The sequence below is a fragment of the Metabacillus sp. SLBN-84 genome (assembly GCF_053629595.1).
Map to the genome: position 1 here is coordinate 1 of NZ_JBRJIP010000003.1, position 57003 is coordinate 57003.

Below are 57003 nucleotides of genomic sequence, written 5' to 3' on the forward strand. Positions count from 1 at the left end.
ACTTTACAGTCTAAACAAACGATTGACCAATTTTGGTTAAGTTATGAAGGGCGCACGGTGGATGCCTTGGCACTAGGAGCCGATGAAGGACGGGACTAACACCGATATGCTTTGGGGAGCTGTAAGTAAGCTTTGATCCAGAGATTTCCGAATGGGGAAACCCACTGTTCGTAATGGAACAGTATCTTTACCTGAATACATAGGGTACTGAAGGCAGACCCGGGGAACTGAAACATCTAAGTACCCGGAGGAAGAGAAAGCAAATGCGATTTCCCAAGTAGCGGCGAGCGAAACGGAATCAGCCCAAACCAAGAGGCTTGCCTCTTGGGGTTGTAGGACACTCTATACGGAGTTACAAAGGAACGGGGTAGATGAAGCGGCCTGGAAAGGCCTGTCATAGAAGGTAAAAACCCTGTAGTCGAAACTTCGTTCCCTCCAGAGTGGATCCTGAGTACGGCGGGACACGTGAAATCCCGTCGGAATCCGGGAGGACCATCTCCCAAGGCTAAATACTACCTAGTGACCGATAGTGAACCAGTACCGTGAGGGAAAGGTGAAAAGCACCCCGGAAGGGGAGTGAAAAGATCCTGAAACCGTGTGCTTACAAGTAGTCAGAGCCCGTTAACGGGTGATGGCGTGCCTTTTGTAGAATGAACCGGCGAGTTACGATCCCGTGCAAGGTTAAGTTGATGAGACGGAGCCGCAGCGAAAGCGAGTCTGAATAGGGCGAATTAGTACGTGGTCGTAGACCCGAAACCAGGTGATCTACCCATGTCCAGGGTGAAGTTCAGGTAACACTGAATGGAGGCCCGAACCCACGCACGTTGAAAAGTGCGGGGATGAGGTGTGGGTAGCGGAGAAATTCCAATCGAACTTGGAGATAGCTGGTTCTCTCCGAAATAGCTTTAGGGCTAGCCTCGAGTATGAGAGTCTTGGAGGTAGAGCACTGATTGGACTAGGGGCCCTCATCGGGTTACCGAATTCAGTCAAACTCCGAATGCCAAAGACTTGCTCCTCGGGAGTCAGACTGCGAGTGATAAGATCCGTAGTCAAGAGGGAAACAGCCCAGACCGCCAGCTAAGGTCCCAAAGTATACGTTAAGTGGAAAAGGATGTGGAGTTGCTTAGACAACCAGGATGTTGGCTTAGAAGCAGCCACCATTTAAAGAGTGCGTAATAGCTCACTGGTCGAGTGACTCTGCGCCGAAAATGTACCGGGGCTAAACGTATCACCGAAGCTGCGGACTGTTCTTACGAACAGTGGTAGGAGAGCGTTCTAAGGGCGTCGAAGCCAGACCGGAAGGACTGGTGGAGCGCTTAGAAGTGAGAATGCCGGTATGAGTAGCGAAAGAGGGGTGAGAATCCCCTCCACCGAATGCCTAAGGTTTCCTGAGGAAGGCTCGTCCGCTCAGGGTTAGTCGGGACCTAAGCCGAGGCCGAAAGGCGTAGGCGATGGACAACAGGTTGATATTCCTGTACCACCTCCTCACCATTTGAGCAATGGGGGGACGCAGGAGGATAGGGCAAGCGCGCTGTTGGATATGCGCGTCCAAGCAGTTAGGCTGGGAAGTAGGCAAATCCGCTTCCCATATAAGGCTGAGCTGTGATGGCGAGGGAAATTTAGTACCGAAGTTCCTGATTCCACACTGCCAAGAAAAGCCTCTAGCGAGGTGAGAGGTGCCCGTACCGCAAACCGACACAGGTAGGCGAGGAGAGAATCCTAAGGTGAGCGAGAGAACTCTCGTTAAGGAACTCGGCAAAATGACCCCGTAACTTCGGGAGAAGGGGTGCTTTTTAGGGTGAATAGCCCTGAAAAGCCGCAGTGAATAGGCCCAGGCGACTGTTTAGCAAAAACACAGGTCTCTGCGAAGCCGCAAGGCGAAGTATAGGGGCTGACGCCTGCCCGGTGCTGGAAGGTTAAGGGGAGAGGTTAGCGCAAGCGAAGCTTTGAACCGAAGCCCCAGTAAACGGCGGCCGTAACTATAACGGTCCTAAGGTAGCGAAATTCCTTGTCGGGTAAGTTCCGACCCGCACGAAAGGCGTAACGATCTGGGCACTGTCTCAACGAGAGACTCGGTGAAATTATAGTACCTGTGAAGATGCAGGTTACCCGCGACAGGACGGAAAGACCCCGTGGAGCTTTACTGCAGCCTGATATTGAATTTTGGTACAGCTTGTACAGGATAGGTAGGAGCCTCGGAAACCGGAGCGCCAGCTTCGGTGGAGGCATTGGTGGGATACTACCCTTGCTGTATTGAAATTCTAACCCGCAGCCCTTACCGGGCTGGGAGACAGTGTCAGGCGGGCAGTTTGACTGGGGCGGTCGCCTCCTAAAATGTAACGGAGGCGCCCAAAGGTTCCCTCAGAATGGTTGGAAATCATTCGCAGAGTGTAAAGGCACAAGGGAGCTTGACTGCGAGACCTACAAGTCGAGCAGGGACGAAAGTCGGGCTTAGTGATCCGGTGGTTCCGCATGGAAGGGCCATCGCTCAACGGATAAAAGCTACCCCGGGGATAACAGGCTTATCTCCCCCAAGAGTCCACATCGACGGGGAGGTTTGGCACCTCGATGTCGGCTCATCGCATCCTGGGGCTGTAGTCGGTCCCAAGGGTTGGGCTGTTCGCCCATTAAAGCGGTACGCGAGCTGGGTTCAGAACGTCGTGAGACAGTTCGGTCCCTATCCGTCGTGGGCGCAGGAAATTTGAGAGGAGCTGTCCTTAGTACGAGAGGACCGGGATGGACGCACCGCTGGTGTACCAGTTGTCTTGCCAAAGGCATGGCTGGGTAGCTATGTGCGGAAGGGATAAGTGCTGAAAGCATCTAAGCATGAAGCCCCCCTCAAGATGAGATTTCCCATCACATTTGTGAGTAAGAACCCTGAAAGATGATCAGGTTGATAGGTCTGAGGTGGAAGCGCGGTGACGTGTGGAGCTGACAGATACTAATCGTTCGAGGACTTAACCACAGTCTAATCAAGCGTAAATTGCACGTGAATCTTGTTATCAAACGTTACTCAGTTTTGAAAGAATAACTCTTTCAACAAAAATGCATATTGTCTGGTGATGATGGCAAAGAGGTCACACCCGTTCCCATGCCGAACACGGAAGTTAAGCTCTTTAGCGCCGATGGTAGTTGGGGGTTTCCCCCTGTGAGAGTAGGACGTTGCCAGGCTGTATGTTTATAAGAGCACGCAAGTGCTGTATGGAGGATTAGCTCAGCTGGGAGAGCATCTGCCTTACAAGCAGAGGGTCGGCGGTTCGAGCCCGTCATCCTCCACCATATGATTTTTGGACATACTTTTTATAAATGCCGGTGTAGCTCAATTGGTAGAGCAACTGACTTGTAATCAGTAGGTTGGGGGTTCAAGTCCTCTCGCCGGCACCACTAGGTTTCTTATATATGTGCCATTAGCTCAGTCGGTAGAGCACGACCGAGTTAACTTCGAAGCTTTTGCTTCAGCACATAAATCGAGCTGCTGCTTGACTAAGCTTCCTGAGATTTATGTGTCTGCGCAGGATCAAAAGAGTGTTTTCATATTGTGCCATTAGCTCAGTCGGTAGAGCATCTGACTTTTAATCAGAGGGTCGAAGGTTCGAGTCCTTCATGGCACACCATTTTCCTTAATATGCGGGTGTGGCGGAATTGGCAGACGCGCTAGACTTAGGATCTAGTGTCTTTGACGTGGGGGTTCGAGTCCCTTCACCCGCATGATATTGCGGAAGTAGTTCAGTGGTAGAACACCACCTTGCCAAGGTGGGGGTCGCGGGTTCGAATCCCGTCTTCCGCTCTTTGAATAAGCCGGGGTGGCGGAACTGGCAGACGCACAGGACTTAAAATCCTGCGGTAGGTGACTACCGTACCGGTTCGATTCCGGTCCTCGGCACCACACACATTTTTATATGCGCCCGTAGCTCAATTGGATAGAGCGTTTGACTACGGATCAAAAGGTTATGGGTTCGACTCCTATCGGGCGCGCCATATTACGGGAAGTAGCTCAGCTTGGTAGAGCACTTGGTTTGGGACCAAGGGGTCGCAGGTTCGAATCCTGTCTTCCCGACCATTTCCATTTTTTTCGGGGCCTTAGCTCAGCTGGGAGAGCGCCTGCCTTGCACGCAGGAGGTCAGCGGTTCGATCCCGCTAGGCTCCACCAATTAATTTTAAAAAAGTTGTTGACTTAACCAGTCGGCAATGGTATGATTTAAAAGTTGCTCAACTGGGCAGCAAATGATCTTTGAAAACTAAACAAAACCAAAAGCGTACCAAACGTTTTAAATTTTTTAAGTCAGCAACATTTATGAGTCACAAATTTTCTTCGGAGAGTTTGATCCTGGCTCAGGACGAACGCTGGCGGCGTGCCTAATACATGCAAGTCGAGCGGACCTCTTCGGAGGTCAGCGGCGGACGGGTGAGTAACACGTGGGCAACCTGCCTGTAAGACTGGGATAACTCCGGGAAACCGGAGCTAATACCGGATACTATGTCAAACCGCATGGTTTGACATTCAAAGACGGTTTCGGCTGTCACTTACAGATGGGCCCGCGGCGCATTAGCTAGTTGGTGAGGTAATGGCTCACCAAGGCAACGATGCGTAGCCGACCTGAGAGGGTGATCGGCCACACTGGGACTGAGACACGGCCCAGACTCCTACGGGAGGCAGCAGTAGGGAATCTTCCGCAATGGACGAAAGTCTGACGGAGCAACGCCGCGTGAGTGATGAAGGTTTTCGGATCGTAAAACTCTGTTGTCAGGGAAGAACAAGTGCCGGAGTAACTGCCGGCGCCTTGACGGTACCTGACCAGAAAGCCACGGCTAACTACGTGCCAGCAGCCGCGGTAATACGTAGGTGGCAAGCGTTGTCCGGAATTATTGGGCGTAAAGCGCGCGCAGGCGGTTTCTTAAGTCTGATGTGAAAGCCCCCGGCTCAACCGGGGAGGGTCATTGGAAACTGGGAAACTTGAGTGCAGAAGAGGAGAGTGGAATTCCACGTGTAGCGGTGAAATGCGTAGAGATGTGGAGGAACACCAGTGGCGAAGGCGACTCTCTGGTCTGTAACTGACGCTGAGGCGCGAAAGCGTGGGGAGCGAACAGGATTAGATACCCTGGTAGTCCACGCCGTAAACGATGAGTGCTAAGTGTTAGAGGGTTTCCGCCCTTTAGTGCTGCAGCTAACGCATTAAGCACTCCGCCTGGGGAGTACGGTCGCAAGACTGAAACTCAAAGGAATTGACGGGGGCCCGCACAAGCGGTGGAGCATGTGGTTTAATTCGAAGCAACGCGAAGAACCTTACCAGGTCTTGACATCCTTTGCCACTTCTAGAGATAGAAGGTTCCCCTTCGGGGGACAAAGTGACAGGTGGTGCATGGTTGTCGTCAGCTCGTGTCGTGAGATGTTGGGTTAAGTCCCGCAACGAGCGCAACCCTTGATCTTAGTTGCCAGCATTCAGTTGGGCACTCTAAGGTGACTGCCGGTGACAAACCGGAGGAAGGTGGGGATGACGTCAAATCATCATGCCCCTTATGACCTGGGCTACACACGTGCTACAATGGATGGTACAAAGGGCTGCGAGACCGCGAGGTTTAGCCAATCCCATAAAACCATTCTCAGTTCGGATTGCAGGCTGCAACTCGCCTGCATGAAGCTGGAATCGCTAGTAATCGCGGATCAGCATGCCGCGGTGAATACGTTCCCGGGCCTTGTACACACCGCCCGTCACACCACGAGAGTTTGCAACACCCGAAGTCGGTGGGGTAACCGCAAGGAGCCAGCCGCCTAAGGTGGGGTAGATGATTGGGGTGAAGTCGTAACAAGGTAGCCGTATCGGAAGGTGCGGCTGGATCACCTCCTTTCTAAGGATATGAGGTCGCTTTTGGTTTTTGTTTAGTTTTGAGAGATCATTCTCTCTATATGAAAGAAGGCAATCATTCTTGATCTGCCGGTTGTTCTTTGAAAACTGGATAACGTAATTGATAACAAGTAATTCACTGAGATTTACGCTTACCATAGTGATTTTCTTAGACTTTACAGTCTAAACAAACGATTGACCAATTTTGGTTAAGTTATGAAGGGCGCACGGTGGATGCCTTGGCACTAGGAGCCGATGAAGGACGGGACTAACACCGATATGCTTTGGGGAGCTGTAAGTAAGCTTTGATCCAGAGATTTCCGAATGGGGAAACCCACTGTTCGTAATGGAACAGTATCTTTACCTGAATACATAGGGTACTGAAGGCAGACCCGGGGAACTGAAACATCTAAGTACCCGGAGGAAGAGAAAGCAAATGCGATTTCCCAAGTAGCGGCGAGCGAAACGGAATCAGCCCAAACCAAGAGGCTTGCCTCTTGGGGTTGTAGGACACTCTATACGGAGTTACAAAGGAACGGGGTAGATGAAGCGGCCTGGAAAGGCCTGTCATAGAAGGTAAAAACCCTGTAGTCGAAACTTCGTTCCCTCCAGAGTGGATCCTGAGTACGGCGGGACACGTGAAATCCCGTCGGAATCCGGGAGGACCATCTCCCAAGGCTAAATACTACCTAGTGACCGATAGTGAACCAGTACCGTGAGGGAAAGGTGAAAAGCACCCCGGAAGGGGAGTGAAAAGATCCTGAAACCGTGTGCTTACAAGTAGTCAGAGCCCGTTAACGGGTGATGGCGTGCCTTTTGTAGAATGAACCGGCGAGTTACGATCCCGTGCAAGGTTAAGTTGATGAGACGGAGCCGCAGCGAAAGCGAGTCTGAATAGGGCGAATTAGTACGTGGTCGTAGACCCGAAACCAGGTGATCTACCCATGTCCAGGGTGAAGTTCAGGTAACACTGAATGGAGGCCCGAACCCACGCACGTTGAAAAGTGCGGGGATGAGGTGTGGGTAGCGGAGAAATTCCAATCGAACTTGGAGATAGCTGGTTCTCTCCGAAATAGCTTTAGGGCTAGCCTCGAGTATGAGAGTCTTGGAGGTAGAGCACTGATTGGACTAGGGGCCCTCATCGGGTTACCGAATTCAGTCAAACTCCGAATGCCAAAGACTTGCTCCTCGGGAGTCAGACTGCGAGTGATAAGATCCGTAGTCAAGAGGGAAACAGCCCAGACCGCCAGCTAAGGTCCCAAAGTATACGTTAAGTGGAAAAGGATGTGGAGTTGCTTAGACAACCAGGATGTTGGCTTAGAAGCAGCCACCATTTAAAGAGTGCGTAATAGCTCACTGGTCGAGTGACTCTGCGCCGAAAATGTACCGGGGCTAAACGTATCACCGAAGCTGCGGACTGTTCTTACGAACAGTGGTAGGAGAGCGTTCTAAGGGCGTCGAAGCCAGACCGGAAGGACTGGTGGAGCGCTTAGAAGTGAGAATGCCGGTATGAGTAGCGAAAGAGGGGTGAGAATCCCCTCCACCGAATGCCTAAGGTTTCCTGAGGAAGGCTCGTCCGCTCAGGGTTAGTCGGGACCTAAGCCGAGGCCGAAAGGCGTAGGCGATGGACAACAGGTTGATATTCCTGTACCACCTCCTCACCATTTGAGCAATGGGGGGACGCAGGAGGATAGGGCAAGCGCGCTGTTGGATATGCGCGTCCAAGCAGTTAGGCTGGGAAGTAGGCAAATCCGCTTCCCATATAAGGCTGAGCTGTGATGGCGAGGGAAATTTAGTACCGAAGTTCCTGATTCCACACTGCCAAGAAAAGCCTCTAGCGAGGTGAGAGGTGCCCGTACCGCAAACCGACACAGGTAGGCGAGGAGAGAATCCTAAGGTGAGCGAGAGAACTCTCGTTAAGGAACTCGGCAAAATGACCCCGTAACTTCGGGAGAAGGGGTGCTTTTTAGGGTGAATAGCCCTGAAAAGCCGCAGTGAATAGGCCCAGGCGACTGTTTAGCAAAAACACAGGTCTCTGCGAAGCCGCAAGGCGAAGTATAGGGGCTGACGCCTGCCCGGTGCTGGAAGGTTAAGGGGAGAGGTTAGCGCAAGCGAAGCTTTGAACCGAAGCCCCAGTAAACGGCGGCCGTAACTATAACGGTCCTAAGGTAGCGAAATTCCTTGTCGGGTAAGTTCCGACCCGCACGAAAGGCGTAACGATCTGGGCACTGTCTCAACGAGAGACTCGGTGAAATTATAGTACCTGTGAAGATGCAGGTTACCCGCGACAGGACGGAAAGACCCCGTGGAGCTTTACTGCAGCCTGATATTGAATTTTGGTACAGCTTGTACAGGATAGGTAGGAGCCTTGGAAACCGGAGCGCCAGCTTCGGTGGAGGCATTGGTGGGATACTACCCTTGCTGTATTGAAATTCTAACCCGCAGCCCTTACCGGGCTGGGAGACAGTGTCAGGCGGGCAGTTTGACTGGGGCGGTCGCCTCCTAAAATGTAACGGAGGCGCCCAAAGGTTCCCTCAGAATGGTTGGAAATCATTCGCAGAGTGTAAAGGCACAAGGGAGCTTGACTGCGAGACCTACAAGTCGAGCAGGGACGAAAGTCGGGCTTAGTGATCCGGTGGTTCCGCATGGAAGGGCCATCGCTCAACGGATAAAAGCTACCCCGGGGATAACAGGCTTATCTCCCCCAAGAGTCCACATCGACGGGGAGGTTTGGCACCTCGATGTCGGCTCATCGCATCCTGGGGCTGTAGTCGGTCCCAAGGGTTGGGCTGTTCGCCCATTAAAGCGGTACGCGAGCTGGGTTCAGAACGTCGTGAGACAGTTCGGTCCCTATCCGTCGTGGGCGCAGGAAATTTGAGAGGAGCTGTCCTTAGTACGAGAGGACCGGGATGGACGCACCGCTGGTGTACCAGTTGTCTTGCCAAAGGCATCGCTGGGTAGCTATGTGCGGAAGGGATAAGTGCTGAAAGCATCTAAGCATGAAGCCCCCCTCAAGATGAGATTTCCCATCACATTTGTGAGTAAGAACCCTGAAAGATGATCAGGTTGATAGGTCTGAGGTGGAAGCGCGGTGACGTGTGGAGCTGACAGATACTAATCGTTCGAGGACTTAACCACAGTCTAACTAAGCGTAAATTGCACGTGAATCTTGTTATCAAACGTTACTCAGTTTTGAAAGAATAACTCTTTCAACCAATTGCATATTGTCTGGTGATGATGGCAAAGAGGTCACACCCGTTCCCATGCCGAACACGGAAGTTAAGCTCTTTAGCGCCGATGGTAGTTGGGGGTTTCCCCCTGTGAGAGTAGGACGTTGCCAGGCACGCAGAAAAGAGGACAGCAGAGATGCTGTTCTTTTTTGTTGTTCGGAAAAGAATAGGATGTAAGTAAATTTAACCTGGGCAAGGGTATTTGCGCCAGAAATAATGAGTGATGGTAATCAATCACCTGAATCGTACCCTGCTAAACCGTAAAACGATATCAAAGGGTAAGCAAACATCCGAATCGTACCCTCTAAAACTGTAAAACGATATCAGAGGGTAAGCAAAGTCTCGAATCGTACCCTGCTAAACCGTAAAACGATATCAAAGGGTAAGCAAACATCCGAATCGTACCCTGTAAAACTGTAAAACGATATTAGAGGGTAAGCAAACACTCGAATCGTACCCTGTAAAACCGTAAAACGATATCAGAGGGTAAGCAAACACTCGAATCGTATCCTGTAAAACCGTAAAACGATATCAGAGGGTAAGCAAACACCCAAATCATACCCAATAAAACAAAATGATTTCGGAGGGTAAGCAAAAGCCCCGATCACATACCCTCCAAAACCGAAAAACAATCTCACAGGGCAAGCATGCACCTGGATACCATAGCAATTCCCGCCGAACTCTTATCCACCCAATCCAAGCATGCCTTGCCGCATGAACTTTTATTCTTATGCAGAAAAGCTGCGTTTAATGGATCCCGGTCAGAAAAACAGCTCATTATTACCGATTGTTGACGTATACATAAAGTATTATCCTTCCTCCACCTTCCTTTCATTACTCTTCCCATTTAAAATAATACGGCAAATTCTGTTTAAAAACGTTTCACTGCCGTTAATAATGGAAATAGATAGATGAGCAGTTATGAGTTGAAAAAAAGGTTCGTTCGTTTTATATTAGTGTTAAAGTCAAATATAGTCAAAGTCAAGTTAGGGGGAGGCGGAGTGCGGAACATCTCGGATGTCATTGAACAGTATTTGAAGCAGGTGCTTACGACAAGCGGCAAGGAGATCGTCGAAATCAAAAGAAGCGAAATTGCGGATAAGTTTCAGTGTGTGCCCTCACAAATCAATTATGTCATCAATACCCGTTTTACGATTGAAAGAGGATATATCGTAGAGAGCAAAAGGGGAGGCGGCGGCTACATTCGGATTATAAAGGTAAAGTCGAATGATGCTGCGCATTTAATTGATCAGATCATGGGCATTATTGACAGGCGGATCTCGCAGTCATCTGCTGAAGATCTCATATTAAGGCTTGTAAGTGAAGATGTCATTTCAGAACGGGAAGCAAAAATCATGCTGAGTGTGATTGACAGGTCCGTTTTATATATTGAACTGCCGCACAGGGATGAATTGCGGGCAAGAATGATAAAGGCCATGCTGACTTCCTTGAAATACCGATGAGAGCAGGTGACAGACTTGATATGCCAGGAATGCAATGAGAGACCGGCAACATTTCATTTTACGAAGGTTGTGAACGGCGAAAAAACTGAGGTTCATATTTGTGATAAATGTGCTCAGAACAACAGTTCCATATTCATTGACAGCAGCAAAGGATTTTCTATTAATAACCTGCTGGCAGGCCTTTTGAACATGGATTCATCCGTTTCCGCGTCAAAGCAGGATGTTTTTAAAAAAAATGAAGTTCTGCAGTGTCCCGGCTGCGAGATGACGTTTCAGCAGTTTACAAAAGTGGGACGGTTCGGATGTTCCGAGTGCTACCGGACGTTTAAAGATCAAATTAACCCGATTCTGAGAAGAGTCCACAGCGGCAATACGGTGCATGCTGGAAAGATTCCAGAGCGAATTGGCGGTAGCATTCACATCCGCAAACGAATAGAGTTATTAAAACAGAATCTAAAAGAGCAAATTCAGCAGGAAGAGTTTGAAAAGGCTGCTGAAATCCGGGATGAGATCCGTTCGCTTGAACTTTCGTTAAAAAGTTCCAGAGGAGGTGAATCCTGATATGTCGCTTCAGCAGTTTATTAACCAGGCGATGAGTGCCTGGATGAGCAAGGATGGGCCTGATTCAGACATTGTTCTCAGCAGCCGTGTCAGACTGGCAAGAAACATTGAGAAGTACAGGTTTCCGACTTTTGCTTCGAATGAAGAGCTGCAGGATATTCTCTCTCTTTTTGAAGAGACGTTTGCGGATAAGAGCGTAGATGAGATCGGCAAGCTTGAAATGCTCCGCATGGATGATTTGCAGCCTATTCAGAAAAGGGTGCTCGTTGAGAAGCATTTAATCAGTCCGAATTTAGCAGAGGATTCTTCGTTCGGCGCATGTTTGCTGTCTGAGAATGAAGAGGTCAGCATCATGCTGAATGAAGAGGATCATATTCGCATTCAGTGTCTGTATCCCGGTCTGCAGCTGAAAGAAGCTTTAAAAGCAGCGAGCAGGCTTGATGACTGGATGGAAGGTTCGGTTGATTATGCGTTTGATGAACAAAGAGGATACTTAACCAGCTGCCCGACAAATGTGGGAACAGGGCTGAGGGCATCGGTGATGATGCACTTGCCGGCTCTTGTGCTCACACAGCAGATGAACAGAATTATTCCGGCTATTAATCAATTAGGTCTGGTTGTTAGAGGAATTTATGGGGAAGGCAGCGAAGCATTAGGTAACATCTTTCAGATTTCCAATCAGATTACTCTCGGCAAGTCTGAGGATGATATTGCAGAAGATCTGCTGAGTGTGGTGCACCAGCTGATTGAAAAAGAGCGCTCTGCACGGGAAGCTTTATATAAAACGTCGCAGGTGCCGCTTGAGGACCGTGTGTTCAGATCTCTGGGCACGCTGACATACAGCAGGATCATTGAATCCAAAGAAGCAGCAAAATGTTTATCAGATGTGAGACTGGGAATTGATTTAAATATCATCAAAGATATTTCCAGAAATATTTTAAATGAGCTGATGATCCTGACTCAGCCGGGATTTCTCCAGCAGTATTCCGGAGGAGCATTGCGCCCGGATGAACGGGACATAAGAAGAGCTTCATTAATCAGAGAAAGACTAAACCTTGAAATGGTCAGAAGGATGGAGGATGATGAAGGATGATGTTTGGAAGATTTACTGAACGCGCTCAGAAGGTTCTTGCATTAGCACAAGAGGAAGCTGTCCGTCTTGGACATAACAATATCGGCACAGAGCATATTCTTCTCGGTCTTGTAAGAGAAGGTGAGGGCATCGCTGCAAAAGCGCTGACAGCTCTTGGCCTTGGATCAGATAAAATTCAAAAAGAAGTGGAGAGCCTCATCGGCAGAGGACAGGAAATTTCACAGACGATACACTACACTCCCCGAGCTAAAAAGGTGATTGAGCTTTCCATGGATGAAGCTAGAAAGCTAGGCCATTCATACGTGGGCACAGAGCATATTCTTTTAGGTCTTATCCGCGAAGGAGAAGGTGTGGCTGCACGGGTGCTTAATAACCTCGGTGTAAGCTTAAATAAAGCACGCCAGCAAGTCCTCCAGCTGCTTGGCAGCAATGAGTCCGGCTCTGGCCACCAGAGCGGTTCGATGAACAATGCCAATACGCCGACCCTGGACAGTCTGGCACGCGATTTGACGGCCATTGCACGCGAAGGCAGTCTTGACCCTGTCATTGGGCGAAGCAAAGAAATCCAAAGGGTCATTGAAGTCCTAAGTCGCAGAACGAAAAACAATCCTGTTTTAATCGGGGAGCCTGGTGTCGGTAAAACGGCAATCGCAGAAGGCCTTGCCCAGCAGATTGTGAACAACGAAGTACCTGAGATCCTCCGTGACAAGCGTGTTATGACACTTGATATGGGAACTGTTGTAGCCGGCACGAAATACCGCGGTGAATTTGAAGACCGTCTGAAAAAGGTGATGGATGAAATTCGCCAGGCAGGAAACATTATCCTGTTTATCGACGAACTTCATACACTGATCGGTGCAGGAGGCGCTGAGGGGGCAATTGATGCTTCCAATATTCTTAAGCCGTCGCTTGCACGTGGAGAACTTCAGTGCATCGGGGCCACTACGCTTGATGAGTACCGCAAATATATTGAAAAGGATGCAGCGCTCGAACGCCGTTTTCAGCCGATTCAGGTTGATGAGCCGACAGCTGATGAAAGCATCCAGATTTTAAAAGGGCTTCGCGACCGTTATGAAGCTCATCACAGAGTATCCATCACGGATGAGGCAATTGATGCAGCGGTTAAGCTTTCAGACCGCTATATCTCAGACCGTTTCCTTCCGGATAAAGCAATCGATTTAATTGATGAAGCCGGTTCGAAGGTTCGCCTCCGTTCGTTTACAACTCCTCCGAACTTAAAAGAGCTTGAAATGAAGCTTGAGGAAGTGCGCAAGGAAAAAGATGCATCTGTTCAAAGCCAGGAATTTGAAAAAGCGGCTTCTCTCCGTGATACAGAGCAGCGTCTGCGCGAGCAGCTCGAGGAAACGAAGAAAACATGGAAAGAAAAACAGGGTCAGGAAAATTCTGAAGTGACAGTGGATGATATCGCAATGGTTGTTGCGAGCTGGACTGGAATTCCTGTCTCACGCCTTGCCCAGACAGAAACAGATAAGCTGCTGAACATGGAGCAGATTCTTCATAACCGCGTGATTGGCCAGGATGAAGCCGTTGTAGCTGTTGCAAAGGCTGTGCGCCGCGCAAGAGCAGGGCTTAAAGATCCGAAGCGCCCGATTGGGTCATTTGTTTTCCTCGGCCCTACAGGCGTAGGTAAAACAGAGCTTGCAAGAGCACTTGCAGAATCCATCTTCGGCGATGAGGATGCCATGATCCGGATTGATATGTCCGAGTATATGGAGAAGCACTCAACATCAAGACTTGTTGGTTCCCCTCCGGGATATGTCGGGTATGAAGAAGGCGGACAGCTGACTGAAAAAGTACGCAGAAAGCCGTATTCTGTTGTTCTTCTCGATGAAATTGAAAAAGCTCACCCTGATGTTTTCAACATTCTTCTTCAGGTGCTTGAAGACGGACGATTAACAGATTCTAAAGGAAGAACGGTCGATTTCAGAAATACCATTTTAATCATGACGTCGAATGTCGGCGCAAGCGAACTGAAGCGCAACAAGTACGTTGGCTTCAACGTTCAGGATGAGGCGCAGGATTACAAGGATATGAAGGGCAAGGTTATGAATGAGCTGAAAAAAGCATTCAGACCTGAGTTCCTTAACCGTATAGATGAAATTATCGTGTTCCACTCTCTTGAGAAGAAACACATTAAAGAGATTGTTACCCTTATGGCTGATCAGCTGATGAAGCGTCTTGCCGAACAGGACCTTGTGCTTGAACTGACAGATGCTGCCCAGGAGAAAATAGCCGACGAAGGATTTGATCCTGAGTATGGTGCCCGTCCGCTGAGAAGGGCGATCCAGAAGCATGTTGAAGACCGCCTGTCTGAAGAGCTGCTTAAAGGCACAATCGAAAAAGGCCAGAAAGTTGTTCTCGATGTGACAGAGGGAGAATTTACTGTAAAAAGTTCTTCAGAAGCTGAAACGGAGAAAATCAAATAATCATCAGAAGCGAAACAAACATGAGGCATACATTTTTCACGTATGCCTCGATTTCGTTTCTCAGAGCAAACACACTGATTCTACCGATTCTCTTTTTAAAAAGGTAATCTAGTAAGGAAGGACAGAATGTATGGCTAAAACTAAATCGAAATTCATGTGCCTTGAGTGCGGATATGAGTCCCCAAAATGGATGGGGAAATGCCCGGGCTGCGGAGCATGGAATACGATGACAGAAGAAGTTGTAAAAACAGGAACGGCAAACAGGAGAGTGGCCTTTGCACACTCTTCGCCGGGTCAGACCGCAAACAAACCTTCACCTATCACAAACATTGAAACGTCTCAGGAACCGCGCATTAAAACCAACCTCAAAGAATTTAACCGTGTTCTCGGCAGCGGGATCGTAAAAGGTTCCCTTGTCCTGATAGGAGGAGACCCCGGAATCGGAAAATCAACGCTTTTACTTCAGGTTTCCTCGCAGCTTGCCGATAATGGAAACGATGTTCTTTACATATCGGGAGAAGAGTCGGTCAAGCAGACGAAAATGAGGGCTGACCGCCTCGGTGTTACATCCGAGAAACTGCTTGTACTTGCTGAAACCGATATGGAATATATCGCTAAGGCAATTGATGATACAAATCCGGCTTTTGTGATTGTCGATTCCATTCAGACGGTGTTTCAGAGTGACATTACCTCAGCACCTGGAAGTGTCTCGCAGGTCCGGGAATGTACGGCAGAACTTATGAGACTTGCAAAAACGAAAGGCATCGCCATCTTCATTGTCGGACATGTAACAAAGGAAGGGTCAATTGCCGGTCCGAGAATTCTTGAGCACATGGTTGACACTGTCCTGTATTTTGAAGGAGAGCGCCATCATACGTACCGGATACTAAGAGCAGTGAAAAACCGTTTTGGGTCCACAAATGAGATGGGTATTTTTGAAATGAAGGAAAGCGGGCTTGAAGAGGTGCTGAATCCGTCTGAGATCTTCCTTGAGGAACGTTCCAAAGGGGCAGCAGGCTCTACCGTTGTAGCTTCCATGGAAGGGACAAGACCGGTGCTTGTTGAGATTCAGGCGCTGATTTCACCGACAAGCTTCGGCAACCCGAGAAGAATGGCAACAGGAATCGACCATAACCGGGTGCCGCTTCTGATGGCTGTGCTTGAAAAGAGAGTCGGACTGCTGCTGCAGAATCAGGATGCCTATTTAAAAGTGGCCGGCGGAGTAAAGCTTGATGAGCCTGCGATTGATCTTGCAGTTGCCGTAAGCATCGCTTCAAGCTTTAAGGATGCACCTTCAAAAGCAACAGATATTATTATTGGAGAAGTAGGGCTTACAGGCGAAGTAAGGCGCGTTTCGAGAATTGAGCAGCGCGTCATGGAAGCAGCCAAGCTCGGGTTCAGGCGTGCGATCATTCCAGAGGCAAATATAGGCGGTTGGACAGTTCCGAATGGCATAGAGGCAGTGGGTGTCAAAAACGTCGCAGAAGCCCTGCAAATCACACTGGGAGGGTAGCAATATGAGTGAGAAAGAGAAAAAAACAAACGAAAAGAGCATGAAGGAAATTCTGCAGTTTATTGCGCCCGGAACTCCCTTAAGAGCAGGCATTGAAAATGTTTTGCGCGCAAAAACAGGGGGGCTGATTGTCGTTGGCTTCAGCGACAAAGTAAAAGAACTCGTGGATGGCGGATTCTATATAAACTCCGCTTTTTCTCCCGCTCATTTATATGAACTGGCTAAAATGGACGGAGCCATTATCTTAAGTGATTCGGGAAATAAAATTCTTTATGCAAATGCCCAGCTCGTTCCGAATGCTTTTATCAGTTCAATTGAAACGGGCATGCGCCACCGTACGGCGGAGAGGGTGGCAAAACAGACAGGTAACCTGGTTGTGGCCATTTCCCAGAGAAGGAACGTCATCACCCTCTACTACGGGGAACTCCGTTACGCACTGAGAGATATCGGTGTCATTTTAACAAAAGCGAATCAGGCGATTCAGACTCTTGAAAAGTACAGAACGGTGCTTGATCAGTCCATCATCAACCTTGGGGCGCTAGAATTTGAAGAGCTTGTCACATTTGATGAGCTTCTGCAGGTGATTCACAGGATTGAGATGGTTCTGCGGATTAAAAACGAAATCCTGAATTATATTAATGAGCTTGGCACAGAAGGGCATCTTATCAGGCTGCAGCTGAATGAACTGCTTTCAGATATCGAGGAAGAGGCAGCTCTTGTCATTAAAGACTACTGCTTCGATAAAACACTGGATCCTAAATACGTGCTCGAGCAATTTCAGGTGCTGACGAATACAGAACTGATGGATGACATGGTCCTTCTGCGCCTGCTCGGCTATTCGGCCCATTTCACAAATCCTGATGATCTCGTCATGCCGAGAGGGTACAGGGTGCTTAAGAAGATCCCGAGGCTCCCGCCTGTCATTATTGAAAATTTGGTGAACAAATTCTCAAACCTGAAACTTATTACGCGCGCAACCGTAGAACAGCTTGATGAGGTGGATGGAATTGGCGAGGTAAGGGCGAAAAAGATAAAAGAAGGTCTCCGCAGACTTCAGGAGCAGCTGCTGATAGACCGTCAGATATAACGAACTTTTTATGAATCTTTCGCCTCAAACGTTTTAATCATCATGATTTAGGTTATATTATTCTTGTTTTTCATTTTTCGGAAATGATATGATTCTCATTACATTTCAATCTGTTTACAGGTTCCGGAAATTCGCGTTTTCACCGTTTTAAACGGGAGAAAGTGATTATAATAGATAAGAGAAGGAGGTGGGGGTATGTTAAAACGAATTGTGCAGATCTTTTTCCTTTTCCTTGGAGGAACGCTGGGTATTTTCTTTATGCCGCAGCTGATGAAATTGTTAAGCCTGCAGGACATACCTTTTATTAATTCACCATATGCTCTGGCCATTTTAGGAGCAATATTATTTTATATAGCCACATTCTGGCTTGTTGATTATGTAATTAACTGGGTTAAGCTTCTGGAAGAATCATTGGTAAAGGCACCTGTGACGGATGTTCTTTTCGGTAGTTTGGGATTGATTGTCGGACTTATAATTGCCTTTCTTATTGTTAATGTTATTCCGTTTAAAGACATTCAGTATCAGGTGTTCAGCACAATCATACCGATTTTTCTGACCCTTTTGCTTGGCTACCTTGGTTTTCAGGTTGGATTTAAGCGCAAGGACGAACTGATCAGTCTGTTTTCGATTTCCGGGAAAATCGGAAAGAAAAAAGGAGCGGGTGAAGAAGAAGCGGAAGTTGAGAGCACGAAGCTCAAAATTCTTGATACAAGCGTCATTATTGATGGGAGAATTGCGGACATCTGCCAGACCGGATTTTTGGAGGGCACGATTGTCATTCCTCATTTTGTGCTGGAAGAGCTTCAGCATATCGCTGATTCTTCAGATGCCCTGAAACGGAACCGCGGCCGGAGAGGCCTTGATATTCTGAACCGCATTCAAAAAGAGCTCTCCATTAAAGTTGAGATTTATGAGGGCGATTTTGAGGAAATTCAGGAAGTGGACAGCAAACTTGTGAAGCTTGCCAAGCTGACATCAGGTGTAGTGGTCACAAATGACTTTAATTTAAACAAAGTGTGCGAACTTCAGGGAGTCGGAGTTCTGAACATCAACGACCTGGCAAATGCCGTCAAGCCGGTTGTCCTGCCTGGGGAAGAGATGAAAGTTCTTGTCATCAAGGATGGAAAAGAGCACAATCAGGGCGTAGCCTACCTGGATGACGGCACGATGATTGTAGTGGAAGAGGGCCGTAACTATATCGGCAAAAACATCGACGTCATCGTGACGAGCGTTCTTCAGACTTCTGCCGGACGAATGATTTTCGCGAAGCCCAAGCTGCTTGAAAAAGCGTTGTAGGGGAGCAGGCAAATGAACTATGAAGTGATTATTCCTGCCGCCGGACAAGGAAAACGGATGAAAGCGGGCAAAAACAAACAGTTTATTGAACTTGAAGGAAAACCGGTCATTGTGCACACCTTGACGGTTTTTGAGAAAGATCCTGCATGCACAGGCATCCTTCTTGTCATCAATCCGGATGAACGGGCTCTTTTTGAAGAAATGGCCGCAGGCCTGACAAAAATCAAAAAGATGGTCAGCGGAGGCAATGAGAGGCAGCACAGCGTCTATAACGGACTGAAAGCGGCGACCTCAGATATTGTCCTCGTGCATGACGGTGCAAGGCCGTTTATAAAAAAACACGTCATTTCAAAGCTCGTAAAAGCAGCATATGAAAATGGAGCTGCAACCGTTGCAGTCCCTGTGAAGGATACGATTAAACGTGTCTTGAACAGTGAAGTGATTGAAACCGTTGAACGTTCTAGCTTGTGGGCCGTACAGACCCCACAGGCTTTTCGTCTTTCTGACATTCTTGCGGCTCATAAAGAAGCGTCGGCTGCAGCATTTCTTGGAACAGATGATGCAAGCCTGATGGAGAGAAGCGGCCACAAGGTTCTTGTCATTGAAGGTGACTATACAAATATTAAACTGACTACGCCGGATGATCTGCTGATGGCAAAAGCGATACTTGAGAGTGAGAGAGGGGAATAAGGAATGTTTAGAATCGGACAGGGTTTTGATGTGCACCAGCTGACAGAGGGACGCCCCCTTATCATTGGAGGCATTGAAATTCCATATGAAAAAGGCCTTCTCGGCCATTCTGATGCAGATGTGCTGCTTCACACAGTGGCAGACGCCTGCCTTGGAGCAATAGCAGCAGGGGATATCGGAAAGCATTTTCCGGACACCGACCCTGAGTTTAAGGATGCTGATTCTGCCAAGCTGCTACAGCATGTCTGGCAGCTTGTAAAAGAAAAGGGCTATGTACTCGGCAACATTGATTGTACGATTATTGCCCAAAAACCGAAGATGGCTCCCTATATTGATCAAATGAGAGAACGGATTGCAGAACTTCTGGAAGGTGATGCAGACCAGGTGAATGTGAAGGCGACAACGACCGAACAGCTTGGATTCACCGGACGCGGAGAAGGAATTGCGTCACAGGCTTCTGTTCTGATTGTGAAAAAATAAAATCCCGGACAAGCTTTTGGACACCCTGTTTTTAATGATAAAATGGAACAGATGTTAGAGATTAACGGAGGTACAGATATGACAAACGAAGTAAGAGTGCGATACGCTCCAAGTCCGACTGGACATTTACATATCGGCAATGCCCGGACAGCGCTGTTTAACTACCTTTATGCGCGCAATACCGGCGGAAAGTTTATTATCCGTATTGAAGATACTGATAAAAAGCGAAACATTGCAGGCGGCGAAGAAAGTCAGCTGAGATACTTGAAATGGCTTGGCATTGACTGGGACGAAAGCGTTGATACCGGCGGAGAATACGGCCCGTACAGACAATCAGAGCGAAACGATCTTTATAAAAAATATTACAATCAGCTGCTTGCAGAAGGAAAAGCGTACAAATGCTACTGCACAGAAGAAGAGCTTGAGCAGGAGCGGGAAGAACAGACTGAGCGCGGTGAGACCCCGCAATACTCAGGAAAATGTGCAAACCTGACACCTGAGGAGCAGCAGAAGCTTGAAGCTGAAGGAAGAATGCCGAGCATCCGCTTCCGCGTGCCAAAGGGAGAAGTCATCACGTTCAATGACATCGTGAAAGAAGAGATTTCATTTGAAACAGACGGCATCGGCGATTTCGTCATTGTTAAAAAAGACGGTACGCCGACTTACAACTTTGCTGTAGCAGTTGATGACCACCTTATGAAGATGACGCATATCCTTCGCGGAGAAGACCACATCTCCAATACACCGAAACAGATCATGATCTTCAATGCGTTCGGATGGGACATTCCTGTTTTCGGCCATATGACGCTGATTGTTAACGAGAACCGTAAAAAACTCAGCAAGCGTGATGAATCAATCATCCAGTTTATTGAACAGTATAAAGAACTCGGCTATCTGCCGCAGGCCCTTTTCAACTTTATCGGGCTGCTTGGCTGGTCTCCGGGCGGAGAAGAAGAAATGTTCACGAAAGATCAGTTTGCAGAGATCTTTGATCCTGCAAGGCTGTCTAAATCGCCGGCTGTTTTTGATACACAGAAATTGCTGTGGATGAACAATCAGTATGTCAAACAGCTTGATGCGGATCAGCTTGTTGAATTGACTCTTCCGCACCTTGTAAAAGCAGGAAAAGTATCTGATTCGGCATCTGCAGAAGAGCTTGACTGGGCCCGCAAACTGATTGTCCTTCATCAGGATAAAATCAGCTATGGCGCAGAAATCACAGAATTGACCGAGCTTTTCTTTAAAGAGGAAATTACCTATAACCGCGAAGCGCGCAATGTGCTGGACGAAGAGCAGGTGCCTGAAGTGCTGACAGCATTCGCAGAAGAGCTTGATAAGCTTGAAGCGTTCACGGCTGAAGGCATTAAAGCTGCAACGAAGGCGGTGCAGAAATCAACAGGCCATAAAGGCAAAAATCTGTTTATGCCGATCCGCGTGGCAACAACTGGCCAGACTCATGGACCGGACCTGCCGCAGGCAATCGAACTTCTTGGTAAAGAAACGATTTTAGCAAGATTAAAAAGTGCGAACAGTTAACTTTTTGCCTGAAATGTAATATAGTATGTGTAATACATTGAAACACGTTGAGAAGGAGAAGTAGAGACGCCGTTTCCATTCCAGAGAGAACCTCGCCGGTGAAAGAGGTTTATGCGACAACCGTCTTGAAATGCACCTTTGAGTCTTTTATTGAACCTTCGTTTTGAAGCAGTAAATAAAAGCGTATGCTCCCCGTTAAAGGAGCCAAAGTTGAAACAGGCTTTTTATCGCCTGTTTAAACAGAGTGGAACCGCGCATCAAAGCGTCTCTGTCTATTAGGACAGAGGCGCTTTTTTTATAGGCTGTTTCACAATTGGATTAAAGGACAAAATAAGGGGAAGGTTTGGGGGGAATACAATGTTTAAAATGCTGAAAGAAGACATAGAGGTCGTTTTTGAACAGGATCCGGCTGCAAGATCGTATCTGGAAGTGATACTTACTTATTCAGGACTGCATGCAATATGGGCTCACCGGCTCGCACATGCGTTTTTCAAACGGAACATGTTTTTTATCGCAAGAGTCATTTCACAAGTAAGCAGATTTTTCACGGGCATTGAAATTCACCCGGGTGCAAAGATCGGAAGGCGGTTTTTCATCGATCACGGCATGGGAGTTGTCATTGGCGAGACGTGCGAAATCGGCGATAACGTAACGGTTTTCCAGGGGGTGACTCTTGGCGGAACCGGAAAAGAGAAGGGTAAAAGGCATCCGACCATACTGGACAATGCTTTGATTGCGACAGGTGCTAAAGTGCTTGGTTCCATCACGGTCGGTGCTTATTCCAAAATCGGGGCGGGGTCTGTCGTGCTTCGTGATGTGCCGGATCATTCAACAGTTGTCGGCATTCCGGGCAAGGTCGTGATCCGAAACGGCAAGCGGATTAATCAGGATATGGACCACTGTAATCTGCCGGATCCCGTGGCAGACAGGTTCAAGGAACTTGAGGCAGAGCTCATAAGCCTGAAAGAAGAAATCGCACAATTGAAAGAAGGGAAGAGTCAAGATGACCATCAAGTTATACAATACGCTAACCAGACAAAAAGAAACCTTTAAGCCCCTTGAAGAAGGAAAAGTAAAAATGTATGTGTGCGGACCAACGGTTTATAACTATATCCATATAGGAAATGCCCGTCCTGCGATTGTCTATGACACAGTCCGCAAATACCTTGAATACAGCGGGTATGACGTTAATTATGTGTCCAATTTTACAGATGTGGACGATAAGCTGATTAAAGCAGCAAATGAGCTTGGAGAAGAAGTTCCTGCGATTGCTGAACGGTTCATCGAGGCGTATTTCGAAGATGTCACGGCGCTTGGATGTGACCGTGCAGATGCTCACCCCCGCGTAACAGAAAGCATGGATATTATTATTGATTTTATTGAAGCGCTCGTTGAAAAAGGATTCGCCTATGAAGCCGAGGGTGATGTTTATTACCGCACGAGAGCTTTTAAAGATTACGGAAAACTCTCCCATCAGTCTGTAGATGAGCTTCGTGTAGGGGCAAGAATTGAAGCAGGAGACAAGAAACAGGATGCCCTGGATTTTGCTCTTTGGAAAGCTGCAAAACCGGGAGAAATTTCGTGGGATAGCCCTTGGGGAAAAGGACGTCCGGGCTGGCATATTGAATGCTCTGCGATGGTCCACAACCATTTCGGGGATACAATTGATATTCATGCAGGCGGACAGGACCTTACATTCCCTCACCATGAGAATGAAATCGCCCAATCGGAAGCATTGACAGAGAAGCCGTTTGCTAACTACTGGCTTCATAATGGGTATATTAATATTAACAACGAAAAAATGTCCAAGTCACTTGGCAACTTTGTCCTGGTGCACGACATTATTAAAGAGCATGATCCCCAGGTTTTGCGGATGTTTATGCTGTCTGTTCACTACCGCCACCCAATCAATTATTCGGTCGATCTGCTTGAAAGCACGAAGAATGCGTTTGACCGTCTGCAGACGTCTTATACAAATCTGCAGCACAGATCAAAAAGCAGTTCTGAGCTGACTGATGATAATGAAAAATGGCTTGGCATCATTTCTGAACAGCGCAATTTATTCACAGAAGCGATGGATGATGACTTTAATACGGCAAATGCCATCTCGGTACTGTTTGAGCTCTCCAGACAGGCGAACTACTACCTGCAGGAGAAGAATACGTCACAGGAAGTCATTTTGGCCTTTACTTCAGCATTTGACGAGCTTGGAGCCATACTTGGCCTCAAATTTGGCAGCGCGGAACTACTGGACGCCGAAATTGAAGAATTGATTGAGCAGCGGATACAGGCCAGAAAAGACAGAAACTTCAAGCTGTCTGATGAAATCCGCGATAAATTGAAAGAGATGAATATCATTCTTGAAGATACGCCTCAAGGAACGAGATGGAAAAGAGGGTAAACATGCTTCGCTTAGAGGAAGTACCAAATTCAAAACAAATGAACAGTCTGGCGCTTGCGTATATCGGTGATGCCATTTATGAGGTTTTTGTAAGGCATCACCTCCTTGCTAAAGGACAGGTGCGCCCAAACCAGCTGCATAAGCTTTCAACGACCTATGTTTCTGCAAAAGCCCAGGCAGCCGTTCTGCACGAGCTTTCAAAAAGGGAAGCGTTCAGTGAAGAAGAAATGGCGATTATCCGCCGGGGAAGAAACGCAAAATCAGGCACAGTGCCAAAAAATACAGACGTTCAAACGTACAGATACAGCACAGCATTTGAAGCTCTGATCGGCTATCTTCACCTTGAGAAGAGGGAAGAGCGCCTCTCGGAAATTATTGAAGCTTCTTTTGAACTGATAGAAAACGAAGGGAGGAAGTAAGGATGGCAGAAGAATACATTATTGGCCGCAATACGGTCATTGAAGCATTAAAATCAACGCGCAATGTATACAAGATCTGGATGGCCGAGAACTCAGTAAAGGGACAGGCCCAGCAGATTGCACAGCTTGCAAAAGAAAAAGGCATCACCATCCAAACTGTTCCGAAGAAAAAAATTGATCAGATGGCAGAAGGGAACCATCAGGGAGTTGTCGCACAGGTGGCTGCCTATGAATATGCCGAAGTCGACGATATCCTGAAGGCTGCTGCTGATAAAGGCGAAGCGCCGTTTATCTTGATTCTTGATGAAATCGAGGATCCTCATAATCTCGGCTCTATCATGAGAACAGCTGATGCAACAGGTGCTCACGGCATAATCATTCCGAAGCGGAGAGCGGTAGGCCTGACAACTACAGTAGCAAAATTATCAACAGGTGCAATTGAGTATATCCCGGTTGCAAGAGTGACAAACCTTTCGAGAACAATCGAGGAACTTAAGGAGCGGGGCGTGTGGATTGTGGGAACAGACGCGAAAGGCTCGGATGATTACCGTTCCATGGACGGTAAAATGCCGCTTGGACTCGTGATAGGCAGTGAAGGAAAAGGTATGGGAAGACTCATCAAAGAAAAATGTGATTTTCTGGTCAACTTGCCGATGGCTGGCCGGGTCACATCTCTTAATGCTTCAGTAGCAGCAGGCCTCCTGATGTATGAGGTCTACAGAAAGCGTCAGCCTTTAGGAGAATAGACAATGGATATCCTCCTTGTTGACGGATATAACATCATCGGTGCATGGGCGAATCTTCAATCATTGAAAAAAGAGAATCTCGCAGAGGCTAGAGAGGTTCTTATTCAAAAAATGGCAGAATATCAAGCGTACACCGGATACAGAGTTATTGTTGTTTTCGATGCCCATCAAGTGAAGGGCATTGAGAAAAAACAAAAAAACCACAGAGTGGAAGTTATCTATACAAGAGAAAATGAAACAGCGGATGAGAGGATCGAAAAATTAGCCATCTCTCTGAGCAACATTAAAACACAGATTCATGTGGCAACATCAGATTTCACTGAACAATGGGCCATTTTTGGCCAGGGAGCCCTCCGCAAATCAGCAAGAGAGCTTCTGAATGAAGTGGAAGCCATTGAAAAGAGAATACAAAAGCGGGTTGAAAAAATTAAAGTAAACAGTCCCCAGTCAAAAATTCCGATAACAGATGATATGTTGAAATTGTTTGAAAAATGGCGCAGAGGCGGCTTCTAGGCTGTTGACGCTTTCAAAATGCATACTGTATAATATTTCTATCTATTGTGCGGTCGGGGGGATCGGCATGAACACACATTTCAGCATGGGCAAACTCAGCAAAGAAGATTTTCATGCTCTACTGGATGAACAGGTTGTTGAGCTTGTTCATAACGGGAACAGCGATGCTCTGGATTTTTTAATCACCAAGTACCGCAATTTTGTCAGAGCTAAAGCAAGATCCTATTTTTTAATAGGGGCTGACAGAGAAGATATTATCCAGGAAGGGATGATCGGATTATATAAAGCAATCCGTGATTTCAGAGAGGACAAGCTTACATCGTTCAAAGCTTTTGCAGAGCTGTGCATCACTCGCCAGATTATTACCGCTATTAAGACCGCTACCCGTCAAAAACATATTCCTCTTAACTCATACGTTTCTCTGGACAAGCCTATTTATGACGAAGAATCTGACCGGACGCTTATGGATGTCATATCCGGGGCTAAAGTCATGGATCCGGAAGAACTGATTATTAATCAGGAAGAATTTGATGATATAGAAACGAAAATGGGAGAGCTATTAAGCGATCTCGAACGGAAAGTACTCGTGCTTTACCTGGACGGCAAAAGCTATCAGGAGATTTCAGAGGAGCTTAACCGCCATGTGAAATCAATCGATAACGCCCTTCAGCGTGTAAAACGCAAGCTTGAGAGGTATCTGGAACTGCGCGAGATCAATTTGTAAAACCTGTCAGGCGAGATTGACGAAGGTTCCCTGCGTGTGGTACATTTTTATAGAAAAAGCAGGACTAGCGGAAGGTGTCGAAATGCGTAAGAAAGTATCTATGGCTTGCACAGACTGTGGAAGCAGAAACTACACAACGATGAAAAACACGTCAAGCACAGAAGAGCGTTTAGAATTCAAGAAATTTTGTAAAGCTTGCAGCGCACATACGGACCACCGTGAAACAAAGTAGCACTCATCACATGATTCTATATTTCTATGACAGGCTTTCTGAATTCTCTTGGAGGTAATGTACATGCAGCGTATTGTTAATTTTTTCAAAGATGTATCCCGTGAAATGAAAAAGGTAAGCTGGCCAAAAAGCAAAGAACTGACGCGCTATACAATTACAGTTATTGCGACAGTAGCTTTTGCAGTTGTCTTTTTTGCCATCATCGACTACGGAATTTCATCGCTGATCCGCCTTGTATCTTAAAAATAAAGCGTCTGTTTTTGATTTCGTTTTATTTTATTGAATAATAGATAGAAAATCGTGCTATAATAGAGAATATTATTTTTCCGCAAAAACCCGTTCGACGGGTTTTTTCATTGTTTAAAAATAACAGTCAGCAGAAGAAACTAACCGCAGAGTGCAATATAAGAGTCAAAATGCAGGGAGGGAATGGACAAGTCGTCCTATAGAAGATGGAGAAAAACTGGTATGTAGTCCACACTTATTCCGGTTACGAGAATAAGGTTAAGGCCAATCTTGAAAAGCGTGTAGAATCAATGGGCATGCAGGATAAAATCTTCCGCGTCATCGTTCCGGAAGAAGAAGAAACAGATTTCAAAAACGGCAAAAAGAAAGTAACAAAGAAAAAAGTATTCCCTGGATATGTGCTTGTTGAGATCGTCATGACGGACGATTCATGGTACGTTGTCCGCAATACGCCGGGTGTTACAGGTTTCGTAGGATCAGCAGGATCAGGCTCTAAGCCGACGCCGCTTCTTCCTGAAGAGGTTGTAACGATTCTTAAGCATATGGGCATGGAAGAAAAACGCATTGAAGTGGACTTTGAACTGAAAGAGTCTGTCAAAGTAATAGATGGACCTTTTGCCAACTTTACCGGATCAATTGAAGAGATTGACAAGGATAAAGGCAAAGTGAAAGTGCTTGTTAACATGTTCGGCCGCGAAACGCCGGTTGAGCTGGAATTTTCTCAAGTTGATAAATTATAAGAAAAAAACTTGAATTCGAAAACGAAAAGTGATAATATTTCATAAGTCAGTATGTCTCGCTCTGCGGGGCATAAAACTTGATTATTTTCTATCATTCATATAAAGAATGACGACATGAGTGGGAGGGTACAAACCCTATTACCACATCACGGACTTAAGGAGGTGTGTCTCGTGGCTAAAAAAGTAATTAAAATGGTTAAGTTGCAAATTCCTGCTGGTAAAGCTAATCCAGCGCCGCCGGTTGGTCCTGCATTGGGTCAAGCTGGTGTTAACATCATGGGATTCTGTAAGGAGTTTAACGCTCGTACAGCTGATCAGGCTGGACTTATCATTCCTGTTGAAATTACGGTATTTGAAGACCGTTCATTTACATTTATTACAAAAACTCCGCCTGCTGCAGTATTGCTTAAGAAAGCAGCCGGTATTGAGTCTGGTTCTGGTGAACCAAACCGTAATAAAGTAGCAACAGTTAAGCGTGATAAAGTACGTGAAATTGCTGAAACAAAAATGCCTGACTTAAATGCGGCTAATGTTGAATCAGCTATGCGTATGGTTGAAGGTACTGCACGCAGCATGGGTATCGTCATCGAAGACTAATTGTTGTTTTTGTTTTAGGGGGGTTGCGAGTTGCTTTTCGCAACCTTTATTCGTGGGAGGTTATTCCGCTAAAACCACTAAGGAGGAAATCTATAATGGCTAAAAGAGGTAAAAAGTACGTTGAAGCTGCTAAATTAGTAGACCGTGCTCAAGCTTACGGAGTTCAAGATGCAATTGAACTTGTAAAGAAAACAAACACAGCTAAATTTGATGCAACAGTTGAAGTTGCATTCCGTTTAGGCGTTGATCCACGTAAAAACGATCAGCAAATCCGCGGTGCAGTTGTTCTTCCAAACGGAACGGGCAAAACTCAGCGCGTACTTGTATTCGCTAAAGGCGAAAAAGCGAAGGAAGCAGAAGCTGCCGGAGCTGACTATGTTGGCGATGCTGACTACATCAACAAAATCCAGCAAGGCTGGTTCGAATTTGATGTAATCGTAGCTACTCCTGACATGATGGGTGAAGTTGGTAAACTTGGACGCGTCCTTGGACCAAAAGGCTTAATGCCAAACCCTAAAACTGGAACAGTTTCTTTTGACGTTGACAAAGCGGTAAAAGAAATCAAAGCCGGTAAAGTTGAATACCGTGTTGACAAAGCTGGAAACATCCACGTGCCAATCGGTAAAGTTTCTTTCGAAGACAGCAAGCTTGTTGAGAACTTCACAACAATCTTCGAAACACTTCTAAAAGCTAAGCCAGCTGCTGCAAAAGGTACTTACATGAAGAACGTTGCTGTTGCTTCTACTATGGGACCTGGCGTTAAAGTTGATGCTTCAAGCTTCGGCGTTAAATAATAGTTGACATCTTAGTCACCTTTATATATAATCAAAAATGTTGTTTAACTAAATAACTTCATTTATACCGTAGACAGCAGGTGCTACCCATGCTTAATTTCCTGCCGAGGTGTATATATGTGAACTAGTAATTAGATCGCTTGTATATATACTGCCTCCATGTCTGACGTGGAGGCATTTCTTTTGATAAGAAAGAAACCGAACGGTATAAGTGCGGAATCTTAATTCTTACAGGAGGTGTACCAATGAGCAGCGCTATCGATACAAAAAAATCCATCGTAGAAGACATTACGGCTAAGTTTCGCGAAAGCAAAACGACAATCGTTGTTGACTACCGCGGTTTAACAGTTGCAGAAGTAACAGAACTTCGTAAAACTCTTCGTGATGCTGGCATCGAGTTCAAAGTTTACAAAAACACAATGACTCGCCGCGCAGTTGAAAATGTTGAACTTACTGGTCTTAATGACGCCCTTACAGGCCCAAATGCAATTGCATTCAGTAACGACGACGTAGTTGCTCCGGCTAAGATTCTTAACGACTTTGCTAAAAAGCATGAAGCGTTAGAAATCAAAGCAGGTGTAATCGAAGGAAACATTGCGACAGTAGAGCAAATTAAAGCTCTTGCAGATCTTCCATCACGCGAAGGCTTGCTTTCTATGTTGCTTAGCGTACTTCAAGCTCCAATGCGCAATCTTGCACTTGCTGCTAAAGCAGTTGCAGATCAAAAGGAAGAGCAGGGAGCTTAATCTGATCCACCCGTACCAAAACAAAAAACTAATAGGTTTATAAGGAGGAAATATACAATGACTAAAGAACAAATCATTGAAGCAGTTAAAGAAATGACTGTTTTAGAACTTAACGACTTAGTTAAAGCAATCGAAGAAGAATTTGGCGTAACTGCAGCTGCTCCTGTAGCAATGGCTGGTGGCGCTGCTGGCGGCGAAGCTGCTGCTGAGCAAACAGAATTTGACGTGGTACTTGCTAGCGCTGGTGCACAAAAAATCAAAGTTATCAAAGTTGTACGTGAAATCACTGGCCTTGGCTTGAAAGAAGCTAAAGAACTAGTTGACAACACTCCAAAAGCTATCAAAGAAGGAATCGCTAAAGAAGAAGCTGAAGAAATCAAAGGCAAACTTGAAGAAGTTGGCGCTTCTGTAGAAGTTAAGTAATTCCTGAAAAGACAAAGCTCGCTTGAAATAACAGCGGGCTTTTTTTTCACGTTTGACATCAAGTCCGAACGTGCAGGTATGAATGATTGCCTGTTTAGGTATACTCCTTTAACATGGAGGGGAAAAGATGACAAATCACTACTATTCACAGCAGCCGGAAGCTCTGAGTGACCGTAAGTCATGGACATATACGTTAAGAGGGAATTCCTTTCATTTTCAAAGCGATCGCGGCGTATTTTCCAAAAACGAAGTGGACTTTGGATCAAGACTGCTGATCAATACATTTGCTCTGCCAAAAACAGATGGTGATCTGCTTGATGTCGGCTGCGGCTACGGGCCGATAGGAATTGCACTTGCGAAGGAATTCGGAGACCGCACAGTTGATATGATTGACATCAATGAAAGAGCAGTCCAGCTTGCAAAAGAAAATGCAGAGGCGAACGGTGTTAAAAATGTCCGTATCCGCACAAGCAATCTTTTTGAAAATGTTGATCCTTCAAAAAAATACGCGGCTATCCTTACCAATCCGCCAATCCGTGCCGGGAAAAAAACAGTGCACGAGATTTTTGAAAAAAGCTATCATTCTCTTTGTCCGGGAGGAGAGCTATGGGTGGTTATTCAGAAAAAGCAAGGTGCCCCGTCTGCTGTGGCCAAGCTTTCTGAAATGTTTAAAGATGTCGCTGCAGTCAAAAAGGATAAAGGCTACTATATTATCAGGGCAGAAAAAGATTGACTCGAATTTTTGCCTATGTTAACATTATAAAATGCCAATATATATATTCCATAAGTCTCTATTTTTTTGAATGAAATGTATAAATATAGGACAAATGGAAAAGATGTTAAAATCAATAGCACGTTTGACAAAAGTGGTTTTCTAATTATAGAGACCTTTTTATTTTTGTTTTCTCCTTGTATGTGTATTGGCAGCTGCTAGATTCATTTGCGGATACATATTACAAGTTCTATTACGCTTGATTTGAGGGGTGAAGCAGTTGACAGGTCAACTAGTTCAGTATGGACGACACCGCCAACGCAGAAGTTATGCACGCATTAGTGAAGTGTTAGAATTACCAAATCTTATCGAGATTCAAACCGCTTCCTATCAGTGGTTTCTTGATGAGGGCCTCAGAGAAATGTTCACGGACATCTCTCCAATTGAGGACTTCACTGGTAACCTCTCGCTGGAATTTATTGATTACAGTTTAGGTGATCCTAAATATTCAGTAGAGGAATCCAAAGAGCGCGATGTTACCTATTCTGCACCGCTTCGTGTAAAGGTGCGTTTAATTAACAAAGAAACTGGTGAAGTGAAAGATCAGGATGTATTCATGGGTGACTTCCCATTGATGACTGAGACAGGCACGTTCGTGATTAACGGCGCTGAGCGCGTTATCGTATCACAGCTTGTTCGTTCACCAAGTGTTTATTACAGCGGAAAAGTCGATAAAAATGGTAAAAAAGGCTTTACTGCTACTGTTATTCCAAACCGTGGTGCCTGGTTAGAGTACGAAACAGATGCTAAAGATGTTGCATATGTGCGCATTGATCGCACTCGGAAACTGCCGGTAACGGTTCTTTTGCGCGCTCTCGGCTTTGGTTCTGATCAGGAAATCGTTGATCTTTTCGGAGAAAACGAATACCTTCGCAATACGCTTGATAAAGACAACACCGAGAGCACAGAGAAAGCTCTTCTTGAAATCTACGAGCGTCTGCGCCCGGGCGAGCCGCCGACTGTCGATAATGCAAAAAGCCTTCTGGATTCCCGTTTCTTTGATCCGAAGCGCTATGACCTTGCGAGTGTCGGACGCTACAAAATTAATAAAAAGCTTCACATTAAAAACCGCCTGTTCAACCAGCGTCTTGCTGAAACGTTAGTAGACCCTGAAACTGGCGAAATCATTGCAGAAAAAGATACGTTAATTGATAGACGTACACTTGACCGGATCATTCCGAACCTTGAGAGCGGCGTCGGCTTTAAAACCATCACGCCATCAGGCGGAGTAGTAGAAGAAGATGTGACGCTTCAGTCCGTTAAAATCTATGCTCCAATCGATCAAGAAGGCGAAAAAGTCATTAACGTAATCAGCAATGCTTATGTTGAAGAAAATGTGAAAAACATCACGCCTGCAGATATCCTTTCTTCTATCAGCTACTTCTTCAACCTGCTGCATGGAGTTGGGGATACAGACGACATCGACCATCTTGGAAACCGCCGTCTTCGTTCTGTAGGAGAACTCCTTCAAAACCAATTCCGAATCGGACTTTCCCGTATGGAGCGTGTTGTCCGCGAGAGAATGTCGATTCAGGATACAAATACAATTACACCTCAGCAGCTTATTAACATTCGTCCTGTTATTGCATCCATTAAAGAGTTCTTCGGAAGCTCACAGCTTTCCCAGTTCATGGATCAAACGAATCCGCTTGCTGAATTAACGCATAAACGCCGTCTTTCTGCACTTGGACCCGGTGGTTTGACGCGTGAGCGCGCAGGCTTTGAAGTCCGTGACGTTCACTACTCTCACTACGGCCGCATGTGTCCGATCGAAACTCCTGAGGGACCGAACATCGGTCTGATCAACTCCCTGTCTTCGTATGCAAAAGTAAACCGTTTCGGTTTCATTGAAACGCCGTACAGACGCGTTGACCCGGAGACCGGCAAAGTAACTGCACGAATTGATTATCTGACAGCAGATGAAGAGGATAACTATGTAGTCGCACAGGCGAACGCACGCCTTGCTGATGACGGCTCTTTCCTTGATGAAGATATCGTTTCCCGTTTCCGCGGTGAAAACACGGTCATGTCACGTGACAGAATGGACTACATGGATGTATCTCCAAAGCAGGTTGTATCTGCAGCGACAGCATGTATTCCGTTCCTTGAAAACGATGACTCCAACCGTGCCCTAATGGGAGCGAACATGCAGCGTCAGGCAGTTCCGCTTATGAATCCTGAATCTCCAATTGTCGGAACAGGCATGGAGTATGTATCAGGAAAAGATTCGGGTGCTGCTGTCATCTGTAAGTTCCCTGGTGTTGTTGAGAAAGTTGAAGCTAAAAACATCTGGGTGCGCCGCTATGAAGATGTGGACGGCGTTAAAACAAAAGGCAACCTTGATAAGTACAGCCTCCTGAAGTTCATCCGTTCTAACCAAGGCACTTGCTACAACCAGCGTCCGATTGTAAGTGTTGGCGATGAAGTTGTAAAAGGCGAAATCCTTGCTGACGGACCTTCTATGGAACTAGGCGAACTTGCACTTGGACGCAACGTAATGGTTGCATTCATGACATGGGACGGCTACAACTATGAAGATGCCATCATCATGAGCAGACGTCTTGTAAAAGATGATGTATACACGTCTATTCATATTGAAGAATATGAATCAGAATCCCGTGATACAAAGCTTGGACCGGAAGAAATTACGCGCGACATCCCGAACGTAGGGGAAGATGCCCTTCGCAATCTTGATGACCGCGGTATTATCCGTGTCGGTGCAGAAGTAAAAGACGGAGACCTTCTTGTTGGTAAAGTAACGCCTAAAGGGGTTACGGAACTGACAGCAGAGGAACGTCTGCTTCATGCAATCTTTGGTGAAAAAGCAAGAGAAGTCCGCGATACTTCCCTTCGTGTTCCTCACGGAGGCGGCGGAATCGTTCTTGATGTAAAAGTATTCAACCGCGAAGACGGCGATGAGCTCCCACCTGGCGTAAACCAGCTTGTCCGCGCTTATATCGTTCAGAAGCGTAAAATTTCTGAAGGCGATAAAATGGCCGGACGCCATGGTAACAAAGGGGTTATCTCAAGAATCCTTCCTGAAGAAGATATGCCTTATCTTCCAGACGGAACTCCGGTTGATATCATGCTTAACCCGCTTGGTGTACCATCCCGTATGAACATCGGTCAGGTGCTTGAGCTTCATCTTGGAATGGCAGCGCGCAAACTAGGCATGCATGTAGCATCCCCGGTATTTGATGGCGCCCGTGAAGAAGATGTATGGTCAACGCTTGAAGAAGCCGGTATGGCGCGAGATGCCAAAACCGTCCTTTACGACGGCCGTACAGGTGAACCGTTTGATAACCGTGTATCAGTTGGAATCATGTACATGATCAAACTTGCCCACATGGTAGACGATAAATTACATGCCCGTTCAACAGGTCCATACTCACTTGTTACGCAGCAGCCTCTTGGCGGTAAAGCCCAGTTCGGCGGACAGCGTTTCGGAGAGATGGAAGTATGGGCGCTTGAAGCTTATGGCGCTGCTTATACTCTTCAGGAAATTCTTACTGTTAAGTCAGATGACGTTGTCGGACGTGTTAAAACGTATGAAGCAATTGTCAAAGGCGAAAATGTACCGGAGCCGGGAGTTCCAGAGTCATTCAAAGTATTGATCAAAGAACTTCAAAGTTTAGGTATGGACGTTAAGATTCTTTCAGGCGATGAACAGGAAATCGAAATGAGAGATCTTGAAGACGATGAAGAAGGACAGCAGTCAGAAGGTTTATCCCTGAATGATCAGCCGGATGATCTTTCATCAGCAGCAATGGAAAAAGAAAAAGACGCAGTTACGAAAGAATAGTAAGCAATAAGGGTAAAACCTGAAGACGAAAAGGGAGGTAGGCCCCTTGCTAGATGTAAATAACTTTGAGTATATGAACATCGGTCTCGCATCACCCGATAAAATCCGCTCGTGGTCATTCGGTGAAGTGAAGAAACCAGAAACGATTAACTATCGTACATTAAAACCAGAAAAAGACGGTTTATTCTGTGAGCGCATTTTCGGTCCTACAAAGGACTGGGAATGTCATTGCGGAAAATACAAACGAGTACGCTATAAAGGCGTAGTCTGTGACCGATGCGGAGTCGAAGTGACTCGTGCAAAGGTTCGCCGTGAGCGTATGGGGCACATTGAGCTTGCTGCCCCAGTCTCACACATTTGGTATTTCAAAGGGATCCCGAGCCGCATGGGACTTGTTCTTGACATGTCACCTCGTGCTCTCGAAGAAGTTATCTATTTTGCTTCTTACGTCGTAACGGAAACCGGCGATACGCCTCTTGAAAAGAAACAGCTTCTTTCCGAGAAAGAATACCGTGCTTACCGTGACAAATACAGCTCATCGTTCCAGGCTGCAATGGGGGCAGAGGCGATCAAGAAGCTTCTTTCAGACATTGACCTTGATAAAGAGGTAGACCAGCTTAAAGAAGAGCTTAAAACGTCACAGGGACAGCGCAGAACACGTGCGATCAAGCGCCTTGAAGTGCTTGAAGCATTCCGTAACTCAGGAAATGAGCCATCATGGATGATCCTTGATGTGCTTCCGGTTATTCCTCCTGAGCTGCGCCCGATGGTTCAGCTTGACGGCGGACGTTTTGCAACGTCTGACTTGAATGACCTTTACCGCCGTGTCATTAACCGCAACAACCGCTTAAAGCGTCTATTGGACCTTGGTGCCCCGAGCATCATCGTTCAAAATGAAAAGCGCATGCTTCAGGAAGCGGTCGATGCATTAATCGATAACGGACGCCGCGGCCGTCCTGTAACCGGACCGGGTAACCGTCCGCTTAAATCACTTTCACACATGCTGAAAGGAAAACAGGGACGTTTCCGTCAGAACCTTCTTGGAAAACGTGTTGACTATTCAGGCCGTTCGGTTATTGTTGTAGGTCCAAACCTGAAAATGTACCAATGCGGACTTCCTAAGGAAATGGCACTTGAACTTTTCAAGCCTTTCGTGATGAAGGAGCTTGTTGAAAAAGGCCTTGCACACAATATTAAAAGTGCAAAGCGTAAAATAGAACGCGTATCTCCTGAAGTATGGGATGTATTAGAGTCTGTTATCCGCGAGCACCCAGTGCTGTTAAACCGCGCACCGACTCTTCACAGACTTGGTATTCAGGCATTCGAACCAACACTTGTAGAAGGACGCGCAATCCGCCTTCACCCTCTTGTATGTACAGCTTACAACGCTGACTTTGATGGTGACCAAATGGCGGTTCACGTACCGCTTTCAGCTGAAGCTCAGGCAGAGGCCCGAATCCTTATGCTTGCAGCGCAGAACATCCTGAATCCTAAGGATGGTAAGCCGGTTGTTACACCTTCTCAGGATATGGTTCTTGGAAACTACTACCTGACACTTGAGCGCGAAGGTGCTGTTGGTGAAGGTATGGTCTTTAAAGATACAAATGAAGCACTTCTTGCCTATCAGAACGGCTATGTGCATCTTCATACCCGTATTGCTGTTCAAGCAAGCTCTCTGCCAAATGAATCATTTACAGATGAGCAGCGCAAAAAGCTTCTTGTAACAACAGTCGGAAAATTGATCTTCAATGAAATTCTTCCTCCTTCATTCCCATACATGAATGAACCGACGAAGAGCAACATTGAAGATGAAACACCGGAAAAATTCTTTATTGATGCAAGTGTGAATGTCAAAGAATTCATCCAGAGCCAGGAGGTTATTTCTCCGTTCAAAAAAGGAATTCTTGGTAAGATCATTGCTGAAATCTTTAAGAAATTCCATATTACCGAAACATCCAAAATGCTTGACCGCATGAAGGATCTTGGTTTCAGATATTCTACAAAAGCCGGTATTACGGTTGGTGTGTCTGACATCATCGTACTTCGGGAAAAAGAAGAAATCCTTAAAGAAGCTCAGGCTAAAGTTGATAATGTTCTTAAGCAATTCAAACGCGGTCTGATTACAGAGGAAGAGCGCTATGAACGCGTCATCTCTATCTGGAGTGCTTCTAAAGACGTTATTCAAGGCAAGCTGATGGCTTCCCTGGATAAACGCAACCCAATCTTTATGATGAGTGATTCCGGAGCCCGTGGTAACGCATCTAACTTTACGCAGCTTGCCGGAATGCGCGGACTGATGGCCAACCCGGCCGGACGTATTATCGAACTTCCGATCAAATCAAGTTTCCGTGAAGGCCTAACAGTTCTTGAGTACTTTATCTCTACGCATGGTGCCCGTAAAGGTCTTGCGGATACAGCCCTTAAGACAGCTGACTCAGGTTACTTGACAAGACGTCTTGTTGACGTTGCCCAGGATGTTATCATCCGTGATGAAGACTGCGGAACTGACCGCGGAATTCTGACACGTTCAATTAAAGAGGGAACAGAAATTATCGAGCATCTTGAAGAGCGTCTTATCGGACGCTATGCCCGCAAAACGCTGAAACATCCTGAAACAGGTGAAGTGATTGTTGAGGAAAATGATCTGATTACAGAAGATCTTGCTCATACAATTGTGGAATTGGGTATTGAGGAAGTCTGGATCCGTTCTGCATTTACGTGTAACACACGCCACGGCGTATGTAAAAAATGCTATGGACGCAATCTTGCTACCGGAACAGAAGTTGAAGTGGGAGAAGCAGTTGGTATCATCGCTGCCCAGTCAATCGGTGAGCCGGGAACTCAGCTTACAATGCGTACGTTCCATACAGGCGGTGTTGCCGGAGACGACATCACTCAAGGTTTGCCTCGTATTCAGGAGCTGTTCGAAGCGCGTAACCCTAAAGGTCAGGCGACAATTTCCGAAATTGACGGTGTTGTTGTTGAGATTAATGAAGTGCGCGACAGACAGCAGGAAATCGTCATCAAAGGCGACGTTGAAACACGCACGTACACAGCTGCTTACAACGCAAGATTGAAAGTTGCTGAAGGAGACCAGATCAGACACGGCCAGGAGCTGACTGAAGGTTCGATTGATCCTAAAGAATTGCTCAAGGTGACAGATCTCACGTCTGTTCAGGAATACCTGCTTCGTGAAGTGCAGAAAGTATATCGCATGCAAGGGGTAGAAATCGGTGACAAACACGTAGAAGTAATGGTTCGCCAGATGCTTCGCAAGGTAAGAGTAATGGATGCTGGAGATACTGATGTATTGCCGGGCACATTGCTTGATGTTCACCAATTTACGGATGCCAACAAGAAAGTACTTCTTGACGGCAAGCGCCCTGCTACAGGACGTCCGATCCTTCTTGGTATCACGAAAGCTTCTCTTGAAACAGATTCATTCCTTTCTGCTGCATCGTTCCAGGAAACAACTCGTGTCCTGACAGATGCTGCAATCAAAGGAAAACGTGATGAACTTCTTGGTCTGAAAGAAAATGTAATCATCGGTAAGCTTGTACCTGCCGGAACAGGAATGCAGCGCTACAGACGCGTTAATCCGATTCCGCGTACACAGCCCGAAGGTGAAACAATACCTGCAGAATAACTAACTGAAGAAGAGATGGGTGAATCCAGAAAAATGTTTCACTGATCTGGTTGACATCCATCTCTTACGATGTTAGTATATCCTAGGTGCTTAATTAAAACCTGTTGCTTTGGAGGATGTATTTATATGTCTTATGAAAAAGTATCGCAGGCACATAAAGTAATTGTTGGTACGAAGCAAACAGTAAAAGCTCTAAAGCTTGGCCAGGTAAAGGAACTGGTTGTTGCTGAAGATGCAGATCAAAGGATTGTTAAACCAGTCATTGAACTTGCAGAACAGAAGAACGTTTCCCTTCACATGGTCGACTCTATGAAAAAGCTTGGAAAAGCTTGCGGAATAGAAGTCGGAGCCGTAACTGTAGCTATTATCAATTAAAAACCGTTTTTGCCAAGAGTGATAAACTCTCTGCAAAAACTTTGTTTTTGCCCAAATATGAACCACCTGGATGTGTGGTATTAAACATTAAGAGAGGAGGACATAAACATGCCTACTATTAACCAGCTAGTTCGCAAAGGACGCGTAAGCAAAGTTGAAAAATCAACTTCTCCTGCACTGAACAAAGGTTACAACAGCTTCAAAAAAGAGCAGACTAACACTTCATCACCGCAAAAACGCGGAGTATGTACTCGTGTTGGTACAATGACACCGAAGAAACCGAACTCGGCTCTTCGTAAATACGCTCGTGTACGCCTGACTAACGGAATCGAGGTTACTGCCTACATTCCAGGTATCGGACACAACCTGCAAGAGCACAGTGTTGTACTTATCCGCGGCGGACGTGTAAAAGACTTACCGGGTGTACGTTACCACATCGTTCGCGGTGCGCTTGACACTGCAGGTGTTGACAAACGTATGCAAGGCCGCTCTAAATACGGTACAAAACGCCCAAAAGCACCAAAAAAATAATGCCTTAAGTCATATATCACTTAAGTATATCGCATGAAGGGAGGATATAACATGCCACGTAAAGGTCCTGTTACAAAAAGAGACGTATTGCCAGATCCACTTTACAACTCAAAGCTTGTTAGTCGTCTAATCAACAGAATTATGGTTGACGGTAAGAGAGGTAAAGCACAAACTATTCTTTACACTGCTTTTGACATCGTGAAAGAGCGTTCAGGTAAAGAAGCAATTGAAGTGTTCGAGCAAGCACTTAAAAACATCATGCCAGTTCTTGAGGTAAGAGCTCGTCGTGTTGGTGGAGCAAACTATCAAGTACCTGTTGAAGTTCGCCCTGACCGCCGTACAACTCTTGGTCTTCGCTGGTTAGTAAACTACGCTCGTCTTCGCGGAGAGAAAACGATGGAAGAGCGTTTAGCTAATGAGATTCTTGATGCTGCGAACAACACTGGTTCATCAGTTAAGAAGCGTGAAGACACTCACAAAATGGCTGAAGCTAACAAAGCATTCGCTCACTACCGCTGGTAGGATTCAATATAAACCAATAACCATACTAATCCTTATAAAAGGAAGGAGAAAAGACCCCAATGGCAAGAGAGTTCTCCTTAGACAAAACTCGTAATATCGGCATCATGGCTCACATCGATGCCGGTAAAACGACGACTACTGAACGTGTACTTTTCTACACTGGACGTATTCACAAAATTGGTGAGACACACGAAGGTGCGTCTCAAATGGACTGGATGGAGCAGGAGCAGGAGCGTGGAATCACGATCACTTCTGCTGCTACAACTGCTCAGTGGAAAGGCCATCGCGTAAACATCATCGATACACCTGGACACGTAGACTTCACAGTTGAAGTTGAACGTTCACTTCGTGTACTTGATGGTGCTGTAGCAGTACTTGATGCACAATCAGGTGTTGAGCCTCAAACTGAAACAGTATGGCGCCAGGCAACAACTTACGGAGTACCGCGTGTAGTATTCGTTAACAAAATGGATAAAATCGGTGCAGATTTCTTATACTCTGTAAAAACATTGCATGACCGTCTTGAAGCAAATGCTCATCCAATCCAGCTTCCAATCGGTGCTGAAGATCAATTCGAAGGAATTATCGATCTTGTAGAAAACGTAGCATACTTCTACGAAGATGATCTTGGAACTCGTTCTGAGGCAAAAGAAATTCCTGAAGAATATAAAGATCTTGCAGAAGAGTGGCGCGGCAAGCTTGTAGAAGCTGTTGCTGAACTTGACGAAGAGCTTATGATGAAATACCTTGAGGGTGAAGAGCTTACTCTTGAAGAGCTTAAAGCCGGAATCCGCAAAGGTACAGTAAATGTAGAATTCTACCCAGTTATCTGCGGATCTGCATTTAAAAACAAAGGTGTACAGCTAATGCTTGACGCAGTTCTTGATTACCTGCCATCACCTCTTGATGTACCTGCAATCAAAGGTATCACTCCTGACACTGAAGAAGAAGTAACTCGCGAATCAAGCGATGAGGGTCCTTTCTCAGCACTTGCTTTCAAAGTTATGACTGACCCTTATGTTGGGAAACTTACATTCTTCCGCGTATATTCAGGTGTTCTAAACTCTGGATCTTACGTACAAAACTCAACGAAAGGCAAGCGTGAGCGTGTAGGACGTATCCTGCAAATGCATGCTAACTCTCGTGAGGAAATCTCTACTGTATATGCTGGTGACATCGCTGCTGCTGTAGGTCTTAAAGATACTACAACTGGTGATACTCTATGTGATGAAAAGAGCCTTGTTATCTTGGAATCAATGGAATTCCCAGAGCCGGTTATCTCGCTTTCAGTTGAGCCAAAATCAAAAGCTGACCAAGACAAAATGTCTACAGCTCTATCTAAGCTTTCTGAAGAAGATCCAACATTCAAAGCTCACACTGATACTGAAACAGGTCAAACGATCATCTCTGGTATGGGTGAACTTCACCTTGATATCATTGTTGACCGTATGAGACGTGAATTCAAAGTTGAAGCTAACGTTGGTGCTCCTCAGGTTGCTTACCGTGAAACTTTCCGCGGATCTGCGAAAGTTGAAGGTAAGTTTGCACGCCAATCCGGTGGACGCGGTCAATTCGGACACGTTTGGATCGAATTCGAACCAAATGAAGAAGGAAAAGGCTTTGAGTTCCACAACAAAATCGTCGGTGGTGTTGTTCCTCGTGAATACATCCCAGCGGTTGGAGCCGGCTTAGAAGACTCCATGAAAAATGGTGTTCTTGCAGGCTACCCTCTAATCGATGTTAAAGCATCATTAGTAGACGGTTCTTACCATGATGTTGACTCAAGTGAGATGGCGTTTAAAATTGCTGCATCTATGGCACTTAAAAACGCTGTATCTAAGTGTAACCCTGTTATTCTTGAGCCTGTTATGAAGGTTGAAGTTGTAATCCCTGATGAGTACATGGGAGATATCATGGGTGATATCACTTCTCGCCGCGGTCGCGTTGAAGGTATGGAAGCTCGCGGAAACGCTCAAGTAGTACGTGCTATGGTACCTCTTTCTGAAATGTTTGGATATGCAACTGCACTTCGTTCAAACACTCAAGGACGCGGAACATTCTCTATGCACTTTGATCACTACGAAGAGGTTCCAAAATCAATTTCTGAAGAAATTATCAAAAAAAATAAAGGTGAATAATTGATTTTCACTCTTTATTAAAGTATAACTACTTATGTATGAATAGAAAGTGGACAGCCTCCACTTTCTACACTCTATATAATCAATCATGACTCTAAGGAGGAATTTAGAATGGGTAAAGAAAAATTCGACCGTTCCAAAACGCATGCCAATATCGGTACAATTGGACACGTTGACCACGGTAAAACAACTCTAACAGCTGCAATTACAACTGTACTTGCAAAACGTAGCGGTAAAGGTGCTGCAATGGCATACGACATGATCGATGCTGCTCCTGAAGAGCGCGAGCGCGGAATCACAATCTCAACTGCACACGTTGAGTACGAAACTGAAACTCGTCACTATGCACACGTTGACTGCCCAGGACATGCTGACTATGTTAAAAACATGATCACTGGTGCTGCACAAATGGACGGCGGAATCCTAGTTGTTTCTGCATCTGACGGCCCAATGCCACAAACTCGTGAGCACATCCTTCTTTCTCGTCAAGTAGGTGTACCTTACCTAGTAGTATTCATGAACAAATGCGACATGGTAGACGACGAAGAGCTTCTAGAGCTAGTTGAAATGGAAGTTCGCGACCTTCTTTCTGAGTATGACTTCCCTGGCGATGACATCCCAGTAATCAAAGGTTCTGCTCTTAAAGCTCTAGAAGGCGAAGCTGAGTGGGAAGAGAAAATCGTTGAGCTTATGAACGCTGTTGACGAGTACATCCCAACACCAGCTCGTGACACTGAAAAACCATTCATGATGCCTGTTGAGGACGTATTCTCAATCACTGGCCGTGGAACAGTTGCTACTGGACGCGTTGAGCGTGGAGTAGTTAAAGTTGGAGATGTTATCGACATCATCGGCTTCACTGAAGAGCCAAAATCAACAACTGTAACAGGTGTTGAAATGTTCCGTAAGCTTCTTGACTATGCAGAAGCTGGCGATAACATCGGTGCACTTCTTCGTGGGGTTTCTCGCGACGACATCCAACGTGGACAAGTTCTTGCTAAGCCAAAAACAATCACTCCACACACTAAATTTAAATCAGAAGTTTACGTTCTTTCAAAAGAAGAGGGTGGACGTCACACTCCATTCTTCTCTAACTACCGCCCACAGTTCTACTTCCGTACTACGGACGTAACTGGTATCATCCAACTTCCAGAAGGCGTTGAGATGGTTATGCCTGGCGATAACATCGAAATGACTGTTGAACTTATCGCTCCAATCGCGATTGAAGAAGGTACTAAATTCTCAATCCGTGAAGGCGGTCGTACAGTAGGCGCTGGTGTTGTAGCTACAATCACTGAGTAATCCTGCTATTTAAAAAGACGAGCATTCGTGCTCGTCTTTTTTTGTTTCTTCTATATATATAGTAGAAATGATTTGCCATAAGAAACGAAAACTTTTCCAGCTGCTGATCCCCTTGTTTTTACCTGTTGATGTATGTATAATAGGAAAAGTGCGCAAGAAAGTAAAAACTTTATTTTTATCTTGCATTGGGCGCAAAATTTCTATATAATAGACAATGTTGGTCTTTGACTGCGATGAAGTAGGAGGTTGCCGATACACACGGCCGCTTTGCCATGGCGAGTGTACGGAAAATTTCTACGGAGAAAGTCTATTTTAAAAGTAGGCGAAAAGGAGGGAAAATAATGGCAAAACAAAAAATTCGTATTCGTTTGAAAGCATATGATCACAGAATTCTTGATCAATCTGCTGAAAAGATCGTTGAAACAGCAAAACGTTCAGGTGCTAACGTTTCTGGTCCGATCCCGTTGCCAACTGAAAAATCGATTTACACGATTCTTCGTGCGGTACACAAATACAAAGATTCACGTGAGCAGTTCGAAATGCGCACACACAAACGTTTGATCGACATCATCAACCCAACACCACAAACTGTTGATGCATTGATGAGATTAGACTTGCCGTCAGGCGTTGACATTGAAATCAAACTTTAATTTCAAAAAATAGATTTTATAACATTATAGGAGGTGTGACTAATGACCAAAGGAATCTTAGGTAAAAAAATCGGTATGACTCAAGTGTTTACTGAAAAAGGCGATCTTATCCCGGTAACAGTAATTGAGGCTGCTGAAAACGTAGTTCTTCAAATCAAGACTGTTGAAAGCGACGGCTATGCTGCTGTTCAGGTTGGTTTCTCAAACAAACGTGAAAAGCTTTCTAACAAGCCTGCAAAAGGACACGTTGCAAAAGCTAATACTGCACCTAAGCGCTTCGTAAGGGAGTTCCGCGGAGAAGCTGGTGAGTATGAAGTTGGTCAGGAAGTCAAAGTTGATATTTTCTCTGCTGGAGATACAGTAGATGTAACAGGAATCTCAAAGGGTAAAGGTTTCCAAGGCTCTATCAAACGCCATAACCAATCTCGCGGACCTATGTCACATGGTTCTCGTTACCACCGTCGCCCAGGTTCAATGGGTCCTGTTGCTCCTAACCGAGTATTCAAAAACAAATTATTGCCAGGCCGCATGGGCGGAGAGCAAGTAACTGTTCAAAACCTTGAGATCGTGAAAGTTGACGCTGAGCGTAACCTTCTATTGATCAAAGGAAACGTACCTGGTCCTAAAAAATCACTTATCACAGTGAAAAAGGCTGTTAAATCTAACTAATTTTTCTAAGAAAGGAGGAATTCGATAATGCCGAAAGTAGCATTATTAAACCAAAGCGGATCAAACGTTGGTGAAATCGAACTAAATGATTCTGTATTTGGTATCGAACCTAATCAGCACGTTTTATTTGATGCGGTTATCATGCAAAGAGCTTCTTTGCGTCAAGGAAACCACAAAGTAAAGAATCGTTCAGAAGTTAGAGGCGGAGGTCGCAAGCCTTGGCGCCAAAAAGGTACTGGACGCGCTCGTCAAGGATCTATCCGCTCACCACAATGGCGCGGCGGTGGTATCGTATTCGGTCCAACACCACGCAGCTATGCTTACAAATTACCTAAAAAAGTTCGCCGCTTAGCGATCAAATCAGCTTTATCTACAAAAGTACAAGAGAACAACATTCTAGTATTAGAAGATCTTCTAATGAATGCTCCTAAAACAAAAGAAATGACTGCTATCCTTGCAGGACTTTCAGTTGAAAAGAAAGCATTGATCGTTACTGCTGATGTAAACGAATCTGTTGCACTATCTGCACGTAACATCCCTGGCATTACAGTTCTTGAAGCTAATTCTATTAATGTACTTGATGTACTTAACCATGAAAAGCTTGTTATTACGAAAGCAGCGGTGCAAAAAGTAGAGGAGGTGCTTGCATAATGAAAGATCCTCGTGATATTATTAAGCGCCCCGTAATCACTGAACTTTCAACGGACTTAATGACTGAGAAAAAGTACACGTTTGAAGTTGACGTTCGTGCTAACAAAACTCAAGTGAAAGATGCTATTGAAGCAATCTTTGGCGTAAAAGTGGAGAAAGTTAACGTTCTTAACTACAAAGGCAAATATAAGCGTGTAGGTCGTTACACAGGTCTTACTAATAAACGCAAAAAAGCAGTTGTTAAATTAACAGCTGACAGCAAAGAAATCGAACTATTCGAAGTCTAATTCATTATTTAAGATAGGAGGGAAACGAGATGGCGATTAAAAAGTACAAACCAACCTCAAATGGTCGTCGCGGCATGACTGTTTCTGATTTCGCTGAGATTACTACAGACAAACCGGAAAAGTCATTACTTGCGCCTGTACACAGAAAAGGCGGTCGTAACAACCAAGGTAAAATTACTGTACGTCATCAAGGCGGCGGTCACAAACGTCAATACCGTATTATCGACTTCAAACGCGATAAAGATGGTATACCAGGACGCGTTGCTACAATCGAGTATGATCCGAACCGTTCTGCAAACATTGCACTTATCCACTATGCAGATGGTGAGAAAAGATATATCCTTGCTCCAAAAAACCTTGAAGTAGGTTTACAAGTTGTTTCTGGACCAGAGGCTGATATTAAAGTAGGAAATGCACTTCCACTTCAAAATATCCCTGTAGGTACAGTTATTCACAACATCGAACTTAAACCAGGCAAAGGCGGACAATTAGTACGTTCTGCTGGTACTTCTGCACAGGTTCTTGGTAAAGAAGGCAAATACGTTCTTGTTCGCTTGAACTCTGGTGAGGTTCGCATGATCCTTTCTACTTGCCGCGCTACAGTTGGTCAAGTAGGAAACGAGCAGCATGAACTTATCAACATCGGTAAAGCTGGACGCTCTCGCTGGTTAGGTATCAGACCTACAGTTCGTGGTTCTGTAATGAACCCTAACGATCACCCGCACGGTGGTGGTGAAGGTCGTGCTCCAATCGGACGTAAGTCTCCAATGACTCCTTGGGGTAAACCTACTCTTGGTTACAAAACTCGCAAGAAGACAAACAAGTCCGATAAATTCATCGTACGTCGTCGTAAAAAATAACGTGATGGTTCTACGGTTCGAAGGAACCGTAGCGCAATCGCGAAGGGAGGTACAAGTATGGGCCGTAGCTTGAAAAAAGGACCATTCGTAGATGAGCATTTATTCAAGAAAGTTGAAAAGTTAAACGAGTCAGAGAAAAAACAAGTAATCAAAACTTGGTCTCGCCGTTCTACTATTTTCCCGCAATTCATCGGTCAAACGATCGCTGTATATGACGGTCGCAAGCATGTTCCTGTATACGTTACTGAAGATATGGTAGGACACAAACTCGGTGAGTTTGCTCCAACACGTACGTATAAAGGCCATGCAGCTGACGACAAAAAAACAAGACGCTAATGAGAGGAGGCTTTTAAATGCAAGCTAAAGCCGTTGCAAGAACAGTACGTATTGCTCCTCGTAAAGCTCGTTTAGTAATTGATCTTATCCGAGGAAAGCAAATCGGTGAAGCGGTAGCGATTCTTCGCCACACACCTAAAACTGCTTCTCCAATTATTGAAAAAGTTCTAAAATCTGCTGTGGCAAACGCAGAGCACAACTATGAAATGGACATTAACAACCTGGTTGTAACTGAAGCTTATGTAGGCGAAGGTCCAACTCTAAAACGTTTCCGTCCACGCGCAATGGGCCGTGCAAGTGCCATCAACAAACGCACAAGCCACATTACAATCGTTGTATCAGAAAAGAAGGAGGGATAATCCGTGGGTCAAAAGGTAAATCCAGTCGGTCTTCGCATTGGTGTTATCCGTGATTGGGAATCTAAATGGTTCGCTGGCAAAGATTATGCTAATCTTCTGCACGAAGACATCAAAGTTCGTGAATATATCAATCAGCGTTTAAGCGATGCATCTGTTTCAAAGATTGAAATCGAGCGTGCTGCTAATCGCGTGAACATTACGATCCACACTGCTAAGCCAGGTATGGTTATCGGTAAAGGCGGTACTGAAGTTGAAGCACTTCGTAAAGCTCTTAACTCACTAACTGGCAAGCGTGTACACATCAACATTCTTGAAATCAAGAGAGCTGATCTTGATGCTAAACTAGTAGCTGACAACATCGCTCGTCAACTTGAAAATCGTATTTCATTCCGTCGTGCTCAAAAGCAAACAATCCAACGTGCTATGCGCGCAGGTGCACAAGGAATAAAAACAATGGTATCTGGTCGTCTTGGCGGCGCTGATATCGCTCGTTCTGAAAGCTACAGTGAAGGAACAGTTCCACTTCACACACTTCGTGCTGATATTGACTATGGTACAGCTGAAGCTGACACTACTTATGGTAAATTAGGCGTTAAAGTTTGGATCTATCGTGGAGAGGTTCTTCCTACTAAGAAGAAAAAAGAGGAAGGAGGAAAATAATTATGTTGTTGCCAAAACGCGTTAAATATCGCAGAGAACACCGTGGAAAAATGCGCGGTCGTGCTAAAGGCGGTACAGAAGTTCACTTCGGTGAATACGGCATTCAAGCTCTAGAAGCTTCTTGGATTACAAATCGTCAAATTGAGGCAGCTCGTATTGCTATGACTCGTTACATGAAACGTGGCGGTAAAGTCTGGATCAAAATTTTCCCTTCTAAGCCTTACACGGCTAAACCTCTAGAGGTCCGCATGGGATCCGGTAAAGGTGCTCCTGAAGGCTGGGTGGCAGTTGTAAAACCAGGAAAAGTAATGTTTGAAATTGCTGGTGTATCAGAAGAAGTAGCACGCGAAGCATTGCGTCTTGCATCTCACAAATTGCCAATCAAAACAAAATTCGTTAAACGCGAGGAAATTGGTGGTGAATCAAATGAGAGCTAATGAAATTCGTGATCTTACCACTGCTGAAATTGAACAAAAAGTAAAATCACTGAAGGAAGAGCTGTTCAACCTTCGCTTTCAATTGGCGACTGGACAACTTGAAAACACTGCTCGCATTCGTGAAGTACGTAAATCGATCGCTCGTATGAAAACTGTGATCACTGAAAGAGAGATCGCTGCTAATAATCGATAATCCTGAGAGGAGGTTGCAGAATGACTGAACGCAACAACCAGCGCAAAGTCTACACTGGACGTGTAGTTTCTGATAAAATGGATAAAACGATCACTGTTCTTGTTGAAACGTATAAGAAGCATTCTTTATACGGCAAGCGTGTTAAATATTCCAAAAAGTTCAAAGCTCATGATGAAAACAACCAAGCTAAAATCGGCGATGTGGTTAAAATCATGGAAACTCGCCCATTATCAGCTACTAAACGTTTCCGTCTAGTTGAAATTGTTGAAGAAGCTGTTATTATCTAATATTGTTCGGATTATATTTCCGAAGGGAGGTAACGTAAATGATTCAACAAGAATCCCGTTTAAAAGTTGCTGACAACTCTGGTGCTCGTGAAGTTCTTACTATTAAAGTTCTTGGCGGATCTGGACGTAAAACTGCTAATATTGGTGATGTAATTGTTTGTACGGTCAAACAAGCAACACCAGGAGGCGTTGTTAAAAAAGGTGACGTTGTTAAAGCAGTAATCGTTCGCACAAAGAGCGGCGCTCGCCGTCAGGACGGATCTTACATCCGTTTCGACGAAAACGCATGTGTAATCATTAAAGATGACAAGAGCCCTCGCGGAACTCGTATCTTTGGACCAGTTGCACGTGAATTGCGTGAAGGCAACTTCATGAAAATTGTTTCTCTTGCTCCAGAAGTATTATAAATCGAAAATAGATAGCCTTACTAAGGAGGTGCGACTAGGATGCATGTAAAAAAAGGTGATAAAGTAGTAGTGATCTCAGGTAAAGATAAAGGCAAACAAGGTACTGTACTTGCTGCTTTCCCTAAGAAAGATCGCGTGCTTGTTGAAGGCATCAACATTATGAAGAAGCATTCAAAACCTTCTCAATTAAACCCTCAGGGCGGAATTATCAGCCAGGAGGCACCTATCCATGTATCAAATGTTATGCCACTTGATCCTAAATCAGGTGAGCCAACTCGTGTTGGTTTCAAAGTGGTTGATGGCAAAAAGGTACGTGTTGCGAAAAAATCTGGTGAAACTTTAGATAAATAGTAAATAAGGAAGGGAGGTCCTCGCATGAACCGCCTTAAAGAAAAGTATCAAAAAGAAATTACACCTGCTTTAATGAGCAAGTTCAACTATAAATCAGTGATGCAAGTTCCAAAGCTTGAGAAGATCGTAATCAACATGGGTGTTGGTGACGCAGTATCTAACTCTAAAGCTCTTGATACAGCTGTAGAAGAGTTAACTACAATCTCAGGTCAAAAGCCGGTTATCACAAAAGCTAAAAAATCAATTGCAGGATTCCGTCTGCGTGAAGGTATGCCTATCGGTGCGAAAGTAACTCTTCGCGGCGAGCGCATGTATGAATTCCTAGATAAATTAGTTTCTGTATCATTACCACGTGTACGTGACTTCCGCGGTATCTCTAAAAAGTCTTTTGACGGACGCGGAAACTACACTCTAGGTGTTAAAGAACAACTAATCTTCCCTGAAATTGATTATGATAAAGTATCAAAAGTTCGTGGTATGGACATCGTTATCGTTACAACTGCTAACACTGATGAAGAATCTCGTGAGCTTCTTACTCAGTTCGGTATGCCATTCCAAAAATAATCGAAATAGGGAGGCGAAAACGTGGCTAAAAAGTCAATGATTGCGAAACAAAAACGCACTCAAAAGTTTAAAGTACAAGAGTACACTCGCTGCGAACGCTGTGGTCGTCCACATTCAGTTCTCCGCAAATTTAAACTTTGCCGTATTTGTTTCCGTGAACTCGCATATAAAGGTCAAATTCCAGGCGTTAAAAAAGCTAGCTGGTAATACCCCATAATCGGGAAGGAGGTAATTTTGATATGGTAATGACAGATCCAATTGCAGATATGCTTACTCGTATTCGCAACGCGAATATGGTTCGTCATGAAAAATTAGAAATTCCTGCATCGAAAGCGAAAAAAGAGATCGCTGAAATCCTTAAGCGTGAAGGTTTCGTTCGTGATGTTGAATATGTAGAAGATAACAAACAAGGTATCATTCGTATTTTCCTTAAATACGGATCAAACAACGAGCGTGTTATCACTGGTCTGAAACGCATCAGTAAACCAGGATTACGCGTATACGCTAAAGCTAACGAAGTACCTCGCGTACTTAACGGTTTAGGAATCGCAATCGTATCTACTTCTCAAGGTGTCCTTACAGACAAAGAAGCTCGTGCGAAACAAGCTGGCGGAGAAGTTCTGGCATACGTTTGGTAATAACCTGAAAAAAGAATGGAGGTGTACATGAATGTCTCGTATTGGTAAAAAACCACTTGAAATCCCTGCTGGTGTAACAGTTGCGATCGACGGAAGCACTGTAACTGTTAAAGGACCTAAAGGTGAATTAACTCGTACTTTTAACTCTGATATCAACATTAAGGTTGAAGACAACGTACTTACAGTGACACGTCCTTCTGATCAAAAAGAACATCGTGCTCTTCACGGTACAACTCGCAGCCTTCTTGGAAACATGGTTGAGGGCGTTTCTAAAGGATTTGAAAAGGGTCTTGAATTAGTAGGTGTCGGTTACCGTGCTACTAAATCAGGCAACAAGCTAGTTCTTGCTGTTGGATACTCACATCCTGTAGAAATCGTTCCTGAACAAGGAATCGAAATTGAAGTGCCTTCAAATACAAAAGTAATTGTAAAAGGTACAGACAAAGAGCGTGTTGGAGCTGTTGCTTCTAACATCCGCGCTACTCGTCCGCCAGAGCCTTACAAAGGCAAAGGTATCCGCTACGAAGGTGAATATGTACGTCGTAAAGAAGGTAAAACAGCGAAGTAATGTCGCTTAGATGATAAGAAAGGAGTGACCTGGATGATTACGAAACTTGACAAAAACGTTGTGCGTAAGAAAAGACACGGACGTGTCCGCGCAAAATTATCTGGTACAACTGCTCGTCCTCGTTTAAACGTATTTCGTTCTAATCAGCACATCTACGCACAAGTAATTGACGATGCTCAATCAGTGACAATTGCAAGTGCTTCAACATTAGATAAAGACCTTGCTCTTGATGCGAAAGGCAACGCTGAAGCTGCTGCTAAAGTTGGCGAACTAGTTGCTAAACGTGCAATCGAAAAAGGCGTGAAATCTGTTGTATTTGACCGCGGGGGTTACTTATACCATGGCCGTGTTAAGGCTTTGGCTGAAGCTGCTCGCGAAGCTGGTCTAGAATTTTAATAAAAAAAGGAGGGACACAGAGAATGGGTCGTATTGAACCAAACAAATTAGAGCTTGAAGAACGCGTTGTTACAGTAAACCGTGTAGCTAAAGTAGTAAAAGGTGGACGTCGTTTCCGCTTTGCTGCATTAGTAGTTGTCGGCGACAAAAACGGTCATGTAGGTTTCGGTACTGGTAAAGCACAGGAAGTTCCGGAAGCGATTCGCAAAGCGATCGAAGACGCTAAGAAAAACCTTGTTGAAGTACCTATGGTTGGTACTACTATTCCTCACCAAGTCATCGGCAGATTCGGTGCTGGAAACATCCTTTTAAAACCTGCATCTGAAGGTACTGGTGTTATCGCTGGTGGTCCTGTTCGTGCAGTACTAGAATTAGCAGGAGTTAGTGACATCCTTTCTAAATCACTAGGTTCTAACACTCCAATTAACATGATCCGTGCTACAATTTCTGGATTAACAGAACTTAAACGCGCTGATGAAGTTGCGAAGCTACGTGGCAAGTCGGTTGAAGAATTGTTAGGATAAGGAGGGAAACATGATGGCAAACAAATTAGCGATTACCCTCACTCGCAGTGTGATTGGTCGCCCAGAAGACCAACGTATTACTGTTAAAACACTAGGTCTTAAAAAAATGCATCAAACAGTAGTGCTTGATGACAATGCAGCGATCCGCGGCATGATCAACAAAGTATCTCATTTGGTAACAGTTAAAGAACAATAATATAGATCTTCTAATATCAAGGAGGTGTCCCGATGAAACTTCATGAATTAAAACCAGCAGAAGGGTCACGCAAAACACGCAATCGTGTTGGCCGTGGTACTGGTTCTGGTAACGGTAAAACAGCTGGTAAAGGTCATAAAGGACAAAACGCCCGTTCCGGCGGCGGTGTTCGCCCTGGATTCGAAGGTGGTCAAACTCCTTTATTCCGACGTCTGCCTAAACGCGGATTCACAAACATCAACCGTAAAGACTATGCGATTGTCAGCCTTGACAAACTTAATCTGTTCGAAGACGGTGCTGAAGTAACTGTTGAACTTCTAGTTGAAGCTGGAGTAATCAGCAAAGTGAAATCAGGCGTGAAAGTACTGGGCAACGGAAAGCTTGAGAAAAAGCTTACAGTTAAAGCCAATAAATTCTCTGCATCTGCTAAAGAAGCTATCGAAGCTGCTGGCGGTACAGTAGAGGTGATTTAATGTTTAAGACAATCTCCAATTTTATGCGCGTGGGTGATATCCGCAATAAAATCTTGTTCACCCTTCTAATGTTAATTATTTTTCGTATTGGTACGTTCATTCCTGTGCCTAACGTCAACGCTGACGTTTTAAAGGCTCAGGATGAAATGAATGTTTTCGGAATTCTTAACACCTTCGGAGGCGGTGCGCTGTATAACTTCTCGATCCTTGCGATGGGAATTATGCCGTACATTACAGCATCCATCATCGTGCAGTTATTGCAGATGGATGTCGTTCCGAAATTTACTGAATGGTCAAAGCAAGGTGAAGTTGGCCGTCGTAAACTAGCACAATTCACTAGATACTTTACGATTGTACTAGGTTTCATCCAAGCGTTGGGTATGTCTTACGGTTTTAATAATCTCGCTGGGGGATTATTAATTGAAAAGCCGGGAATTACAACGTACCTTTTAATTGCAGTTGTCTTAACAGCAGGTACTGCTTTTTTAATGTGGTTAGGAGAGCAAATCACATCTAAGGGTGTGGGTAATGGTATTTCCATTATCATTTTTGCGGGGATTGCAGCAGGAATCCCTACAACTCTTAACCAAATCTATGTGCAGCAATTCCAGGACGCTGGAGATCAGCTTTTCTTGAACATTGTAAAAGTTGCGCTGATAGTATTAGCGGTAATCGCAATTATAGTTGGAGTTATCTTCATTCAGCAGGCTCTTCGCAAGATCCCGATTCAATATGCGAAGAACTCAGCAGGCCGAGCTCCTGCGAAAGGTCAGTCTACTCACCTTCCGCTTAAAGTGAACCCTGCCGGTGTTATCCCTGTCATCTTTGCGGTTTCGTTCATTATTACACCGCCAACAATTGCTTCGTTCTTCGGATCCAATGATGTTACAAACTGGATCCAAAAAACGTTTGATTATACACAGCCTATCGGCATGATTGTATATGTTGCATTAATCGTTGCTTTTACTTACTTCTATGCATTTGTTCAGGTTAATCCGGAGCAGATGTCAGAGAATCTGAAAAAGCAGGGCGGATATATCCCGGGCATTCGTCCAGGGAAAAATACGCAGGATTATTTAACAAAAACTCTATACAGACTGACGTTTGTTGGTTCACTTTTCTTAGCAGCTATCTCAGTTCTTCCTGTATTCTTTATTAAGTTCGCTAACTTGCCAGCTTCTGCACAGATTGGCGGAACGAGCTTGTTGATCGTAGTAGGGGTTGCTCTTGAAACGATGAAACAACTTGAAAGTCAGCTTGTTAAGCGTCACTATAAAGGATTTATTAAACAGTAAGGTTATGGGACTTGTGTCCCTTTCCTTCTAAATAGAGACTGAGGGGGGTAATATTCTTGAATCTAGTATTAATGGGTCTGCCGGGAGCCGGTAAAGGCACACAGGCAGAACGAATCGTTGAAAAATATGAAATCCCTCATATCTCAACAGGGGATATGTTCAGAGCTGCCATTAAAGGTGAAACTGAGCTAGGTCTTAAAGCAAAATCCTTCATGGATCAAGGTGCTCTCGTTCCTGATGAAGTAACGATCGGTATCGTCCGTGAAAGATTAGGCAAGAATGATTGTGAAAAAGGTTTCCTGCTTGACGGATTCCCGCGCACAGTTGCTCAGGCTGAAGCTTTGGAGAACATCCTGTCTGATCTTGATAGAAAAATGGATTATGTCATTAACATTGAGGTTGATAAAGACATCCTGATGGAACGTCTTACAGGACGCCGCATCTGCAAACAGTGCGGATCAACATATCATCTCGTTTTCAATCCTCCGGCTGCTGAAGGACGCTGCGACAAATGCGGCGGTGAACTTTACCAGCGTGAAGATGACAACGAAGAGACTGTTGCTAACCGGCTTGAAGTAAACCTCAAGCAGACACAACCTTTGCTGAATTTCTATGAAGAAAAAGGATATCTGCGTAATATTAATGGCCAGCAGGACATCAATAAAGTCTTCGCTGACGTTAATGAACTGCTTGGAGGATTAGGTGAATGATCATTTGTAAGACTCCACGTGAAATCGAAATTATGCGTGAGGCTGGTCGCATTGTCGCATTGACCCACCAGGAACTCCAAAAACATATACAGCCTGGAATTACAACAAAAGAACTGGATGCAATTGCCGAAAAGATTATTCGTGCAAACCATGCAATTCCTTCTTTTAAAGGTTATAATGGTTTTCGCGGGAGCATTTGTGCTTCTGTGAATGAGGAGCTCGTTCACGGAATACCTGGAGATCGAGTATTGCGTGAAGGAGACATTATCAGCATCGATATCGGTGCGAAGTATAATGGCTATCATGGTGACTCTGCTTGGACTTATCCTGTTGGAAACATCTCAGAGGAATCCAAAAAGCTTCTTGAAGTGACTGAGGAATCCCTCTACAAAGGTCTGGCTGAAGCCAAACCGGGTGAGAGACTATCCAATATATCACACGCTATTCAGACGTATGTTGAACAGCATCAATTCTCGGTCGTACGTGAATATGTTGGACACGGCGTTGGACAGGATTTACATGAAGATCCGCAGATTCCGCATTATGGTCCGCCAAACAAAGGTCCGAGGTTAAAACCTGGCATGGTCTTGGCGATTGAGCCAATGGTGAATGCCGGAAGCCGATATGTAAGAACTCTTGCTGACAACTGGACAGTTGTTACTCAGGACAGCAAAATGTGTGCTCATTTCGAACACACGATTGCCATTACAGAAACTGGCTATGAGATTTTAACTAAAGCCTAAATCCGCAGGTGATATTGTTTGAACGAAGCCGAATCGAGTCCGCGCATAGGTCAGTTTGTCTCTATTACTGAAGGCAGAGAAGCTGGACAATATGCTGTCGTGATCAGTATTTTAGATGAACGGTTCGTATTTATAGCAGACGGAGAGAAGCGACCCTTCCACTCCCCTAAAAAGAAGAATGTGAATCATCTAGAGTTTATTGATCGCGTATCTCCGGAAGTTCAGAACAGTATAAAAGAAACAGGACGTGTAACAAACGGAAAACTCCGGCATGCCCTGAAGACGTTTGTCAACGAGCAAGCTGCTGATTTGAAGAAGGGAGAATAATGAATGGCGAAAGATGATGTAATTGAAGTTGAGGGTACCGTACAGGAAACATTGCCAAATGCAATGTTCAAAGTAGAGCTTGAGAATGGTCATACGGTATTGGCGCATGTATCTGGAAAGATCCGCATGCATTTTATTCGCATTTTACCTGGAGACAAAGTTACGGTAGAATTATCACCATATGACTTGACTCGCGGCAGAATTACGTACCGTTTTAAATAAAACACTCCGCAACTAAGGAGGTAAGAGAAATCATGAAGGTAAGACCATCGGTTAAACCAATCTGCGAAAAGTGCAAAGTCATCCGCAGAAAAGGTAAAGTAATGGTAATTTGTGAGAATCCAAAACATAAACAAAAACAAGGTTAAAACTGAAGGAGGTGCAGCTTAAATGGCTCGTATTGCTGGTGTAGATATTCCTCGTGACAAACGCGTTGTAATTTCATTAACATATGTTTTCGGTATTGGACGTCCAACTGCTGGAAAAGTATTAGCTGAGGCTGGTGTTTCTGAAGATACACGTGTGCGTGACTTAACAGAAGAAGAACTAGGTAAGATTCGTGATATCGTAGACAAGTTGAAAGTTGAAGGTGACCTTCGCCGTGAAGTATCCCTAAACATCAAACGTCTGATTGAGATCGGCAGTTTCCGTGGCTTACGTCATCGCCGCAGTCTACCTGTTCGTGGTCAAAATACCAAAAATAACGCTCGTACTCGTAAAGGACCTCGTCGTACGGTTGCGAACAAGAAAAAATAAGGTAAAGGAGGTTAACCGACAATGGCTCGTAAAACGAACACTCGTAAGCGTCGCGTAAAAAAGAATATCGAGGCAGGTATTGCTCATATTCGTTCAACATTTAACAACACGATTGTTACTATTACAGACGTACATGGTAACGCTCTTTCTTGGTCAAGTGCAGGTTCACTCGGATTCAGAGGATCACGTAAATCCACTCCATTCGCTGCACAAATGGCTGCTGAAGCTGCAGCTAAAGGTTCAATTGAACACGGTATGAAAACTCTTGAAGTAACTGTAAAAGGACCAGGCGCAGGCCGTGAAGCTGCAATCCGTGCTCTTCAAGCTGCTGGTCTTGAAGTAACAGCTATCAGAGACGTTACTCCGGTTCCACATAACGGATGCCGTCCGCCAAAACGTCGTCGTGTATAATTTTTCTGTATAGATTTTGTATCCCTGTCAATAATGGGTTATGATACAGTTAAAAAGTTCTCGCAGAAAATAACTATTTGTTGTTGTGCACATTCGGGACTTTATAATGGGGAATTTCGGTTAGACACACGCCTTGGAGCTTCATAATCTGTCTAGCCGGGGTTTCGACGTTTTGAAGGAGGGTTTATAGATGATAGAAATTGAAAAACCAAAAATCGAAACGGTTGAAATCAGCGACGATGCCAAATACGGCAAATTCGTCGTCGAACCACTCGAGCGTGGATATGGTACAACTTTGGGTAACTCCTTACGTCGTATTCTCTTATCCTCACTCCCTGGTGCCGCTG

Annotated in this window: 61 protein-coding genes, 9 tRNA genes, 5 rRNA genes and 2 other annotated features (1 of these 77 only partly in view); all 75 genes read left to right on the forward strand. The window is 45.2% G+C overall.

What is annotated here, in order from left to right:
* The first annotated feature begins 34 nt into the window (after window positions 1-34).
* Window positions 35-2965 (forward strand): 23S ribosomal RNA (locus RKD52_RS20220).
* Between the two features lie 90 nt (window positions 2966-3055).
* Window positions 3056-3171 (forward strand): 5S ribosomal RNA (gene rrf, locus RKD52_RS20225).
* A gap of 32 nt (window positions 3172-3203) precedes the next feature.
* A tRNA-Val gene (locus tag RKD52_RS20230) sits at window positions 3204-3279 on the forward strand.
* A 29-nt stretch (window positions 3280-3308) separates the two neighbouring features.
* A tRNA-Thr gene (locus RKD52_RS20235) sits at window positions 3309-3384 on the forward strand.
* 154 nt (window positions 3385-3538) lie between these two features.
* Window positions 3539-3614, forward strand: a tRNA-Lys gene (locus RKD52_RS20240).
* A gap of 13 nt (window positions 3615-3627) precedes the next feature.
* Window positions 3628-3708, forward strand: a tRNA-Leu gene (locus RKD52_RS20245).
* 7 nt (window positions 3709-3715) lie between these two features.
* A tRNA-Gly gene (locus tag RKD52_RS20250) sits at window positions 3716-3787 on the forward strand.
* 10 nt (window positions 3788-3797) lie between these two features.
* Window positions 3798-3886, forward strand: a tRNA-Leu gene (locus RKD52_RS20255).
* 15 nt (window positions 3887-3901) lie between these two features.
* Window positions 3902-3978, forward strand: a tRNA-Arg gene (locus RKD52_RS20260).
* A 5-nt stretch (window positions 3979-3983) separates the two neighbouring features.
* Window positions 3984-4060: transfer RNA gene (locus tag RKD52_RS20265), tRNA-Pro, on the forward strand.
* A gap of 14 nt (window positions 4061-4074) precedes the next feature.
* Window positions 4075-4150: transfer RNA gene (locus RKD52_RS20270), tRNA-Ala, on the forward strand.
* Window positions 4151-4309: 159 nt separating this feature from the next.
* Window positions 4310-5847, forward strand: a 16S ribosomal RNA gene (locus tag RKD52_RS20275).
* A 203-nt stretch (window positions 5848-6050) separates the two neighbouring features.
* Window positions 6051-8981, forward strand: a 23S ribosomal RNA gene (locus RKD52_RS20280).
* Between the two features lie 89 nt (window positions 8982-9070).
* A 5S ribosomal RNA gene (rrf, locus tag RKD52_RS20285) occupies window positions 9071-9186 on the forward strand.
* The 16S, 23S and 5S rRNA genes sit together here with 9 tRNA genes alongside, the layout of an rRNA operon.
* Before the next feature lie 888 nt (window positions 9187-10074).
* Entirely contained in the window at window positions 10075-10536 is a 462-nt protein-coding gene (locus RKD52_RS20290; RefSeq protein ID WP_029282894.1) for a CtsR family transcriptional regulator, read from the forward strand.
* Window positions 10537-10551: 15 nt separating this feature from the next.
* Window positions 10552-11097, forward strand: a complete 546-nt coding sequence (locus tag RKD52_RS20295; RefSeq protein ID WP_454101293.1) for a UvrB/UvrC motif-containing protein — start codon at window positions 10552-10554, stop codon at window positions 11095-11097.
* A gap of 1 nt (window position 11098) precedes the next feature.
* Complete coding sequence (locus tag RKD52_RS20300) at window positions 11099-12190, forward strand: protein arginine kinase (RefSeq protein WP_454101294.1); 1092 nt, start codon at window positions 11099-11101, stop codon at window positions 12188-12190.
* Window positions 12187-14637, forward strand: a complete 2451-nt coding sequence (gene clpC / locus RKD52_RS20305; RefSeq protein ID WP_029282888.1) for an ATP-dependent protease ATP-binding subunit ClpC — start codon at window positions 12187-12189, stop codon at window positions 14635-14637. The genes RKD52_RS20300 and clpC overlap by 4 nt, the downstream gene beginning before the upstream one ends.
* Window positions 14638-14767: 130 nt before the next feature.
* Entirely contained in the window at window positions 14768-16150 is a 1383-nt protein-coding gene (gene radA / locus RKD52_RS20310) for a DNA repair protein RadA (protein WP_454101295.1), read from the forward strand.
* A gap of 4 nt (window positions 16151-16154) precedes the next feature.
* Window positions 16155-17237, forward strand: a complete 1083-nt coding sequence (gene disA, locus RKD52_RS20315; protein WP_454101296.1) for a DNA integrity scanning diadenylate cyclase DisA — start codon at window positions 16155-16157, stop codon at window positions 17235-17237.
* A gap of 195 nt (window positions 17238-17432) precedes the next feature.
* Window positions 17433-18533: a PIN domain-containing protein gene (locus RKD52_RS20320; protein WP_454101297.1), complete on the forward strand. Its 1101-nt coding sequence runs from the start codon at window positions 17433-17435 to the stop codon at window positions 18531-18533.
* A 12-nt stretch (window positions 18534-18545) separates the two neighbouring features.
* Window positions 18546-19223 carry a 2-C-methyl-D-erythritol 4-phosphate cytidylyltransferase gene (gene ispD / locus RKD52_RS20325; RefSeq protein WP_454101298.1) on the forward strand — a complete coding sequence of 226 codons (678 nt, stop codon included), beginning with the start codon at window positions 18546-18548 and terminating at the stop codon, window positions 19221-19223.
* A gap of 3 nt (window positions 19224-19226) precedes the next feature.
* Entirely contained in the window at window positions 19227-19703 is a 477-nt protein-coding gene (ispF, locus tag RKD52_RS20330) for a 2-C-methyl-D-erythritol 2,4-cyclodiphosphate synthase (protein ID WP_454101299.1), read from the forward strand.
* Between the two features lie 78 nt (window positions 19704-19781).
* Window positions 19782-21239, forward strand: coding sequence for a glutamate--tRNA ligase (gene gltX, locus RKD52_RS20335; protein ID WP_454101300.1), 1458 nt, complete (start codon window positions 19782-19784; stop codon window positions 21237-21239).
* Window positions 21240-21277: 38 nt separating this feature from the next.
* Window positions 21278-21512, forward strand: a binding site (T-box leader).
* Between the two features lie 84 nt (window positions 21513-21596).
* A complete protein-coding gene (gene cysE / locus RKD52_RS20340) occupies window positions 21597-22292 on the forward strand; it encodes a serine O-acetyltransferase (RefSeq protein WP_369736001.1) in 696 nt (231 codons plus the stop codon).
* Entirely contained in the window at window positions 22243-23640 is a 1398-nt protein-coding gene (gene cysS / locus RKD52_RS20345; protein ID WP_454101301.1) for a cysteine--tRNA ligase, read from the forward strand. The genes cysE and cysS overlap by 50 nt, the downstream gene beginning before the upstream one ends.
* A gap of 2 nt (window positions 23641-23642) precedes the next feature.
* Window positions 23643-24059: a Mini-ribonuclease 3 gene (locus RKD52_RS20350; protein WP_454101302.1), complete on the forward strand. Its 417-nt coding sequence runs from the start codon at window positions 23643-23645 to the stop codon at window positions 24057-24059.
* A 2-nt stretch (window positions 24060-24061) separates the two neighbouring features.
* On the forward strand, window positions 24062-24805 hold the full coding sequence (gene rlmB, locus RKD52_RS20355) for a 23S rRNA (guanosine(2251)-2'-O)-methyltransferase RlmB (RefSeq protein ID WP_454101303.1): 744 nt from the start codon (window positions 24062-24064) through the stop codon (window positions 24803-24805).
* 3 nt (window positions 24806-24808) lie between these two features.
* The gene (locus RKD52_RS20360) at window positions 24809-25318 is read left to right on the forward strand and encodes an NYN domain-containing protein (protein WP_029282865.1); all 510 of its coding nucleotides are present in this window, start codon (window positions 24809-24811) and stop codon (window positions 25316-25318) included.
* Between the two features lie 67 nt (window positions 25319-25385).
* Window positions 25386-26042 (forward strand): RNA polymerase sporulation sigma factor SigH, encoded by a 657-nt coding sequence (gene sigH, locus RKD52_RS20365; protein WP_369735997.1) that lies wholly within the window; start codon window positions 25386-25388, stop codon window positions 26040-26042.
* Between the two features lie 82 nt (window positions 26043-26124).
* Entirely contained in the window at window positions 26125-26274 is a 150-nt protein-coding gene (rpmG, locus tag RKD52_RS20370) for a 50S ribosomal protein L33 (RefSeq protein ID WP_369735996.1), read from the forward strand.
* A 63-nt stretch (window positions 26275-26337) separates the two neighbouring features.
* Window positions 26338-26517, forward strand: coding sequence for a preprotein translocase subunit SecE (gene secE / locus RKD52_RS20375; RefSeq protein ID WP_369735995.1), 180 nt, complete (start codon window positions 26338-26340; stop codon window positions 26515-26517).
* A gap of 209 nt (window positions 26518-26726) precedes the next feature.
* Entirely contained in the window at window positions 26727-27260 is a 534-nt protein-coding gene (gene nusG / locus RKD52_RS20380; protein ID WP_029282859.1) for a transcription termination/antitermination protein NusG, read from the forward strand.
* Window positions 27261-27431: 171 nt separating this feature from the next.
* Window positions 27432-27857 (forward strand): 50S ribosomal protein L11, encoded by a 426-nt coding sequence (gene rplK / locus RKD52_RS20385; RefSeq protein ID WP_029282857.1) that lies wholly within the window; start codon window positions 27432-27434, stop codon window positions 27855-27857.
* Window positions 27858-27952: 95 nt separating this feature from the next.
* Window positions 27953-28651, forward strand: a complete 699-nt coding sequence (gene rplA, locus RKD52_RS20390) for a 50S ribosomal protein L1 (RefSeq protein WP_369735994.1) — start codon at window positions 27953-27955, stop codon at window positions 28649-28651.
* A gap of 49 nt (window positions 28652-28700) precedes the next feature.
* Window positions 28701-28843 (forward strand) — a sequence feature (ribosomal protein L10 leader region).
* Window positions 28844-28896: 53 nt separating this feature from the next.
* Complete coding sequence (rplJ, locus tag RKD52_RS20395; RefSeq protein ID WP_454101304.1) at window positions 28897-29397, forward strand: 50S ribosomal protein L10; 501 nt, start codon at window positions 28897-28899, stop codon at window positions 29395-29397.
* Between the two features lie 57 nt (window positions 29398-29454).
* Entirely contained in the window at window positions 29455-29820 is a 366-nt protein-coding gene (gene rplL / locus RKD52_RS20400) for a 50S ribosomal protein L7/L12 (protein ID WP_029282851.1), read from the forward strand.
* 127 nt (window positions 29821-29947) lie between these two features.
* Window positions 29948-30553: a class I SAM-dependent methyltransferase gene (locus tag RKD52_RS20405; protein ID WP_454101305.1), complete on the forward strand. Its 606-nt coding sequence runs from the start codon at window positions 29948-29950 to the stop codon at window positions 30551-30553.
* A 259-nt stretch (window positions 30554-30812) separates the two neighbouring features.
* Entirely contained in the window at window positions 30813-34394 is a 3582-nt protein-coding gene (gene rpoB, locus RKD52_RS20410; protein ID WP_029282847.1) for a DNA-directed RNA polymerase subunit beta, read from the forward strand.
* A gap of 46 nt (window positions 34395-34440) precedes the next feature.
* Entirely contained in the window at window positions 34441-38040 is a 3600-nt protein-coding gene (gene rpoC, locus RKD52_RS20415) for a DNA-directed RNA polymerase subunit beta' (protein ID WP_454101306.1), read from the forward strand.
* Window positions 38041-38166: 126 nt separating this feature from the next.
* Window positions 38167-38415 (forward strand): 50S ribosomal protein L7ae-like protein, encoded by a 249-nt coding sequence (locus RKD52_RS20420; RefSeq protein ID WP_369735992.1) that lies wholly within the window; start codon window positions 38167-38169, stop codon window positions 38413-38415.
* Window positions 38416-38523: 108 nt separating this feature from the next.
* On the forward strand, window positions 38524-38946 hold the full coding sequence (rpsL, locus tag RKD52_RS20425; RefSeq protein WP_029282841.1) for a 30S ribosomal protein S12: 423 nt from the start codon (window positions 38524-38526) through the stop codon (window positions 38944-38946).
* 51 nt (window positions 38947-38997) lie between these two features.
* Complete coding sequence (rpsG, locus tag RKD52_RS20430) at window positions 38998-39468, forward strand: 30S ribosomal protein S7 (protein ID WP_029282839.1); 471 nt, start codon at window positions 38998-39000, stop codon at window positions 39466-39468.
* 59 nt (window positions 39469-39527) lie between these two features.
* Window positions 39528-41606, forward strand: coding sequence for an elongation factor G (gene fusA, locus RKD52_RS20435; protein WP_369735991.1), 2079 nt, complete (start codon window positions 39528-39530; stop codon window positions 41604-41606).
* 111 nt (window positions 41607-41717) lie between these two features.
* On the forward strand, window positions 41718-42908 hold the full coding sequence (gene tuf, locus RKD52_RS20440; RefSeq protein WP_320156811.1) for an elongation factor Tu: 1191 nt from the start codon (window positions 41718-41720) through the stop codon (window positions 42906-42908).
* Window positions 42909-43249: 341 nt separating this feature from the next.
* Entirely contained in the window at window positions 43250-43558 is a 309-nt protein-coding gene (gene rpsJ, locus RKD52_RS20445; RefSeq protein ID WP_029282834.1) for a 30S ribosomal protein S10, read from the forward strand.
* A gap of 42 nt (window positions 43559-43600) precedes the next feature.
* Window positions 43601-44227: a 50S ribosomal protein L3 gene (rplC, locus tag RKD52_RS20450; protein WP_029282832.1), complete on the forward strand. Its 627-nt coding sequence runs from the start codon at window positions 43601-43603 to the stop codon at window positions 44225-44227.
* Between the two features lie 27 nt (window positions 44228-44254).
* A complete protein-coding gene (gene rplD / locus RKD52_RS20455) occupies window positions 44255-44878 on the forward strand; it encodes a 50S ribosomal protein L4 (RefSeq protein WP_369735989.1) in 624 nt (207 codons plus the stop codon).
* Window positions 44878-45165 carry a 50S ribosomal protein L23 gene (gene rplW, locus RKD52_RS20460; protein WP_029282828.1) on the forward strand — a complete coding sequence of 96 codons (288 nt, stop codon included), beginning with the start codon at window positions 44878-44880 and terminating at the stop codon, window positions 45163-45165. Before rplD ends, rplW begins: the two co-directional genes overlap by 1 nt.
* A 29-nt stretch (window positions 45166-45194) precedes the next feature.
* A complete protein-coding gene (rplB, locus tag RKD52_RS20465; protein WP_454101307.1) occupies window positions 45195-46025 on the forward strand; it encodes a 50S ribosomal protein L2 in 831 nt (276 codons plus the stop codon).
* 57 nt (window positions 46026-46082) lie between these two features.
* Window positions 46083-46361 (forward strand): 30S ribosomal protein S19, encoded by a 279-nt coding sequence (gene rpsS / locus RKD52_RS20470; RefSeq protein WP_029282824.1) that lies wholly within the window; start codon window positions 46083-46085, stop codon window positions 46359-46361.
* A 17-nt stretch (window positions 46362-46378) separates the two neighbouring features.
* Window positions 46379-46720 (forward strand): 50S ribosomal protein L22, encoded by a 342-nt coding sequence (gene rplV / locus RKD52_RS20475; protein WP_029282822.1) that lies wholly within the window; start codon window positions 46379-46381, stop codon window positions 46718-46720.
* 3 nt (window positions 46721-46723) lie between these two features.
* On the forward strand, window positions 46724-47380 hold the full coding sequence (gene rpsC / locus RKD52_RS20480) for a 30S ribosomal protein S3 (protein WP_029282820.1): 657 nt from the start codon (window positions 46724-46726) through the stop codon (window positions 47378-47380).
* A 2-nt stretch (window positions 47381-47382) separates the two neighbouring features.
* Window positions 47383-47817 (forward strand): 50S ribosomal protein L16, encoded by a 435-nt coding sequence (gene rplP / locus RKD52_RS20485; RefSeq protein WP_029282818.1) that lies wholly within the window; start codon window positions 47383-47385, stop codon window positions 47815-47817.
* Complete coding sequence (gene rpmC, locus RKD52_RS20490) at window positions 47807-48010, forward strand: 50S ribosomal protein L29 (RefSeq protein ID WP_029282816.1); 204 nt, start codon at window positions 47807-47809, stop codon at window positions 48008-48010. The genes rplP and rpmC overlap by 11 nt, the downstream gene beginning before the upstream one ends.
* A 20-nt stretch (window positions 48011-48030) precedes the next feature.
* Complete coding sequence (gene rpsQ, locus RKD52_RS20495) at window positions 48031-48297, forward strand: 30S ribosomal protein S17 (RefSeq protein WP_029282815.1); 267 nt, start codon at window positions 48031-48033, stop codon at window positions 48295-48297.
* Window positions 48298-48335: 38 nt separating this feature from the next.
* A complete protein-coding gene (gene rplN, locus RKD52_RS20500; protein WP_029282813.1) occupies window positions 48336-48704 on the forward strand; it encodes a 50S ribosomal protein L14 in 369 nt (122 codons plus the stop codon).
* 39 nt (window positions 48705-48743) lie between these two features.
* Window positions 48744-49055 carry a 50S ribosomal protein L24 gene (gene rplX, locus RKD52_RS20505; protein WP_029282810.1) on the forward strand — a complete coding sequence of 104 codons (312 nt, stop codon included), beginning with the start codon at window positions 48744-48746 and terminating at the stop codon, window positions 49053-49055.
* A gap of 24 nt (window positions 49056-49079) precedes the next feature.
* On the forward strand, window positions 49080-49619 hold the full coding sequence (gene rplE, locus RKD52_RS20510) for a 50S ribosomal protein L5 (protein WP_029282808.1): 540 nt from the start codon (window positions 49080-49082) through the stop codon (window positions 49617-49619).
* Between the two features lie 21 nt (window positions 49620-49640).
* Window positions 49641-49826: a 30S ribosomal protein S14 gene (gene rpsN, locus RKD52_RS20515; RefSeq protein ID WP_010285078.1), complete on the forward strand. Its 186-nt coding sequence runs from the start codon at window positions 49641-49643 to the stop codon at window positions 49824-49826.
* A 32-nt stretch (window positions 49827-49858) separates the two neighbouring features.
* Window positions 49859-50257 carry a 30S ribosomal protein S8 gene (rpsH, locus tag RKD52_RS20520; protein ID WP_029282804.1) on the forward strand — a complete coding sequence of 133 codons (399 nt, stop codon included), beginning with the start codon at window positions 49859-49861 and terminating at the stop codon, window positions 50255-50257.
* Window positions 50258-50288: 31 nt separating this feature from the next.
* The gene (gene rplF, locus RKD52_RS20525; RefSeq protein WP_029282802.1) at window positions 50289-50825 is read left to right on the forward strand and encodes a 50S ribosomal protein L6; all 537 of its coding nucleotides are present in this window, start codon (window positions 50289-50291) and stop codon (window positions 50823-50825) included.
* A gap of 33 nt (window positions 50826-50858) precedes the next feature.
* Complete coding sequence (gene rplR / locus RKD52_RS20530) at window positions 50859-51221, forward strand: 50S ribosomal protein L18 (protein ID WP_369735987.1); 363 nt, start codon at window positions 50859-50861, stop codon at window positions 51219-51221.
* Between the two features lie 23 nt (window positions 51222-51244).
* On the forward strand, window positions 51245-51745 hold the full coding sequence (gene rpsE, locus RKD52_RS20535; protein WP_029282798.1) for a 30S ribosomal protein S5: 501 nt from the start codon (window positions 51245-51247) through the stop codon (window positions 51743-51745).
* Window positions 51746-51758: 13 nt separating this feature from the next.
* On the forward strand, window positions 51759-51941 hold the full coding sequence (rpmD, locus tag RKD52_RS20540) for a 50S ribosomal protein L30 (protein ID WP_369735986.1): 183 nt from the start codon (window positions 51759-51761) through the stop codon (window positions 51939-51941).
* A 32-nt stretch (window positions 51942-51973) separates the two neighbouring features.
* Entirely contained in the window at window positions 51974-52414 is a 441-nt protein-coding gene (gene rplO / locus RKD52_RS20545) for a 50S ribosomal protein L15 (RefSeq protein WP_369735985.1), read from the forward strand.
* Window positions 52414-53709: a preprotein translocase subunit SecY gene (gene secY, locus RKD52_RS20550; RefSeq protein ID WP_369735984.1), complete on the forward strand. Its 1296-nt coding sequence runs from the start codon at window positions 52414-52416 to the stop codon at window positions 53707-53709. The genes rplO and secY overlap by 1 nt, the downstream gene beginning before the upstream one ends.
* A gap of 56 nt (window positions 53710-53765) precedes the next feature.
* Window positions 53766-54419 (forward strand): adenylate kinase, encoded by a 654-nt coding sequence (locus tag RKD52_RS20555; RefSeq protein ID WP_029282790.1) that lies wholly within the window; start codon window positions 53766-53768, stop codon window positions 54417-54419.
* The gene (gene map, locus RKD52_RS20560) at window positions 54416-55162 is read left to right on the forward strand and encodes a type I methionyl aminopeptidase (protein WP_454101308.1); all 747 of its coding nucleotides are present in this window, start codon (window positions 54416-54418) and stop codon (window positions 55160-55162) included. Before RKD52_RS20555 ends, map begins: the two co-directional genes overlap by 4 nt.
* Before the next feature lie 18 nt (window positions 55163-55180).
* Entirely contained in the window at window positions 55181-55489 is a 309-nt protein-coding gene (locus RKD52_RS20565) for a KOW domain-containing RNA-binding protein (RefSeq protein WP_454101309.1), read from the forward strand.
* Between the two features lie 3 nt (window positions 55490-55492).
* Window positions 55493-55711, forward strand: coding sequence for a translation initiation factor IF-1 (infA, locus tag RKD52_RS20570; RefSeq protein WP_028390440.1), 219 nt, complete (start codon window positions 55493-55495; stop codon window positions 55709-55711).
* 32 nt (window positions 55712-55743) lie between these two features.
* Window positions 55744-55857 (forward strand): 50S ribosomal protein L36, encoded by a 114-nt coding sequence (gene rpmJ / locus RKD52_RS20575; protein ID WP_003156543.1) that lies wholly within the window; start codon window positions 55744-55746, stop codon window positions 55855-55857.
* Window positions 55858-55879: 22 nt separating this feature from the next.
* Complete coding sequence (gene rpsM, locus RKD52_RS20580; protein ID WP_029282779.1) at window positions 55880-56245, forward strand: 30S ribosomal protein S13; 366 nt, start codon at window positions 55880-55882, stop codon at window positions 56243-56245.
* A gap of 21 nt (window positions 56246-56266) precedes the next feature.
* A complete protein-coding gene (rpsK, locus tag RKD52_RS20585; RefSeq protein WP_029282777.1) occupies window positions 56267-56656 on the forward strand; it encodes a 30S ribosomal protein S11 in 390 nt (129 codons plus the stop codon).
* Window positions 56657-56846: 190 nt separating this feature from the next.
* Window positions 56847-57003: the beginning of a DNA-directed RNA polymerase subunit alpha gene (locus tag RKD52_RS20590; RefSeq protein WP_029282775.1), read on the forward strand. Its footprint extends 788 nt past the window's final position; 157 of the gene's 945 nt are visible here — the first part of the coding sequence; it begins with the start codon at window positions 56847-56849; its stop codon lies off the right edge, out of view.

Bases quoted from the DNA above. Each gene is read 5' to 3' on its own strand.
- RKD52_RS20300 (WP_454101294.1), top strand. From the start codon at position 11,099: ATGTCGCTTCAGCAGTTTATTAACCAGGCGATGAGTGCCTGGATGAGC.
- clpC (WP_029282888.1), top strand. From the start codon at position 12,187: ATGATGTTTGGAAGATTTACTGAACGCGCTCAGAAGGTTCTTGCATTA.
- radA (WP_454101295.1), top strand. From the start codon at position 14,768: ATGGCTAAAACTAAATCGAAATTCATGTGCCTTGAGTGCGGATATGAG.
- disA (WP_454101296.1), top strand. From the start codon at position 16,155: ATGAGTGAGAAAGAGAAAAAAACAAACGAAAAGAGCATGAAGGAAATT.
- RKD52_RS20320 (WP_454101297.1), top strand. From the start codon at position 17,433: ATGTTAAAACGAATTGTGCAGATCTTTTTCCTTTTCCTTGGAGGAACG.
- ispD (WP_454101298.1), top strand. From the start codon at position 18,546: ATGAACTATGAAGTGATTATTCCTGCCGCCGGACAAGGAAAACGGATG.
- ispF (WP_454101299.1), top strand. From the start codon at position 19,227: ATGTTTAGAATCGGACAGGGTTTTGATGTGCACCAGCTGACAGAGGGA.
- gltX (WP_454101300.1), top strand. From the start codon at position 19,782: ATGACAAACGAAGTAAGAGTGCGATACGCTCCAAGTCCGACTGGACAT.
- cysE (WP_369736001.1), top strand. From the start codon at position 21,597: ATGTTTAAAATGCTGAAAGAAGACATAGAGGTCGTTTTTGAACAGGAT.
- cysS (WP_454101301.1), top strand. From the start codon at position 22,243: ATGACCATCAAGTTATACAATACGCTAACCAGACAAAAAGAAACCTTT.
- RKD52_RS20350 (WP_454101302.1), top strand. From the start codon at position 23,643: ATGCTTCGCTTAGAGGAAGTACCAAATTCAAAACAAATGAACAGTCTG.
- rlmB (WP_454101303.1), top strand. From the start codon at position 24,062: ATGGCAGAAGAATACATTATTGGCCGCAATACGGTCATTGAAGCATTA.
- RKD52_RS20360 (WP_029282865.1), top strand. From the start codon at position 24,809: ATGGATATCCTCCTTGTTGACGGATATAACATCATCGGTGCATGGGCG.
- sigH (WP_369735997.1), top strand. From the start codon at position 25,386: ATGAACACACATTTCAGCATGGGCAAACTCAGCAAAGAAGATTTTCAT.
- rpmG (WP_369735996.1), top strand. From the start codon at position 26,125: ATGCGTAAGAAAGTATCTATGGCTTGCACAGACTGTGGAAGCAGAAAC.
- secE (WP_369735995.1), top strand. From the start codon at position 26,338: ATGCAGCGTATTGTTAATTTTTTCAAAGATGTATCCCGTGAAATGAAA.
- nusG (WP_029282859.1), top strand. From the start codon at position 26,727: ATGGAGAAAAACTGGTATGTAGTCCACACTTATTCCGGTTACGAGAAT.
- rplA (WP_369735994.1), top strand. From the start codon at position 27,953: ATGGCTAAAAGAGGTAAAAAGTACGTTGAAGCTGCTAAATTAGTAGAC.
- rplJ (WP_454101304.1), top strand. From the start codon at position 28,897: ATGAGCAGCGCTATCGATACAAAAAAATCCATCGTAGAAGACATTACG.
- rplL (WP_029282851.1), top strand. From the start codon at position 29,455: ATGACTAAAGAACAAATCATTGAAGCAGTTAAAGAAATGACTGTTTTA.
- RKD52_RS20405 (WP_454101305.1), top strand. From the start codon at position 29,948: ATGACAAATCACTACTATTCACAGCAGCCGGAAGCTCTGAGTGACCGT.
- RKD52_RS20420 (WP_369735992.1), top strand. From the start codon at position 38,167: ATGTCTTATGAAAAAGTATCGCAGGCACATAAAGTAATTGTTGGTACG.
- rpsL (WP_029282841.1), top strand. From the start codon at position 38,524: ATGCCTACTATTAACCAGCTAGTTCGCAAAGGACGCGTAAGCAAAGTT.
- rpsG (WP_029282839.1), top strand. From the start codon at position 38,998: ATGCCACGTAAAGGTCCTGTTACAAAAAGAGACGTATTGCCAGATCCA.
- fusA (WP_369735991.1), top strand. From the start codon at position 39,528: ATGGCAAGAGAGTTCTCCTTAGACAAAACTCGTAATATCGGCATCATG.
- tuf (WP_320156811.1), top strand. From the start codon at position 41,718: ATGGGTAAAGAAAAATTCGACCGTTCCAAAACGCATGCCAATATCGGT.
- rpsJ (WP_029282834.1), top strand. From the start codon at position 43,250: ATGGCAAAACAAAAAATTCGTATTCGTTTGAAAGCATATGATCACAGA.
- rplC (WP_029282832.1), top strand. From the start codon at position 43,601: ATGACCAAAGGAATCTTAGGTAAAAAAATCGGTATGACTCAAGTGTTT.
- rplD (WP_369735989.1), top strand. From the start codon at position 44,255: ATGCCGAAAGTAGCATTATTAAACCAAAGCGGATCAAACGTTGGTGAA.
- rplW (WP_029282828.1), top strand. From the start codon at position 44,878: ATGAAAGATCCTCGTGATATTATTAAGCGCCCCGTAATCACTGAACTT.
- rplB (WP_454101307.1), top strand. From the start codon at position 45,195: ATGGCGATTAAAAAGTACAAACCAACCTCAAATGGTCGTCGCGGCATG.
- rpsS (WP_029282824.1), top strand. From the start codon at position 46,083: ATGGGCCGTAGCTTGAAAAAAGGACCATTCGTAGATGAGCATTTATTC.
- rplV (WP_029282822.1), top strand. From the start codon at position 46,379: ATGCAAGCTAAAGCCGTTGCAAGAACAGTACGTATTGCTCCTCGTAAA.
- rplP (WP_029282818.1), top strand. From the start codon at position 47,383: ATGTTGTTGCCAAAACGCGTTAAATATCGCAGAGAACACCGTGGAAAA.
- rpmC (WP_029282816.1), top strand. From the start codon at position 47,807: ATGAGAGCTAATGAAATTCGTGATCTTACCACTGCTGAAATTGAACAA.
- rpsQ (WP_029282815.1), top strand. From the start codon at position 48,031: ATGACTGAACGCAACAACCAGCGCAAAGTCTACACTGGACGTGTAGTT.
- rplN (WP_029282813.1), top strand. From the start codon at position 48,336: ATGATTCAACAAGAATCCCGTTTAAAAGTTGCTGACAACTCTGGTGCT.
- rplX (WP_029282810.1), top strand. From the start codon at position 48,744: ATGCATGTAAAAAAAGGTGATAAAGTAGTAGTGATCTCAGGTAAAGAT.
- rplE (WP_029282808.1), top strand. From the start codon at position 49,080: ATGAACCGCCTTAAAGAAAAGTATCAAAAAGAAATTACACCTGCTTTA.
- rpsH (WP_029282804.1), top strand. From the start codon at position 49,859: ATGGTAATGACAGATCCAATTGCAGATATGCTTACTCGTATTCGCAAC.
- rplF (WP_029282802.1), top strand. From the start codon at position 50,289: ATGTCTCGTATTGGTAAAAAACCACTTGAAATCCCTGCTGGTGTAACA.
- rplR (WP_369735987.1), top strand. From the start codon at position 50,859: ATGATTACGAAACTTGACAAAAACGTTGTGCGTAAGAAAAGACACGGA.
- rpsE (WP_029282798.1), top strand. From the start codon at position 51,245: ATGGGTCGTATTGAACCAAACAAATTAGAGCTTGAAGAACGCGTTGTT.
- rpmD (WP_369735986.1), top strand. From the start codon at position 51,759: ATGGCAAACAAATTAGCGATTACCCTCACTCGCAGTGTGATTGGTCGC.
- rplO (WP_369735985.1), top strand. From the start codon at position 51,974: ATGAAACTTCATGAATTAAAACCAGCAGAAGGGTCACGCAAAACACGC.
- secY (WP_369735984.1), top strand. From the start codon at position 52,414: ATGTTTAAGACAATCTCCAATTTTATGCGCGTGGGTGATATCCGCAAT.
- map (WP_454101308.1), top strand. From the start codon at position 54,416: ATGATCATTTGTAAGACTCCACGTGAAATCGAAATTATGCGTGAGGCT.
- infA (WP_028390440.1), top strand. From the start codon at position 55,493: ATGGCGAAAGATGATGTAATTGAAGTTGAGGGTACCGTACAGGAAACA.
- rpmJ (WP_003156543.1), top strand. From the start codon at position 55,744: ATGAAGGTAAGACCATCGGTTAAACCAATCTGCGAAAAGTGCAAAGTC.
- rpsM (WP_029282779.1), top strand. From the start codon at position 55,880: ATGGCTCGTATTGCTGGTGTAGATATTCCTCGTGACAAACGCGTTGTA.
- rpsK (WP_029282777.1), top strand. From the start codon at position 56,267: ATGGCTCGTAAAACGAACACTCGTAAGCGTCGCGTAAAAAAGAATATC.